Source organism: Paracoccus fontiphilus (assembly GCF_017356265.1).
GTDB classification, from domain to species: Bacteria; Pseudomonadota; Alphaproteobacteria; order Rhodobacterales; family Rhodobacteraceae; genus Paracoccus; species Paracoccus fontiphilus.
In genome coordinates, this window is record NZ_JAFNAW010000002.1 from 54,980 (window position 1) to 108,537 (window position 53,558).

A 53,558-nucleotide genomic window follows, 5' to 3' on the forward strand; every position below is an offset into this window, starting at 1 on the left:
CGGTGACGACCGGCATCTTGTCCGGCGCGCTGTTCGGCCTGTCCTCCATCGGGTTTCGCGGGGCGTTGCTGGCGCTTTCCGATGGCGGCTACGTCATTCGTGCCATTACGGTTCTGGCGGTCACGCTGGGGCTTCAGGCTACGGCCATGCTGGCCTGGCTGCTGCTTCGCGACCGCTCGTCGCTGCGGGGCATCGCATCGCAATGGCGGCTGTCCGTGGGGGCGGGCGCCTTGGGGGCCTTTGCCTCTCTGTTCTGGTTCATGGGCTTTGCCCTGACGCCCGCCGCCAATGTCCGTACCTTGGCCCTGGTCGAGGTCGTGTTGGCCCAGGTCCTGTCAGGCCGCGTCTTTCGCCAGACCATCAGGCCGGCGCAACTGGCCGGCATGGCGCTGATCCTGGCAGGGGTCGGCTGGCTGCTGGCGGTTACCGTCCGCTAAATCCACTTGGCCAGCGGAGGCAGGCTCATCAGCACGGCATCGGCATTGTGGCCGGTTTCCAGCCCGAACTTCGTGCCTCGGTCGTAGACGAGGTTGTATTCCGCATAAAGGCCGCGATGGACCAGTTGCGCGTCGCGATCCGCATCCGACCAGGGCTGGCCCATGCGCGCCTGCGCCAAGGGCAGGAAGGCGGGCAGGAACGCCTCTCCCACGGCGCGGGTGAAGTCGAAGTCGGCCTGCCAGTCTCCGGTGTTCAGGTCGTCGAAAAAGATGCCCCCGACGCCCCGCGCACGGCCGCGATGCGGGATGAAGAAATACTCGTCCGCCCAGGCCTTGAAACGGTCGTAGTAATCTGCCCCGTGCCGATCGCAGGCGGCGCGCAGCCTGTCGTGGAAATGGGCCGTGTCGTCAGGATATTCGATGCAGGGGTTCAGGTCCGCGCCCCCGCCGAACCACCAGGCGCCCGGTGTCCAGAACATCCGCGTGTTCATGTGAACGGCTGGCGCGTGCGGGTTCTGCATATGGGCCACCAGGCTGATGCCGCTGGCCCAGAAGCGCGGGTCGGTGTCGATGCCCGGCACCCCGCGAGAGGCCATGGCGGCCTGCGCGCGCGGGGCAAGGGTTCCGTGAACCTCGGACCAGTTGACGCCGACCTTCTCGAACACACGGCCGCCGCGCATCACCGACATCAAGCCGCCCCCGCCATCGCGGTCGCGGCTTGTGGGGGTCACCTCGAAACGGCCCGCGGGCGCCGCGCCGGGGCCACGGTCCTCCAGTGCCTCGAAGGCCGTGACGATACGGTCGCGCAGGTCGCGGAACCAGGCGGCGGCAGTGCGGCGTTCATGTTCCACAAGGTTCTCCAAACTTGATTTGCCAGCCTGAACGCGCAGCGCTAGCATTCCTCACCCGCTGTAATGAGACCCGACATGAGCCGCAACACCGCCCTTGCCGCGATCATCGCCCTTCCCCTGATCGTGGCTGCCTGCGGCACTCCGCAGGAACGCTGCATCAGCCGCAACACAAGCGAGTACCGCACGGTCAGCCGCCTTCTGGCCGAGGTCGAGGGCAATCTTGCGCGGGGATACGCATGGGAGGAACGGCAGGTCGTCCGCGACCGCCTGACCCACTGCCGAACCTATTATCGCGACCGCGAGGGTCGGACCGTCGTCGGCTATGAGCCCTGCTGGCGGGATTATGTGGATATCGAGCGTTATCGCGTGCCCATCGATCCCGCCGCCGAGCAGCGCAAGCGCGACAACCTGGTCGCCCGCAGGTCCGCGCTGAGCGAGCGCGCCGCATCGGCAGTCCAGGCCTGCCGCGCGGCCTATCCCGAGGATCAGGGCTGACCCTCAGACCGTCTGGACGGCAACCCTGTCCGCCAGGCTGCGGCCCCCGTCCACCGTCAGGATCTGGCCGGTGACAAAGCGCGACGCGTCGCTTGCCAGGTATGTCACCGTTTCCACCAGTTCATCGGCGGCGGCGATGCGGCCCATCGGGGTCGCCTCGATGATCCTGTCGCGCAGCTCGGGCTTCTCGCGCAGCGAATCCTTCAGTTCGTGCGACATGACGCTGCCGAAGCGGATGCCGTTCACGCGGATCCTGTGCGGCGCAAGGGCAAGCGCCATGCCGCGTGTCGCCTGCTCTTGCGCGGCGTAGGCGATCGAATAGCCCAGCATCGTCGGCACCGGATGCTGCGCGGCAAGGGTGGACAGGTTGACGATGGCCCCTGCCGACGCGCCCTCGGGGTCCTCCTCGGCCTGCCGGATCATGCGCTTGGCCACGATCTGCGTCATGCGAAGCCCGGCCATCATGTTCTGGCGCAGCAACTGTTCAAGCACATCCAGGTCGGTTTCCAGCGGGTCGGACACCTTCACCATCCGGTGCGCGTTGACCAGGATATCGACCCGGTCAAAGGCGTCCAGCGTCGCGGACAGCAGGTTCGCGGTTGCCAGTTTCTCGGCCATGCGGCCCGCGAAGCTGCGGACATGGGGATCACGCTCGTCATAATCAGACATGGCTGCCGCCAGCGCGGCCTCGTCCGCGTCCGCGAACATGACATAGGCGCCGCGTTCCACGAAGTGGCGGGCAATGGCCAGGCCGATGCCGCGCCCGGCGCCCGTCACGATGGCGGTCTTGCCCTGGATCGAGCCCCCCATCAGCGGCGGCCCTTGCGCGCCGCGCCACGGCCTGCGCCCGTCGCCTCGATCACCTTGAAGCGGGTGTCCCCGCGGACCTCGTGCACTTGGGCGAAGTGCTGCGCCAGCACGGTTTCATAGGGCAGGTGACGATTCGCGACCATCCACAGGCGTCCCGCCCCGGTCAGCAGGCGCGCCGCCGCCGCGATGAACTCGCCGCCGATCCGGGGCTCTGCGGTGCGGCCGTCGTGGAAGGGCGGGTTCATGATGACGCCGTTCACCGGCTCGCGCAGGGTGAACTCCCGCGCATCCGCCCAATGGAACTGCGCGCGCGGATCGCGGATGTTGTCCCGGGCCGATTCAAGCGCCGCATGTTCGGCTTCGACCAGATGGATGGTCTCGATCCCCGGGCGGGCAAGAGCCTGCGCCGAAAGCCAGCCCCAGCCCGCCCCAAGGTCGACGACACGGGTCGGCATCCTGTCGGGCAGCGCATCGGCGAGCATCGCCGAGCCGGGATCGATCCCGTCCGCCGAGAAAACGCCCGGCCGCGTCACGAAGCCGGGTGCCACCTCGTGTTTTCGGGCGGTCCAGTCGGCCGGCAGCCATTCGCCCGACGGGACCGTCACCCGGAAGATCTTGCCATGCGCCTTGCTGTGGACCTCGTCCACCGAAGCCAGCGCCCGCATATCCCTTAGCATGGAATCAATTCCGTCGGTCTTCTGGCCATCGACCCACAGGGCCGCGCCAGGCTGCAGCCGCGCCGCGGACTCTGCAATCCGCGCGCGCCCCTCCGCCTTGGCGCGAGGCAGCACGACAAGCGCGGCGTCGAACCGGCCCTCCACCTCGGGCGCCACGGCGTAGCCGCGGTCGGACAGCGCGCGGTGATCGGGAAAGTTGCCCTGCCGGATGCGGGTGCGCGCGGGTTCCAGAGGCGACAGATCATCGCCTCCCCGTGCCCCGATCACGAGAAAATCCCCTCCGGGATGACCATCCGGGAAGGCGAGGGACAGGCGTGTCTTTGTCACTGCTATTCTTTTTCCATGGTGCATTGCAGCGGATGCTGCTGCCGTCGCGCCAGTTCCATCACCTGCGCGACCTTTGTTTCCGCAACCTCGTGCGAGAAGACGCCGACGACCGCGACACCCTTGCGATGCACGGTCAGCATGATCTCGATCGCCTGGGCATGGGTCATGTTGAACAAGCGTTCAAGCACATGAACCACGAACTCCATCGGGGTGAAATCGTCGTTCAGCATCAGCACCTTGTACATGGGCGGCCGCTGCGTTCGCGTGCGCGGCTTGACGACCAGTTCAACCTGGTCGTCCGATCCGTCACCGTCTGTCATCCAATGCGCCATGCTGTCCGGTCTGGTCGTGATCATCGTCATGCGTGGATCAATATAGTCGATTTCACCGCCGATGAAAGCCCGGCAGAGCCTTGGCGACATGCCGGAAAATAACGCAAATCAACGGTTACATGGTGCGGAATGTCATGCTATTATCCAATGGTTAAGCAATGGCATGCGACAAACGACATGCCGCCAGAGGCAGAGAGACCGCGACAGTGATCCGATTTTCCCAAACAGCCCGGCTGTGGGCTTTGCTCTTGCTGGCCGTCCTGGCCCCGGCGACACTGTCGGCGGCACCTTTCGCCGCCTATGTGATCGACGCGCGCACGGGCCAGCCGATCTACAAGCAAAACGAGGATACGCGGCTGCACCCCGCGTCCCTGACCAAGATGATGACGCTGTACATGGCCTTCACCGCGATCGAACGCGGGCAGGTCCGGCTGGATTCGCAGTTCCCGGTGTCGACCAATGCTGCATCGGAACCTCCGTCCAAGCTGGGCCTCAGGGCCGGGCAGCGAATCGAGCTGCGCTATCTGATCCGCGCCGCCGCGATCAAGTCGGCCAATGACGCCGCCACCACCATCGGCGAAGGTCTTGCGGGGTCCGAGGAAGCCTTTGCCCAGCAGATGACCCAGATGGCCCGCGCCCTGGGGATGCGCAACAGCAACTTCCGCAACGCCCACGGGCTGACGCAGGAAGGGCATTACTCGACCGCCCATGACATGACCATCCTGGGACGGCGGCTGTTCTATGATTTCCCGCAATATTACAACATCTTCTCGCGCCGCTCGGCCGATGCGGGGATCGCGCAGGTCGCCTCGACCAACAAGCGGTTCCTGGATGCCTATCAGGGCGCGGACGGGATCAAGACGGGCTATACCCGGGCGGCGGGCTTCAACCTGACCGCCTCGGCGCAGCGCGGGAACAAGCGGCTGGTGGCGACGGTCTTCGGCGGCACCTCCACCGCGCATCGCAACCAGGTCATGGCACAACTGCTGGACGCAGGCTTCACCCGCGTTCCCACCCGCGTCCGCGAAGTGCGGCCCGAGGCGCCGCGCCTGCTTGCCACGCGCGTCGTGCGCCGCGCGCAGGTCGAACCCAGCGCCGCGGCTATCCGGGCCGATCCGCAGCGGCTGGTGCTGTCCGCCTCTGCCCCGCCCGTTCGGGTCAGCCGTCCCGCCGCTGCCTCGACCGCAGACGTCGCGCCGGCGACGCGGGCCGTGGCGTCCGCAGAACCGGAACCGACAGGCGGGCTGTCCCTTGCCGCCAGCGCGCGGCCGGTGGGTCGCCCCGGCAAGGCCGCCGCGGCCGTTGCCGAGGCTGCACCCGAGGCTGCTCCGTCCGCCAGCCTTGCCGCCGCCGTCCTGTCGCAGTCGGTCCGCCCTGCCCCGGCCCCGCGGTCCCGTTCCGCCAGCACGGCAGCGGTCGCCGGCAACGGCGCCGATCCGGATGCCATTGCCCGCGCGGTGGCCGAAGCGGTTCCGCAGGATGGCAGCGCGTCGCTTTCGCTTCTGGCGTCGCCCGCTCCGAAACCGCGGTCCGAGACGGTGATCCTTGCCGCGATGGGCGAAGGCGACCTTGCCGAGCCCGAGGCGCTTGAGATCGTGTCCCGCCCGGCCAACAGCGGGCGCGGCTGGGGCGTCACCCTGGGCATGTTCAAGTCCAAGGTCGAGGCCGAGCGGCTGCTGCTGCGCAGCGCGCTGCAGGACGGAGCCGTTCTGGAAGGTGCCGCGCGCCATGTGGCCGATACCAAGCGCGGCTTCCAGCCCAGCTTCGCGAACCTGACCAAGGCCAACGCCGAGCTGGTCTGCGAGCGCTTCGCCAGCCGGTCACAGGAATGCGCAGTGGTGGGCCAGTAAGCCTTTCGCGACAACAACGACAAAGGGGCGGAGTGATCTCCGCCCCTTTTTCATGCCGTGTTCCTCAATCTGGCCGGGGCCGGTCGTCCCACTTGTCCGACAGGATCCGTTCGGCATCGCCCTTGGGGTCCTCGAACTGCCGGGACCGCAAGGCCCAGATGAAGGCGACTAGGCCGGCGGCGCCCAAGCCAAGTGACACGGGGATGAGGATCGACAGGATCTCCATGATCGGTTCCTTTCAGTCGCGCAGGCGCAAGGCGTTCAGCGTCACGGTGATCGAACTGAGCGACATTGCCAAGGCCGCGATCAACGGCGTCACCATGCCCGCGACGGCAAGCGGCACCGCGACGATGTTGTAGGCGATCGAGATGGCGAAGTTCTCTCGGATGCGGCGGGTGGCGCGGCGCGCGGTCGCCACGGCCTCGGCCACGGGGGCAAGGCCGCTGCCGGTCAGGACCATGTCGCTGGCGACGCGGGCGGCATCCAGCGCGCTTGCGGGCGAGATCGAGGCATGGGCGCGGGCAAGCGCCGCCGTGTCGTTCAGCCCGTCGCCGACCATCAGGACGCGCGCGCCCTGCGCGGCCAGGTCAGCCACCATCGCCTCTTTCCCCTGCGGATCGACCCCGGCATGGTAATCGTCGATGCCGAGCCGCGCCGCCAGATCGGCAACGGCCGCCCGCCGGTCGCCCGAGATCAGCACCACGCGCATCCGTGCCTTGCGCAGCATCGCCACGCAGTCCGCCGCCCCCGGCCGCAGTTCGTCGGTGAACTCCAGCCGGACCGGCGGCTGCCCTTCGACAGCCAGCCAGGTGGCACTGGTCGGCCTGTCCTCGTCGGCATCGCTGACGCCCAGCCAGTCGGCCCGGCCAAGCCGGACCGTCCGCCCCTGCCAGCGGGCCGAGACGCCGAAGCCCGGATGCTCGGCCACGTCGGAGAGCCGGGCGTTCGGCTGGTCGGCCAGGGCTTCGACCAGGGCGCGCGACAGGGGATGGGACGACGCCTCGGCCAGGGCGCGAGCGACGGGGCGGAGGTCTTGCGACAGCGGGGCGGCAGATACAAGCACCGGGCGCCCCAGGGTCAGGGTTCCCGTCTTGTCGAAGACGACCGTATCGACCTCGGCCAGGCGTTCCAGGGCCGTGCCGTCCTTGATCAGCAGCCCGCGCCGGAACAGGCGCCCGGACGCCGCCGTGGCGACGGCCGGCACCGCAAGGCCCAGGGCGCAGGGGCAGGTCACGATCAGCACCGCCGCCGCGATGTTGACGGCCAGGCGCAGGTCGCCGGTCGCCCACATCCATCCTGCGAAGCTGCAAAGCGCCATGAGGTGCACGCTTGGCGAATAGGCGCGCGAGGCGCGCTCCGCCAGCGAGGTATAGCGGCCCCGCGCGGCCTCGGCGGCCTCGACCAGGGCCGTCAACCGCGCCAGGGACGAATCCCGCCCTGCCGCCGTCACGCGCAGGGTCAGGGGGCCGGTCAGGTTCACCTCGCCCGCCGACAGCATCTGGCCGGGGGCGGCCGGGACGGGCAGTGTCTCGCCGGTCAAAAGGGCGCGGTCGATCTCGGACCGGCCCTCGGTGATCTCGCCATCCGCAGGGACGCGGGCGCCGGGGCGGATGCGGATCAGGTCGCCGGGCCGGAGGGTCGCGACCGGCACGACCTGCTCGGCCCCGTGCAGAAGCAGCGTTGCCCGCGGCACCTCCAGCGCCGTCAGCTCGGCCGCGGCGGATCGCGCGATGGCGCGGGTGCGATGATCCAGGTAGCGGCCGATCAGCAGGAAGAAGCACAGCATCGCCGCCGCGTCGAAATAGGCATGGTGCCCCGACTGCGTCGTCTCGTAGACCGAAATCGCGCTGGCCAGGATCAGCGCCAGCGAGATGGGCACGTCCATCCCCAGCCTGCCCACACGGATGGCGGCCCAGGCGCTGCGGAAGAAGGGCTGACCCGCGAAGAAGACGGTGGGCAGCGCGATGGCGCCGCTGATCCAGTGGAACAGGTCGCGGGTCGCGGCCTCGGCCCCGGACCAGACGGCGACCGACAGGATCATGATGTTCATCATCGCAAAGCCCGACACGCCGATCCGCATCAGCAGGTCGCGGCCCTGCCGGTCGGCGGTGGTGGCCGACAGCGCGTCGGGGTCAAGCTCGTGCGCCTCGTATCCCACGCCCGCCAGGACGGGGATCAGGTCATCGGCGGCCAGGCCGGGCGCATCGACCGTGACCCGGCGCAGGGTCAGGTTCACGCGCGCGTGCCGGACGCCCGGATGGGCCAGCAGCGCGGTTTCCACATCGGTGATGCAGGTCACGCAGTGGGCGGTGGGCAGCGACAGGATCAAGGTGCCGTCGGCAACCTCGGCCCGGTCGGCGAGGCGCTGCGCCAAGGGGGCGGCGTCGCAGGCGGGACAGGCGCTGAAGCCGGATGCGGTCAGGTCGGCCATGTCAGTTCACCCGTGCCCCGGCATAGTGGTCCAGCCGCTGGCGGAACGGCGTCCCGTCCTCGGCTACGGCCTGGACGTGGATGTTCCAGCTGCCCGGCTCAAGGTCCAGGGCGGCGCGGTAGACGCCGCCCGCGACCGAGAAATCCGGTGTCACGTCCGCGCGCTTGTGCGTCGGCCGCCCCACCGTGGCCGAGAAGTCGCGCAGGATCGGGTGCCTGCCCTGCCCGTCCACGATCTCGACCACCAGTTCGGCGCCGTCATAGCTGGCCCTGGCGGTCCATCCCAGATCCTGCTGCGCCTGCCGTTCCCGGTCGAACTGCTGCGAGGCGACATAGCTGTTCTTCACCTCCAGCCCCGGAAAGCTGCCGACCGCCAGGACGGCCATGACGACGTTGACCGCGATGATGACGCCGAACGCGGCCAGCGTGATGATCAGGACGTGGCGGCCCGTCAGTTCCTTCACCATGTCATTCGCCCTTTCCGTGGAAGATGGTGCCGACCGTCGCGGTGGTCCCGTCGGTTTCATCGCGGACGACCAGATCCAGAGAGGTCGTCGCCTCGGATGCCAGCGGCGATCCGGCGGGCGCGGTGACATACAGCCTGCGGCTCAGCGTTTCGTCCGCGGGAACGTCGATGGTGCCCGAGGCCGCGCCTTCGATGGCGACCGTCAGGTCGTCCCCGCCCTCGACGTCGAAGCTGAAGGCGCGCGTCTCGTGCTGCTTGTTGCGCAGGCGGACCTCGTAGGTGTTGCGGATCGCGCCGTCGGACATGGTGACGAACAGCGGATTGCGGACCGGAGAGACGTTCAGTTCCAGCGGCGAGCGGACGAACAGCGCGACGATCAGCGCGACACCGATGCCGGACCACAGCGTGAAATACAGCAGCGTGCGCGGGCGCAGGATGTGCTTCCAGACCGGCTTCGGCTTGGCCCCGGCGCGTTCGGCGGTCTCGTCCTTCAGCGCCATGTAGTCGATCAGCCCGCGCGGCTTGCCGATCTTGTCCATGATCTCGTCGCAGGCGTCGATGCACAGCGCGCAGGTGATGCATTCCATCTGCTGGCCGTTGCGGATGTCGATGCCCATCGGACAGACGTTCACGCAGGCCATGCAGTCGATGCAGTCACCGGCGGAATCGACGGGGATGGGCCCGCCGACGCCCGTGCGCACGCTTGGATAGGGAACGGGCGGATAGTGGCCGCCGGCGGCAGGTCCGGCGGCGTGGCTGGTCGCCGCCGCCTTTTCGGCCACGGCGGGGCTGCGGTGGCGGACGTTGGTCTTGCCGCGCGGCTCTCCCCTCCATTCGCGATAGGCGACGGTCAGCGTGTCCTCGTCCATCATCGCGGCCTGGATGCGCGGCCAGGGGCAGGCATAGATGCAGATCTGCTCACGCGCGAAGCCGCCGAACAGGAAGGTCGTCGCCGTCAGGATCGCCATGGTGGTATAGGCGACCGGATGCGCCTGACCGGCAAGAAGGTTGCGCAGCAGCGTCGGCGCATCGGTGAAATAGAAGATCCAGGCGCCGCCGGTCAGCAGCGCGATGACCAGCCAGACGGCCCACTTCGCCGCCCGCAGCCTGATCTTCTGCCCGTCCCATTTCTGCCGGTGCAGGCGGATGCGGGCGTTGCGGTCCCCCTCGATCCAGCGTTCGACCAGGATGAACAGGTCGGTCCAGACGGTCTGCGGGCAGGCATAGCCGCACCACACCCGACCCAGCGCCGAGGTGAACAGGAACAGTCCCAGGCCCGCCATGACCAGAAGGCCTGCGACGAAATAGAATTCGTGCGGCCAGATCTCGATCCAGAAGAAGAAGAAGCGCCTGTTGGCAAGATCGACAAGGACCGCCTGGTCGGGCATGGACGGCCCCCGGTCCCAGCGGATCCACGGCATGACGTAATAGATCGTCAGGGACACTGCCATGACGACCCACTTGAGGTTTCTGAACCGCCCCTTGACGCGCTTCGGGAAGATCGGCTCGCGCGCTGCATAAAGGCTCGGGGGGTCCAACTCTGGGCTGGACATTTTGAAGAATCGCTCCTGTTTCGCGCCGTCCGGTCTAGACCGGCCGGGCGGGGGATTCCTTGACCTGCATCAAATGCAGGCCGTCACCACACCATTGCCGCCGCCACGGCCGCGATGACGGCGCCGGCCGCCAGTTGCATCACGCCCGGCAGCCATGACCCGATCCCGGCCGCCGTCCCGCCTGCGGGCAGCAGCGCCAGCGATCCCCGGCGCGCCCAGACCGCCAGGACCGCAACCCCGACCGAAACGCAGGCGGTGCCCAGCCCCATCGCCATGGCCCCGGCCGCGCCGGTCGCGAAGATGTCCATGCGCCATGTCAGGATCAGCAGGAAGATCGCCCCCGTGCAGGGCCGCGCCGCAATGCCCGCGATCAGGATCAGCGCATCGCGCAACGTGCGGGTCTCCGCGACCTCGGCCGCGGTCGGGCCGTGCGCATGGCCGCAGCCGCAGGCGTCGTGATGATGGTGCCGCGCACGGCGCACAAGGTGGCGCAACCCGCGCCAACCCAGCCACAGCCCGACCAACCCGATCAGGACGGCGCCCAGGTCACCCATCGCATCCTCGCCCAGGCCGGTCAGCGCCTCTCGGGACAAGTCCAGCAGGGTGACGCCGGACCAGACCAGGACGACGGCCACCGATGCCTGGGCCAGCGCGGACAGGATCGACAACAGGGACAACCGGCCAACGCTGACCGACGTGCCGAAGCCATAGCCGCCGATCAGCTGCTTGCCGTGGCCCGGCCCGACTGCGTGGACGACGCCATAGCCGAAGCAGATGCCCAGCAGGGCCAGCGTTGCGCCCGGCTGCCCTGCCTGCAGGCGCCGCAAGGCGCCTGCCATCATCGCCTGCGCCTCTCGCTGGCGGGCGGCGGCCCACACCTCGAGACCCGACAAGGCCCCGCTGAACCACAGCGCCGCGACCAGCAGGGCGACAGCCAATCCTGCCAGGGCCAGCCCGCGACGGCCGGTCACGAGCCCCGCCCTTCGCCGCATTGAACCCGGATGACCTCGGCACCGGCGGCACCGATGTCGACGATCACCATTTCCTCCTCCATGCCGGGCTGGGCAAGGGCTGCATTCAGGGCCCGGCGATAGGCGTCGGGGGCGGCCGCGGGATCGCCCGGTTCCAGGGCGACGGTGCAATCACCGCGCCCCGTGACCCCAGGCGCCTCCGGCACGGTGAAATCGACATAGAATTCGGGATCGTAGGCCTGCACGACCAGGGGGGTCGCGCCATCCTGCGGCTGCGCCAGAGGCCTGCGGTGACGCGAGACGACGCGCCCGTCGCGATACTCGGCCTTGAAGTCTTCCGGCCCTGCCAACGCGACGCGCTGGCCAGCCGCCTGCAGGAACAGCCGGCCGTCGAAGCCCGGCTCCCAATCGGCATCGAAGCCCTGCAATGCCGCGTGTTCCTGGGCCGTCAGGGCACCGTCCCCATCCGGGTCGAGGCCCAGATCGCTGACGATCAGCAGCGAATAAAGCTCGTCATAGGCCCATTCGACATCGACCGCCGCCAATCGCCCCTGCGCGTCATAGACAAGGCCCAGCCTTGCATCCATATACACGTGCGGATGGGCCGTGGCGCCCAGGGGCCACAGGCAAAGGCAGGTCGCGGCAAGGGTCAGGCGCGGCAGCATGTCGATTCCCGGTCGGTTTGGTGCGGTCTAAGGCAACCTGCCCGGCTTTGGCAAATGACGCTTGCCGCTTTCCGCCATGGGGCCGCCCGCGTAACGTGGCCGCGAGAGAAGGAGTTGTTCATGCTGACCATTCATGGCGTCACGCGCTCGCGCGCCTCGCGCATCATCTGGCTTTGCCACGAGATCGGGTTGGAGTTCCGGCAGGTTCCCGTGATCCAGGCCTATCGCCTGCCCTTTCCCGACGCGCCCGATGCGCCGCTGAACACGCATTCGCCCGCCTTCCTGTCGCTGTCGCCCGCCGGCGCCATCCCGGTGATCGAGGATGACGGCCTGGTCCTGTCCGAGTCTCTGGCGGCGAACCTGTATCTGGCGCGCAAGCATGGCGGCACCCTCGCCCCCGCCGGCCTGGCCGAGGACGCGCAGATGATGCAGTGGAGCTTCTACGCCGCGACCAGCATCGAGCCCGATGCCCTGACCATCCTGTTCCTGCACGCCCGCACCCGCCTGCAGTCGGGCGAGGATCAGGCGCTTGTCGCCAACGCCGCCGAACGGCTGGTCCGGCCCTTGTCCGTGGTCGAGGGCCACCTGGCCACCCATCCCCATCTGGTGGGCGACCGCTTCACCGTGGCCGACATCAACATGGCCGAGGTGCTGCGCTATGCGCAAGGCTATGGCGAGTTGATGACCCAGTTCCCCGCGACCATGGCCTGGCTGGAGGGATGCCAGGCCAGACCCGCCTTCCGAAAGATGTGGGACGCCCGCAACGCCGAGCCGGAATGAAGGGCGCCTTGCCCTTTTGTTCCCTGCCATGAGATAGTCCCCCCAGCCGACCGAAGAACAAGAGCAGACACAAATGGCCGACGACCTTCTTTCCGCCGTTGACGCGACCGACAGCTATTCCGCCGCCTCGATCGAGGTGCTGGAGGGGCTGGAGCCCGTGCGCAAGCGCCCCGGCATGTATATCGGCGGGACCGACGAACGCGCGCTGCATCACCTTGTGGCGGAAATCCTCGACAACTCGATGGACGAGGCGGTGGCGGGCCATGCCAGCCGCATCGAGGTCGAGTTGCTGGCGGATTACAGCGTGGTCGTGCGCGACAACGGCCGCGGCATTCCCATCGACCCGCACCCCAAGTTCCCCGGAAAGTCTGCGCTGGAGGTGATCCTGTGCACGCTGCACGCGGGGGGCAAGTTCTCGGGCGATGCCTACCAGACCTCGGGTGGCCTGCACGGCGTCGGCGCCTCGGTCGTGAACGCGCTGTCTGACGTGATGATCGTTCAGGTCGCGCGCAACAAGGAGTTGTTCGAGCAGCGGTTTTCCCGCGGCATCCCGCAGGGGCCGGTCGCGAAGATCGGCGCTGCCCCCAACCGGCGCGGCACCACCGTGACCTTCCACGCCGACGAGGAGATCTTCGGCCATCACCGCTTCAAGCCCGCGCGGCTGCTGAAGATGGTGAAGTCCAAGGCCTATCTGTTCAGCGGCGTCGAAATCCGCTGGAAATCCGAGATCGACGACGGCGAGACGCCGCGCGAGGCGACCTTCCACTTTCCCGGCGGCCTTGCCGACTACCTGGCCGAGACGCTGCACGGCGCCAGCACCTATGCCGACCGCCCTTTCGCGGGCAGCGTCGATTTCCGCCGCCAAGGCGCGCCGGGCAAGGTGGACTGGGCCGTCAACTGGACGCCCTCGCGCGACGGCTTCATCCAGTCCTATTGCAACACCGTCCCCACGCCCGAGGGCGGCACGCATGAGGCGGGCTTCTGGTCCGCGATCCTGAAGGGCGTGCGCGCCTATGGCGAGCGGGTGAGCAACAAGAAGGCAGCCCAGATCACGCGCGAGGATCTGCTGACCGGCGGCTGCGCCCTTGTGTCCTGCTTCATCCGCGAGCCGGAATTCGTGGGCCAGACCAAGGACCGCCTTGCCACGACCGAGGCCGCGCGCCTGGTCGAAAACGCCGTGCGCGACCATTTCGACACCTGGCTGGCGGCGGATACGAGATCGGCGGGCGCGATCCTGGACTTCCTGGTCCTGCGGGCCGAGGAACGCCTGCGCCGCAAGCAGGAAAAGGAAACCGCCCGCAAGACGGCCACCAAGAAGCTGCGCCTGCCGGGCAAGCTGGTCGATTGCAGCGCCACCAACCGCGACGGGACCGAGCTGTTCATCGTCGAGGGCGACAGCGCGGGCGGCAGCGCCAAGATGGCGCGCGACCGGACCAACCAGGCCCTGCTGCCGCTGCGGGGCAAGATCCTCAACGTGCTGGGGGCGGCGTCCAGCAAGATGGGCGCCAACCAGGAAATCAATGACCTGTGCCAGGCGCTCGGCGTCGGTATCGGCTCAAAATTCAACGTCGACGACCTGCGCTATGACAAGGTCATCATCATGACCGATGCCGACGTGGACGGCGCCCATATCGCGTCGCTGCTGATGACCTTCTTCTTTACCCAGATGCGGCCGATGATCGACAAGGGGCACCTGTATCTCGCCTGCCCGCCGCTCTACCGGCTGACGCAGGGGGCGCATCGCATCTATGTCGCGGACGACGCCGAGAAGGAACGGATGCTGGCCAAGGGCCTGGGCGGCAAGGGCAAGATCGACGTGCAGCGCTTCAAGGGCCTGGGCGAGATGGACGCCAAGGACCTGAAGGACACCACGATGAACCCCAAGACGCGCAAGCTGATCCGGGTCAGCATCGACGACGACGAAGGGGGCGAAACCGGCGATCTGGTCGAACGCCTGATGGGCAAGAAGCCGGAACTGCGCTTCGAATACATCCAGGAAAATGCCCGCTTCGCCGAAGAACTGGACGTGTGAGATGCGGCAATACCATGACGCCCTGCGGGCGGTTCTGGAACAAGGGCACGAAAGTTCGGACCGGACGGGCACCGGCACGATCAGCCATTTCGGGCTGCAATGCCGTTATCCGCTGGCCGACGGCTTTCCGCTGGTGACGACCAAGAAGCTGCACCTGAAGTCGATCATCCACGAGTTGCTGTGGTTCCTGTCGGGCGACACCAACATCCGCTACCTGAAGGACAACGGCGTCTCGATCTGGGACGAATGGGCGGACGAGAGCGGCGACCTGGGCCCCGTCTATGGCCACCAATGGCGCCGCTTCCCGACGCTGGTGCCCAGCGGGATGGATGCTGATGGACAGCCGCTGTTCTTCGCGGGCCATGTCGACCAGATCGCCGATCTGGTCGAGGCGATCCGCAAGACGCCGGACTCTCGACGGCTGATCGTCTCGGCCTGGAACCCGGGCGATGTGCCCGACATGGCGCTGCCGCCCTGCCATACGCTGTGGCAGGTTCGCATCCTGGCAGGAAAGCTGCACCTGCAGCTTTACCAGCGGTCGGCGGACATGTTCCTGGGCGTGCCCTTCAACATCGCCTCCTATGCGCTGCTGCAGGTGATGCTGGCGCATGTGACCGGGTATGAACCGGGGGATTTCATCCACTCCATCGGGGATGCGCATATCTATTCCAACCACCTCGACCAGGTGCGGACCCAGCTTGCGCGGAGCCCGAAACCCCTGCCCCAGCTTCGCGTGCGGCGCGATGTCCCGTCGATCTTCGATTTCCGGTTCGAGGATTTCGAGGTGCTGAACTATGACCCTGATCCGGCCATCAAGGCCCCGGTCGCGGTCTGACCGATGCTGACCCTGATCGCAGCCCGCGACCGCAACGGCGCCATCGGCAAGGACAACGACATTCCCTGGCGCGTGCCCGAGGATCTGGCCTTCTTCCAGCGCGAAACCACCGGCGGCGCGGTCGTCATGGGCCGCAGGACCTGGGAAAGCCTACCGTTCAGGCCGCTCAAGAACCGCCTGAACCTGATCGTGTCATCGGACCCGGCAGTTGCCGAGCAGGTCTTCCCCTCGCCAGAAGCTGCGGTCGATCACGCGCATCAGGCGGGGCATCGGCGCGTCTATGGCATCGGCGGGGCGGGCATCTATCGCGCGCTGCTGCCGCTGGCGGACCGGCTGCTGCTGACCCAGGTGGACGTGGCCGTGCCGGATGCCGACGCCTTCTTTCCCGACTTCGACAGAAACGACTGGCACTGCCTCGGCTCCGTCCCCCTGCGCGCGGCCGATCCAGGCTGCGTCCTGTTCGAATACCTGCGTCGCCGCTAGCGGTTTGCACCCTGCGGCGCGCCATGCCAAGCTGCCGGCAATCCGCGGCACGACAAGGAGAGCCCCATGAACATCCGCTATCTGCACACGATGGTCCGCGTGAAGGACCTGGACAAGACCATGGCCTTCTTCAAGCTGCTGGGGCTGGAGGAAACGCGCCGCATCGACAACGACAAGGGCCGCTTCACCTTGGTCTTCATGGCCCCGCCGGGCCAGCCGGAGTGTCCGGTCGAACTGACCCACAATTGGGACGGTGATGACGGTCTGCCCTCGGACAGCCGCCATTTCGGCCATCTGGCCTATCGCGTCGGCAACATCTACGAGATGTGCCAACGGCTGATGGACGCCGGGGTCACGATCAACCGGCCGCCGCGCGACGGACACATGGCCTTCGTGCGTAGCCCCGACAATGTCTCGATAGAGCTGCTGCAGGAAGGCGACCACCTGCCCCCGGCCGAACCCTGGGCCAGCATGGAAAACACCGGCAACTGGTAAGGCCGCCGCCGGTCAATAGATATAGCGGATCTGCTCCAGCCAGAACCGCTCGATCCGGCGGCTTTGCAGGTTCACCTGCTCCAAGGGCGGGTCCTCCAGCACGCCGGACATCGCCAGGCCTTCGGCATGGCGCAGGAACAGCCGGTGGACCATGTCGCGGATCGCCTGGCCTTCGCCCGTCAGCTTGACCCGCACGGACCGGCGGTCCATGTCGCTGCGTTCGTGATGGACATAGCCCATCGTCACCAGCTTCTTCAGATTATAACTGACATTCGACCCCTGATACATGCCGCGGGACCGCAACTCGCCCGCCGACACCTCGGATTCACCGAGATTGTACAGGATCATCGCCTGCACCGGGGTCAGGTCATGCTGGCCAAGGCGTTCGAATTCGTCCTTGACCAGATCCAGCATCAGCCGGTGCAGGCGCTCAAGAAGCTGGAGAGTTTCCAGATAGGATTCGGTCGTGTCCGCCAAGTCAGGCAGGGCCTGAACGTCGGCCTGGGGGCGCATGTCGCGCGGTGCGGGGGAAATCATGGCGTCTCGCGGTCCTGATTTGTTCCTCATGACCGCAGCATTGCCCCAAAATCCAAAATCTTCAGTTAATGCAACGCAACTTGTCGTAGATATTGGAGAAAATTTTAGCGAACGGGCTTCAGCCGGTGCGACGCATGTTCGGCGATCCTGTCCAGCATGGGCGAAAGACCCGCCGGCCCGCGATTGTCGCCGCCATTGATCCGGGCGGTCACCCACAGGTACAGATCCTGGTCGTTTTCCGTCAGCACGGCCTCGTAGGCATCCAGATCCTGCAGGGAAAGCTCGGCCAGGGGGCCATCGGCGAAATGGCCCAGGATCAGGTCCATTTCCTTCATTCCACGCCGCCAGCTGCGCATCTTGAGGCGGCGCAGGCGAATCTCGGCTGTTTCGGACATGTGTCGTTCCTTCCAGGGCGCGACGGCGCGCTTGTCGTTCGTGATCCGGCAGCATAAGCCATGCGGGACCGCCGTTCAAACCGCCGAGGGCCGCCCATGGGTTTTCTGTCCGACCGCCTGTCCCGAATCAAGCCCTCGCCCACGATCGCCATGACCGGACGTGCGGCCGCGCTGCGGGCCGAAGGACGCGATATCATCAGCCTGTCCGCGGGCGAGCCGGATTTCGATACCCCTGCCCATATCCGCGACGCCGCGAAGGCCGCCATCGATGCAGGCCACACGCGCTATACCGCCGTGGACGGAACGCCGTCGCTGAAGCGCGCCATCTGCGACAAGTTCGCCCGCGAGAACGGGCTGGACTACGGCCCTTCGCAGATCACCGTGGGCACCGGCGGCAAGCAGATCCTGTTCAACGCGCTGCTGGCCACGCTGGATGAGGGGGACGAGGTCGTCATTCCCGCGCCCTACTGGGTCAGCTATCCCGACATGGTGCTGCTGGCGGGCGGCAAGCCGGTCATTGTCGAATGCAGCCTGGACCAGGGCTTCCGCCTGACCCCCGAGGCGCTGGAGGCCGCGATCACGCCCCGGACCAAGTGGCTGATCCTGAATTCGCCGTCGAACCCGTCCGGCGCCGGCTATGATCGCAAGGCCATGCAGGCGCTGACCGATGTGCTGCTGCGTCACCCGCAGGTCTGGGTTCTGGCCGACGACATCTACGAGCATCTGGTCTTCGACGACTTCGAATTTGTCACTCCCGCTCAGGTCGAGCCGCGCCTGAAAGACCGGACCCTGACCATGAACGGCGTCAGCAAGGCCTATGCCATGACCGGCTGGCGCATCGGCTATGGCGCCGCGCCCGAGGCACTGATCAAGGCCATGGCGAAGCTGCAGTCGCAATCGACATCGAACCCGTGCTCGATCAGCCAATACGCGGCCGAGGCGGCGCTGACCGGGCCGCAGGACTATGTCACCGAAAGCCGTGCCGTGTTCCAGCGCCGCAGGGACCTGGTGGTCGCCGGGCTGAACGCCTGCCCCGGCATCGAATGCCCGACCCCGCAAGGGGCCTTCTACGTCTACCCCTCGATTAGGGGCTTGATCGGCAAGGCGTCTGCCGCGGGAACCCGCATTTCCGACGATGAGGCCTTCGCCAATGCGCTGCTGGAGGAAACCGGCGTGGCGGTCGTCTTTGGCGCGGCATTCGGCCTCAGCCCGCATTTCCGCATCTCCTATGCCACCAGCGACGAGCAGCTGACGGAAGCCGTGGGCCGGATCCGCCGCTTTTGCGAGGGCTGCAACTGACCCTTTGGCCCGCGCGTTAGTCGCGACAGGCACAAGGGAGACAAGAATGCTCAACCACAATGCAATGGTCGTCGTGGCCGATGGCCATTCCGCAACGCTGTTCCGCAACAGCGCCAAGCACGGGATCGACCTGACCGAGGCCGAGCGGCTTACGCCCGAGAGCCTGGACCAGCAGAAGACGGACGACGGCGCGCCGGCCATCGTTCCCGGCGGCGAGGATGCCGCGACTTTTGCAAGCCAGTTGGCCGATCACCTGAACGCCATGGCCTTGAAGCACAAGTTCGATGATATCGTGGTGATTGCCGATCCGTCGACGCTGGGAATCCTGCGCAAGCGGTATCACAAGGAACTGCAGTTCCGCCTGCGCAAGGAAATCGCCAAGAACCTGACCAATTCGGACCTGAGCGCCATCGAGGACGCCTTGGCCTGATCCGCCCCTGCGCCGCCCCCTGTTCAGGGCGGCGCTATTGCGCCGTCCAGCCGCCGTCCACGCTGATCGTCGTTCCGGTGATCTGGGCCGCCGCGTCGCTGCACAGGAAGACGGCCGTGTCCCCCATCTGCTCGACCGTGGCGAATTCCTTGGACGGCTGACGTTCCAGCATGACGTTCCTGATCACCTCGTCGCGCGTCATGTTGTATTCCTTCATCGTGTCCGGGATCTGCGCCTCGACCAGCGGCGTCAGGACATAGCCGGGGCAGATCGCGTTGCAGGTGATCTGCTCCTTGGCGGTTTCCAGCGCAGTCACCTTGGTGAATCCCACCAGACCATGCTTCGCCGCGACATAGGCCGACTTGTAGGCGCTTGCCGTCATGCCGTGCGCCGAGGCGATGTTGACGATCCGCCCCCAACCGGCCTTGCGCATCATCGGAAGCGCCGCCGCCGTCGTGTGAAAGGCCGAGGTCAGGTTGATGGCGATGATCGAATCCCACTTGTCGGTCGGAAAGTCGGGAATCGCCGCCACATGCTGGATGCCGGCGTTGTTGACCAGGATGTCGCAGCGGCCCGCCTGCCCGATCAGCGCGCGGCATTCGTCACTTCTTGACATGTCGGCCTTTATATATCTGACGCTTACGTCATGTTCCTCAGCCAGTTTCCGGGCAAGCGCATGATCTTCCTCGCGGTCCGAGAAGCTGTTAAGCACGATGTCGGCGCCCGCCCGGGCCAGCCGATGCGCCACGCCCAGGCCGATACCCGAGTTAGAACCCGTCACGATTGCCGTTCTACCCCTTAGAAACTTCTCGAACATCGCCCCTCCACCATCGCTGATCGTCATGTCCGGGCATTGTCGATGGCCCGGTTTGCAGCCGCAGAATGGGCAAAAAAAAACGCCCGCACAAGGCGGGCGCTAGTCATGAGGCAGGTTTCATACAGGCAAGAAACCTATCGAGCAGTAAGGTATTTATACGCCAATGCCCGCCAGAGTCCAACGAATAAGTCTCACCTGCCATTGACGATCTTCATCCGAGTTTGTTGAAATTGTACCGAAAACAAAAAAATCGAGCGGTCGGGCAATGCAAATCTTAAGAAACCTTAACAAATCCGCGACTATGCGCGCTTTGCCCCTGATTTTCGGGGCTTTTTCAGGTGTTGCATCTATGCCGCTTTCAGCATGGGCCGAACCGTCCCACGCCCTTGCCATGTATGGAGAACCGGCGCTATCGGAGGGATTCACCGTCCTGCCCTATGCAAATCCGGATGCGCCCAGGGCAGGAACGATTCGTCTGGCCGAACCCGGCGGTTTTGATTCGCTGAAGCCTTGGGTTCTGAAAGGCAATGCCGCCTGGGCGGTGGGGGTCCATGTCACCGAAACCCTCATGTACCGGACCCTGGACGAGCCCTTTACCCTTTACGGGCTGCTTGCCCAATCCGTGGATGTCGCGCCGGACCGCGGCTGGGTGGAATTCACGCTGCGGCCCGAAGCGCGGTTTTCCGACGGCACGCCCGTCACCGTCGAGGACGTAATGTGGTCCTATGAGACCTTGGGCACGCAGGGGCATCCCCGCTATCACGGCGCCTGGTCCAAGGTCGCATCGATGGAACAGACCGGAGAACGCAGCCTTCGCATCACCTTCAGCGAAAAGGACCGCGAACTGCCGATGCTGATGGGAATGCGCCCGGTCCTGAAGAAGGCCCAGTGGCAGGGCAAGGACTTTTCCGCGTCGAGCCTCGAGGCGCCGATCGGATCAGGGCCGTATCTGGTCGACGCCGTTGATCCCGGCCGCTCGATCACGTTCCGGCGCAATCCCGATTACTGGGGCCGCGACCTTGCGGTGAACCGCGGTCGCAACAACCTTGACGTCATCCGCTATGACTACTTCGGCGACGCCAATGCCATGTTCGAGGCCTTCAAGGCGGGCGAGGTCACGGTCTGGCGGGAACTTTCTGCCCTGAAATGGGACCGTGACTACAATTTTCCCCTGATCCAGCGGGGCGACGCCGTCAAGGCCGAGATCCCGCACGCCCGCCCCTCCGGCATCATGGGCCTGGTGATGAACACCCGCAATCCGCTGTTTGCCGACTGGCGCGTGCGGCAGGCCATGATCGAGGCGTTCAACTTCCGCTTCATCAACGCGACGCTGAACGGCGGCAAGGACAAGCGCATCACCTCGTATTTCGCGAACTCGGACCTGGCGATGCTGCCCGGCCCCGCCACGGGGCACGAGGCGGAGCTGTTGCAGCCCTTCGCCGCCGAGCTGCCGCCGGGAACCATCGAGGGATACACCCTGCCCGAGGGGTCGGACCGCGCCCTTGACCGCGCCGGCCTGCGCCGTTCCATACAGCTTCTGGCCGAGGCGGGATGGACGGTGCGCGACGGCGTGCTGCAGAACGCCGAGGGCCGGCCCTTCGCCTTCGAAATCCTCTTGAACCAGTCCGGCACCGCCATGCGGACCGCGTCGGAAACCCAGCAGATCGCCGACATCTATGTCCAGGCGCTGCGGAATCTGGGGATGCAGACGCGGATCACGCTGCTGGACCCGGCGCAGTTCGTGCAGCGCACCAACGCCTTTCAGTTCGACATGACTTGGTATGAACGCGCGCTCTCGCTGTCGCCGGGGAACGAACAGCTGCTTTACTGGGGATCAGCCGCCGCCGACCAGCCGGGCAGCCGCAACTGGATGGGGATGAAAAGCCCCGCTGCCGAGGCCGTGATCGCCGAGATGGTGAATTCCGAATCCGAGGCTGATTTTACCTCATCGGTCCGTGCCTTGGATCGAATCCTGACTGCCGGGCGTTACGTGATACCGGTGGGATACTCGCCGGTCTCGCGGCTGGCTCATGCGGCGGACCTGCGGTATCCTGTCCAAACAACGCCACTCTACGGAGATTGGCCGGGCTTCATGCCCGAGCTTTGGTGGCAGGAGGCAGAGGAATGAAAGCAGTGATGGTCACATTGCTGGCCTGCGGTTTGCTGGCTGGCTGCAACACGGTTGCCGGGGTCGGAGAAGACATCACCGGCATCGCAACTTGGGCGCAATCGTCGATGGGAGGCGGCTACTGATGAAATGGCACCACGTGCAGGAAAACTGGGCCGCCTTCTACGAGGCCATCGTCGAGAAATGGCCTGATGTCGACGAAGCCGACCTGGATGAAATCGACGGCGATCAGCGCGCCTTCGTGGCCTACCTCGCCGAGGCGACCGGCCAGGAAGCCTCCGAGATCCGCGAGGAAGTCCGCGAATGGCTTGCCGGAGAAATCCCCTCGGACGTGGTCATGGACCCCAACCACGACAATCACTCGATCGCGCTGAGCGGCAAATACGTCAACGAGGGCGAGGACGAATACTCCGACGACGCCCGCTTCGGGGACGATGACGAGTATCCCAACGACGGCGACAACTAGGGATCAGACGCCGCGCGGCCCCCACAGGATCAGCGCTGCGCCCGCCAGGCAGATCGCGGCGCCCGCAAGATCCCACTGATCGGGCCGCCGCCCCTCGATCAGCCACAACCATGACAGCGAGGCGGCGATGTAGACGCCGCCATAGGCGGCATAGGCGCGTCCGGCGTGATCTGCCGGGGCAAGCGACAGCAGCCACGCGAACAGCGCCAGAGACGCCATTCCAGGCGCCAGCCACAGCGCAGACCGCCCCAGCCGGAACCAGGCCCAGAATGCAAAGCATCCGGCTATTTCCGCCAGGGCGGCAAGGATATAGAGGGCGACGGTCTGCATCACGTCGCCGGATACCGCAACCTGCCCGCAGCGTCCACGGCCCTTTCCAGTTGCAACAAGCGCCGGGGTCTGTCAGATGCACCCCGACGGAAAGGCATGATCAGGGAACCGTCGCCATGAACCGCACCGTGAAGATCGCTGTCGGCAGCATCGTGGTCGGGATTGTCGTCCTGGGGCTCAAGACGCTGGCCTGGCGGGTGACGGGCTCGGTTGCGCTGCTGTCCGACGCCCTGGAAAGCACGGTCAACGTCGCGACCGCCCTGGCCGCGCTGATCGCCATCCGCATCGCCCAGCGGCCTGCGGACCAGGGCCACCCCTACGGGCATCACAAGGCCGAGTTCCTCAGCGCCGTACTGGAAGGCGTGATGATCATCGTCGCCGCCCTGCTGATCCTGGAGGAAGCCTTTCGCGGCATCATGGAGCCGCAGGCGCTGGATGCCCCGGTCGAGGGGCTGCTCATCAACGTCGCCGCCAGCACGATCAATGCGGGGTGGTGCTGGGTGCTGCTGAACCAGGGCCGCAGATTGAAATCACCCGCCCTTGTCGCTGACGGCAGGCACCTGCTGTCGGATGTGGTCACCTCGATCGGGGTGATCGGGGGGGTCCTTCTGGCGATCGTCACCGGCCACGCCATCCTGGACCCGATCCTGGCGGCGGCGGTCGCGGTCAACATCCTGTGGTCCGGTTGGAAGGTGATGACCGCTTCGCTGGGCGGGCTGATGGACCAGGCGGTGCCGGACGATACGTTGCACGCGATCCGCAGCACCATCTCGGACCAGGCGCATGGGGCGATCGAGGCGCATGACCTGCGCACCCGCCATGCCGGCAGCATGACCTTCATCGACTTCCATCTGGTGGTGGACGGCGAAACCTCGGTGTCCGAGGCCCATGCGATCTGCGACCGGATCGAGGCCGCACTGAAGCGCCGCCTGGACGACGCGCAGATCACCATCCATGTCGAACCTGAACACAAGGCCAAGCATTCGGGCGTGCTGGTTCTCTAGGCGGCCAGCCGCACCCAGACGGGAACGTGGTCGCTGGGCTTTTCACCCGCGCGGGCTTCCTTGTCGATGCCGGTTTCGACCAGCAGGTCGGCTGCCTGCGGCGACAGCAGCAGGTGGTCGATGCGGATGCCGTCGTCCCGGGACCATGACCCGGCCTGATAGTCCCAGAAGGTGAACGGCCCGCGCGTGGCCCAGGGGTCGCGGATGCGCACGGCATCGGTCCAGCCCTGGTTGACGATCCGCCGGAAGGCCGCGCGGCTTTCCGGCAGGAACAGCGCGTCATCCACCCAGGCCTGCGGTCGGGCGGCGTCGCGCGGCTCGGGGATGATGTTGAAATCCCCCAGCATCACCACCGGCATCTCGCTGGCCAGCAGTTCGGCCCCGCGCTGGCGCAGGCGCTCCATCCAGGCCAGCTTGTAATCGTATTTCGGCCCCGGCGCGGGGTTGCCGTTGGGCAGATACAGCCCGGCGATGCGGACCGCCTGCGCGCCCACCACCGTCGCCTCGATGTAGCGGGCCTGTTCGTCCGTGTCGTCGCCGGCAAGGCCGCGCGTCACGTCCTCCAGCGGCAGCTTCGACAGGATCGCCACGCCGTTGAAGCCCTTCTGGCCGTGGGTTTCCACCGTCCAGCCCAGATCCTCGAAATGGGCGCGGGGAAAACCCTCGTCCACGGACTTGATCTCCTGCAGGACGACCAGATCGGCCGCCGATCCCGCCAGCCAGTCGGTCAGCGCCTGGATGCGGGCCTTGACGCCGTTGATGTTGAATGTCGCGATTTTCATGGGCCGGATCATGGGCGACGGCGCAGCGATTGGCAACGGGGCGTCAAGCCGCTACCATCCTGCCATGCCGCCCCTGTTCGCCCTGCTGGTGATGATCGCCCTTGCCCTGCCTGCCGCGGCCGAGGAACGGCCGGGCGCGGGTCTGCTGTGGAACCGCAGCGGCCTGCCCGCGACCCTGCCGCTTGTGGTCACGACCATGCCGGGGCAGGACTATGCCATCTTCCTTCGGAAACCCGACACCGACAGCCGGGTGGTGGCCGGATACATCCATGGCGGAGAGCCCTTTCGGCTGCTGGTGCCGCCCGGCTCATGGGACATCAGCTTCGCCCATGGCCGTGACTGGCAGGGCGAGGACGAGTTGTTCGGACCGGAAACAGGATGGATCAGCCTTGACCGCCCCCTCGGGTTCGAAGCGGGGATCGCGCGCAGGCGCGGCCATATCATCCGGCTGATCGAAGGCGACGGGGGGATCAAGGTTGCGTCGCGCGATCCGCTGGACATCTGCCAGGACCTGACCGTCACGACCGAGATCGTCAAGCGCGACGAGGACCGCGAGGGGCTGAACATCTTGCCCGCGCCGGGCCTTGAGGATCTCCGCGACGACTTCGACACCTTCCCGCGCAACGACTTCAACCGGCTGCCCACCCCCGGCCTGCGCCAGATCGAGACGGAACTGGACACCCGCAGCCGGATCTGCCCCTAGATCGAAGCCCGGCGGCGAAGGCGGCTAGATCGAGAAGGACGTGCCGCAGCCGCAGCTGGACGAGGCGTTCGGGTTCTCGATCACGAAGCGCGCGCCGATCAGTTCGTCGGCAAAGTCGATGGTGGCCCCGGCCAGGTAGGGCAGCGAGACCGGGTCCACGACCACCTTCTGCCCTGCGCCTTCCAGAACCAGATCGTCCGACTCGGCCCGGTCCAAGCGGATGTCGTACTGGAAGCCCGAACACCCCCCGCCAGAGACCGCCACGCGCAGGGGCCGGACGTCCCCCGAATCGTTGATCTCGGCCAGGCGGGCAAAGGCGCGTTCTGTGACTTTGGGCGGCAGGTTCATGGGGCGTTCCCGTTTTCGAAGGCCAGCCCTGAATATAGGGTCAACGGCACCTGTTGCAAGGAAGGCCCCTGCCACCGTGATCGCATCTTACGCCTGCCATCCCGAAGCCAGCCGCGGGCGGCTTCACCTGGAACGGATGTCCACCTTCCGCAGCCCCTGGCAGCGCGACCGCGACCGCATCATCCACTCCAGCGCCTTCCGCCGCCTGAAGCACAAGACCCAGGTCTTTGTCGAACATGACGGAGAGGCCTATCGCGGCGACTATTTCCGCACCCGCCTGACCCATACCATCGAGGTCGCGCAGGTCGCCCGCACCATCGCGGGCGCGCTTGGCCTGAACACGGATCTGGCCGAAACCGTGGCCCTGGCGCACGACCTGGGCCATCCCCCCTTCGGCCATACCGGAGAGGATGCGCTTGCCGCCCTGATGGAACCCTATGGCGGCTTCGACCACAACGCCCAAGCCCTGCGCATCGTCACGCGTCTGGAACGGCATTACGCCGACTTCGACGGGCTGAACCTGACATGGGAGGCGCTGGAGGGCATCGCCAAGCACAACGGCCCGGTGACCGGCCCCCTGCCCTATGCCCTGGCCGAGGTGAACGCCCAGTGGGATCTGGAACTGCACACCAACGCCAGCGCCGAGGCGCAGGTCGCGGCAGTGGCCGACGACGTGGCCTACAACCACCATGACCTGCATGATGGCCTTCGCGCCGAACTGTTCACGGAAGCTGAACTGGCCGAACTGCCCGTGGTCGGCCCTGCCTTCGCCGAGGTGGACCGCCTGTATCCCGGCCTCGACCCCACCCGTCGCCGCTACGAGGCGCTGCGCCGGGTCTTCGGCGTCATGGTCGAGGACGTGATCGCCGTGGCCCAGAACCGCCTGGCAGGCTTGCAGCCGCAATCGGCACAGGAAATCCGCGACATGGACGGACCGATCATCCGCTTTTCCAAGCCGCTCTACCAGAACATCAAGGCGATCAAGTCCTTCCTGTTCACGCGCATGTATCGCGCGCCTTCGGTCGTCGTCGAACGCAGCAATGTCACGGCGATGCTGAACGACCTGTTCCCGTTGTTCCTGCACGATCCCGGCCAGATGCCGGATCACTGGTGCAGCGTCGCCAGGTCCGCGGGGGACGAAACCCAATGCGCCCGTGTCGTTCTTGATTACGTCGCAGGCATGACTGACCGCTTTGCCATCGCGGAACACCAGCGGCTGTTTCCCAGTCGCTGATATTTGCGCCCGGCATGAACCGCTGCTTGCCCCACGCGTTCGGACGTCGAAGCATCAACGCATGGAGGAACAGACGATGTTCACACGCAGCGGATCGGCCATCTGGCAGGGCGGACTGAAGGACGGCAAGGGCACGGTCTCGACCCAGTCGGGCGCGCTGAAGGATCTGGCCTATGGCTTCAACACCCGGTTCGGCGACGAACCCGGCACCAACCCCGAGGAACTGATCGGCGCAGCCCACGCGGCCTGCTTCAGCATGGCCTTGTCGAACATGCTGTCCCAGGCGGGCATCGGCGGCATCGACATCCAGACCACCTCGAAGATCACGCTGGAAAAGGACGGCGACGGATTTACCGTCACCAAGGCGCATCTGGTCACGCGGATCTCGGGCGACGGCGACAAGGCGCAGATCGAGGATCTGGCGCGGAAGGCCAAGGAAGGCTGCCCTATCTCGAAGCTTCTGAACGCCGAAGTCACCATGGACGCGACGGTCGCCTGATGCGCATCCGGATCGGGTACGAGATGACGATCGAGACGGCTCAGGAAACCCCCCTGATCAGTCTCACCACCCCGGAAGCCGCGCGTCACCGCGACTATGTCTTCCCCGAGGATTTCCGGACAACGCCATCCGTCCCGGTCCAGAGCTATGTCGATCGCTATGGCAACATCTGCCGGCGCATGGTGGCGCCGGCGGGCCGCTTCACCCTTTTCGACGACATCACCGTCAACGATCCCGGCTTGCGGGACGAATCGGACGTCAACGCCCGCGAATGGCCGGTGGAAGCCCTGCCGACCGACGTGCTGGGCTTCCTGACCGCATCCCGCTATGTCGAGACGGACCTAGTCAGCGACGAGGCTTGGAATCTGTTCGGCCATGTCGCGCCGGGCTGGAACCGTGTCCAGTACATCGTCGACCACGTCAACGGCAGCCTGGTCTTCGACTACAAGTTGGCATCGCAGTTCCGCACGGCCGCCAGCGCCCGCAACGACCGGGTGGCGGTCTGCCGCGACTTCGCGCACCTGACGCTGGCCTATCTGCGGGCGCTGAACATCCCGGCGCGTTACGTCAACGGCTATGTGGGCGACATCGGCGTGCCCCGCGCCGCGGCCCCCATGGACTTCGCCGCCTGGATCGAGGTCTTCCTGGGCGGCAAGTGGTGGACCTTCGATCCGCGCAACAACCAGCGGCGCATCGGCCGCGTGGTGGTGGCGCGCGGCATGGATGCCGCCGACGTCCCGCTGATCAACACCTTCGGACCCCATACCCTGACGGGTTTTCGCGTCTGGTGCCATCCGGTCGATGAGCAGGGCAACGAACTGGACGGGATGCTGTTCGGCTGACGCTTGCCATTCCGTCCGGGGCGTGACTTTCTGGCCGCGCCCATCCGAGGAACGCCATGCTTCCCTTTCGCGGCCTGTCGGCCTTTCCCATCACCCCGGCCGATCCTGACGGCACGATCCGCTGCGCCGACCTTCGCGCCATCCTGCAGCGCGCCGAAAAGGCCGGGGTCGATTCGGTCTGCGTCCTGGGCAGCACCGGCGGCTATGCCTATCTGGAACCTGGGCAACGCCGCGTCGTGACCGAGGTGACGGTGGCCGAGATCGGCGGACGGGTGCCCGTCATCGTGGGCGTCGGCGCCCTGCGCACCGATGTCGCGCAGTCGCTGGCGCGTCACGCCCGCGAAACCGGCGCCGATGCGCTGCTGGTCGCGCCCATGTCCTATACGCCGCTGACCGATGACGAGGTTTTCGCCCATTACGCCGCCATTGCCGAGGCGGGCGACCTGCCGATCTGCATCTACAACAATCCGACGACGACCCATTTCACCTTTTCCACCGATCTTCTCGTCCGCGTGTCCGGCATCCCGCAAATCCGGGCGGTCAAGATGCCGCTTCCTGCCGACGGCAACTTCACGGGGGAGATTGCCGATCTTCGTGCCCGGCTGCCCGACGGGTTCTCGGTCGGCTACAGCGCCGACTGGGGATGCGCGGCCGCCATGCTGGCGGGTGCGGACGCCTTCTACAGCGTCGCGGGCGGCACATGGCCCGCCGAGATGCTGCGCCTGGTCCGGGCCGCGCAGTCCGGCGACGCGGCCGAGACCGCGCGGATCGAGACGGCCTTCCAGCCGATGTGGTCGCTGTTTCGAACGTCCAGCAGCTTTCGCGCCGTTCACCGTGCCGCGAATCTGCTTGGCCTGACCGACGCACGGCCCCCGCGTCCCATCCTGACCTTGCAGGACCAGGACGACGCCCTGCGCCGGGCAATGGACGCGCTGACGGCGATCTAGTCATAGCATACCGTTGCATACCGATTGCCTATCGGTCCCATGCCCGTTAGAACCGCGCCAAACCGCGAGGGAGCCTTCCGATGACCAAGACCCGCACCGAGACCGACAGCTTCGGCCCGCTGGAGGTTGACGCCAGCAAATACTGGGGCGCTCAGACGCAGCGTTCGATCCAGAACTTCCCCATCGGCTGGGAACGCCAGCCGGTCGCGATCATCCGGGCACTTGGCGCGATCAAGCTGGCCGCGGCGCGGGTGAACCAGGCCAACGGCGATCTTGACCCTTCCATCGGCAAGGCCATGGAACAGGCCGCGACCGAGGTTTTCGAGGGCAAGTTCGACGACAACTTCCCGCTGGTCGTCTGGCAGACGGGTTCCGGAACCCAGTCGAACATGAATGCCAACGAGGTCATCTCGAACCGCGCCATCGAGATCCTGGGCGGCGAACTGGGCAGCAAGAAGCCGGTTCACCCCAACGACCACGTGAACATGGGCCAGTCCTCGAACGACACCTTCCCGACGGCGATGCATGTCGCCATCGGCATGGTCGCGCGCGACACGCTGATCCCAGGCCTGGAAAAGCTGCACAAGGCCCTGGTCGCGAAGTCCGAGGAATTCAAGGACATCATCAAGATCGGCCGCACCCATACCCAGGACGCGACCCCGCTGACGCTGGGCCAGGAATTCGGCGGCTATGCCCACCAGGTCGCCAAGGGGATCGAGCGGGTCAAGGCCTGCCTGGGCGACATCTACGAACTGGCGCAAGGCGGCACGGCGGTGGGCACCGGGCTGAACACCAGGAAGGGCTGGGACACGTCCATCGCGGCCGAGATCGCGAAGATCACCGACCTGCCCTTCGTCACCGCACCGAACAAGTTCGAGGCCCTGGCCGCGCATGACGCGATGGTCATGTTCTCGGGGGCGCTGAAGACGGTCGCGGCGTCCTTGTTCAAGATCGCCAACGACATGCGCCTGCTGGGATCGGGTCCGCGTTCGGGTCTGGGCGAGCTGATCCTGCCGGAAAACGAGCCGGGGTCGTCGATCATGCCGGGCAAGGTCAACCCGACCCAGGCCGAGGCGCTGACCATGGTCTGCGCACACGTGATGGGCAACGATGCCGCCGTGGGCTTCGCCGGATCGCAAGGGCATTTCGAACTGAACGTCTACAACCCGATGATGTCCTACAACGTCATCCAGTCGATGCAGCTTCTGGGCGATGCGGCGGGGTCGTTCACCGACAACATGGTGGCGGGCACGCAGGCCAATGTCGCCCGCATCGACAAGCTGATGAAGGAATCGCTGATGCTGGTGACGGCGCTGGCGCCGACCATCGGCTATGACAACGCCACCAAGGTCGCCAAGACCGCCCACAAGAACGGCACCACCCTGCGCGAGGAAGCCATCGCCCTGGGCCTCGTGGACGGCGAGACCTTCGACCGCGTGGTCCGCCCCGAGGACATGATCGGTCCCAAGGGCTGATCGCCGCTTGACCGGATCGGGTGGGGGCGCGGTATGATACCCGCGCCCCTTTCCATCGGAGCCGCATGACCAAGATCATCAACCTGCGCCAGGCCCGCAAGCAGCGCGACCGCGACATCAGGCGTGCCGCAGGCGATGCGAATGCAGCCAAGTTCGGCGAGGCGAAGCCTTCGCGTCAGGCGCGCCAGGCGGAAGCGGATCGTGCCGGACGGGCACATGAGGCCCATCGTCGTGACGACGCCCCGGGCGATGCTTGACCTGCCCCCCATGACGCCGCCGCAGAAGCGGTCGGTCACCATCGACGGGCACCGCACCTCGGTCTCGCTGGAGGATGCGTTCTGGCGCGGCGTGGCCGATGCCGCCAGGGCTCGCGGCATGACGCGGGCGCAACTGATCGGGAAGATCGACCATGCCCGCCCGCCCGAGGTGGGGCTGGCAACGGCGCTGCGATTGTTCGTGGTGTCGGAATTGCGGCGATAGCCGGGGGACTTCACGTCCCCCGGACCCCCTGTGGGATACTTTCACCAAGGCAAAGAGCCGTCAGGCGCGCAGCGTGCCTCCGGTCGCCTTCTGCACCTTCTCGATGATCTTCTGGCTGACGGCGTCTATTTCGGCATCCGTCAGGGTCTTGTCGCGGGGCTGCAGCCGGGCGGTGATGGCGACGGACTTCTTGCCGCCCTCAAGGCCGGTGAACTGGTCGAAGACAGTCACGCTTTCGATCAAGGCCTTGTCGGCGCCGGTGGCGGCATTCACCAGGGTCAGCGCCTCGACCTGCGGGTCCACGACGAAGGCGAAGTCACGTTCGACCGCCTGCAGTTCCGAAATGGCCATTGCCGGACGCGTTGCCGTGCGGGTCTTCGGGAAGGGCACGCTGGCAATGCGGACGGTGAAGGCGACCGCCGGCCCCTTCACGTCGAAGGCGCGCAGGATGCGGGGATGGATTTCCCCGAACGTCGCCAGCACGTTCGGCCCGAGCGCGATGTTGCCCGCCCGCCCCGGATGCCACCACGGGTCCAGCTTGCGGTTCACCTGAACCTTGGCGGGCACGCCGATGGCCGCCAGCACCGCCTCGGCATCCGCCTTGACGTCATACAGATCGACCTTGCGACGGCTGCCGAAGGGATCGCGGGGCGCCGTATTCCCGACCATCAGGCCAGAAATCTGCGTGGCCTGCTCGCCCGGCTCGCCACCGGCAAAGATCGGGCCGAGTTCGAACAAGGCCAGGTCGGCAAAGCCGCGCGCCTGGTTGCGGGCGGCGGCGGCCAGCAGGCCCGGCAGCAGGTCGGGGCGCAGATGCGTCATCTCGCTGCTGATCGGGTTCTCGACCTGAACGGCATCCGAGCCGCCGCCGAACAATTCGGCGAAGGCTTGGTCGATGAAGCTGTAGGTCACGCATTCGTTGTAGCCAAGCGCAGCCGCCTGGCGTCGCGCTGCCCTTTCCCGCACCTGCAACGGGGTCAGCACCGGCTTCGGCACGCCGGGACGCGGACGCGGCAAGGGCAGGCCCTGCAGCTTGGTCAGGCTGGCGATGCGGGCGATCTCCTCGACCAGGTCGGCCTCACCCAGGACGTCGGGGCGCCAGGACGGCACATGCGCCATGTCGCCTTCCATGCGGAAGCCCAGCGCCGTCAGCGTCGCGCGCTGCACATCCGCCGGGATGTCCAGACCGACAAGGCTGGCGGTCCGCGCCGTGTCCAGCCGATAGGCCCGCGCCGTGTCGGGGACTGCCCCGGCCTCGACCACCTCGGACGGCTCACCCCCGCAGAGATCGAGGATCATCCGCGTGGCCAGTTCCAGGCCCGGCCGGGTGAAGGCCGGATCGACACCGCGTTCGAAGCGGTAGCGGGCGTCGCTGTTGATCTTCAGGGCACGGCCGGCGGTCGCAATGGCGATCGGGTCCCAGTAGGCGCTTTCGAGAAACACGTCGGAAGTCTGTTCCGAACAGCCGGAATGTTCGCCACCCATGATGCCGGCGATGCTCTCCGGGCCGTTCTGGTCGGCGATCACCATCGTGCCTTCCGGCAGGACATAGGTCTTGCCGTCAAGGGCCAGGATCTGTTCGCCCGCCGCTGCCGGACGCACTTGCAGGTCGCCGAAAACCTTCGCCATGTCAAAGACATGCAGCGGTCTGTTCAGATCATAGGTGAACAGATTGGTGATATCGACAAGTGTGTTGATCGGGCGCAGGCCGATGGCGCGCAGCCGATGCTGCAGCCATTCGGGGGCGGGACCGTTCCTGACACCCCGGATCACCCGACCCGCGAAAAAAGGCGCCTTGTCGGCGACAGCCCGGTCGATGGTGACCGCGACAGGGCTGGCGAAGCCCCCCTCGACCCCCATGCCCGACACCGGTTTCAACGTCCCGAGTCCCCGGGCGGCAAGATCGCGGGCGATGCCGTGGACGCCAAGCGCGTCGGGACGGTTCGGCGTGATCTTGATGTGGATCATCGGGTCCACCTTGTCCGGCGCATTCAGCGCCAGCCAGTCCACGAAGCGCTGCCCGACCTCGCCCGAGGGAAGCTCGATGATGCCGTTGTGTTCGTCCGACAACTCCAGCTCGCGCTCGGAGGCCATCATGCCGTGGCTTTCGATGCCGCGGATCTTGCCCACGCCCAGCGTCACGTCGATGCCGGGCACATAGTCGCCGGGCTTGGCCAGCACCACGGTGATCCCCTCGCGAGCGTTCGGGGCGCCGCAGACGATCTGCTTTTCCCCCTCGTCCGTAAGCACGCGGCAGACACGCAGCCGGTCGGCGTCGGGATGCTGTTCCGCGTGCAGCACGCGTGCCAGCGTGAACGTCCGCAGCTTGGCGGCGGGGTCACGGACATCCTCGACCTCCAGGCCCAGGTCGGTCAGCGCCTCGGTGATTTCGGCAAGGGTGGCGGTGGTATCGAGATGCTCTTTGAGCCAGGAGAGGGTGAACTTCATGACATGGCTTTCCGGTTTCGCGCCCGTGGCGTTTGCCAGTCTTGAACCGTTCATGCGCGCAATGGTCAAGCATCAAGCCGGATTTCGCGCCGATCAATGATTGTTTATCGCCCGATCGGGTGCCACAGTCCCCCGACCCGCCCCAAGATGGAGTTCATCGTGACGCCGCACCGCCTTTTCCTTCCTGTCGCCCTGACCATCGTAGCGTCGCATGGCCTGCCCGCCCTGGCGCAGGAGGCGCCTGCCGACCCGGGGGCTTGCGGCGCGGCGCAGGTGCAGTGGCTGGCCCAGGACGAGGCTGGACAGGACGTCTCGGCCGCGCAGGCGGCCTTGTCGGCGCAGGTGCAGGTTACAGGAAGTCGGGACACGGTGCTGGCCTTTCGCGCCACGGCGGAACGTCAGTCGCTGAGGGTCGAGGCGCGCACCGAGAACGGCGATCCGGCGATCTCTCTGCTGACCGGGGACGGCGATGTCATCGCGGAAAACGACGACACGCCCGTGTCGCTGAATTCGCGGGTGGAAACTGCCGTGGGGCCCGGCATCTACTGCGTCGCGGTCCGGTCGGTGGGCGGCGGCGACATGGCGGCCACGGTCCAAGTATCGCGCCCCGAGCAGCCCGCCTTGCTCAACGAGGAGAGCGAAAGCGCGGGTAGCGGCAACCAGATCGCCGCCTGCACGCCCGACACGGCCGCGACTGCCCTTGGTGAGGGTGCGATGGACGAACGGCTGGCGCAGGGGCCGGTCAGCACGACGCAGGATGGCACGCAGGTCGGCTATTACCGCTTCAGCCTGTCGCAACCCATGCCGGTGACGCTGCGCGCATCCAGCCCCACACTGGACCCCTACCTGAAGCTGTTCGACGCGCAAGGGGTGCTTGTCGGGGAAAACGACGACGCCGACGGCCTGAACGCGCGGCTGGACTTCGTGTCGACGCTTGCCGCGGGCGACTATTGCATCGGCGCCGCAAGCCTGAGCGGCGAGGCGGGCGAGCTGACCATCACCGCCGAAAAGCTGGACCCCGAAACCTTCCTGCGCAATGCCTACCGCAAGGGAGAACTGAACCCGCCGGCGGATGGCAGCTATCCGGTCCAGTCCGTGGACCTGACGCGGCAGAAGCAGACAGTGGTCCTGCATGACGGCACCGCGCAATGGCTGGGATTTGACCTAGACCAGCCGACGGTGGTGATCGTCAGCGCCTACGGCTCGCTTGTGGGGGCCGATCCGCGGCTGGTGCTGTTCGCCGCCTCGGGCGCGCTGGAGGCCGAAAACGACGACGTGGACGGCAGCACCAATGCTCGTGTCGGGCCTGTCCTTCTGCAGCCGGGGCGCTATCACCTGGGTGTCGTGGATGTCAGCCGCGCCGACGGGGCCGCTGGCCCCATCCGTCCAATCGGCCTCATGATCGAGCGCTTCCTGCGGGCCGAGTGATCCTTGTGCCGGGGGCAAAGGTCCCTATCTAACCTGCAAGGGGACGGATGATCCGTCCCGCGTGATGGAGAGGCCCTTGTCGGACAGTGTCCAGCAACAACTGCTGATCGAGCAGCGTGTCGCGAACGAATCGAAGTCCCAGCTGGTCGCCTACCTGCTGGCGATCCTGCTGTGGGGCTTCGGCGTCCACCGGATGTATCTGGGCCGCTGGGTCAGCGGGTTTCTGATGCTGGCCATGACGGTGGTCGGCGGGCTTACGGCGTGGCTTCTGGTGGGCTGGATACCGCTGGCGATTGTCTGGGTCTGGGCGGTCATCGACCTGTTCCTGATCCCGGGGATGGTCCGCGACGATCAGGCCGTGATCCGGCAACGGCTGATGGCGGGCCGCTGGTAACGGACATGGCGGGGGCTGCGCTTTCAGCCGGGCCAGCGGTCGTCGGCAAGTAAGGGCCGTCCTGGCCTCGCTGCCGCAAAAAGCCGGTCAGGCTTGGCTGGGCAGCGTCGCGGCAGGCCGCCGTCAGGCAAGCGCCACCGTCCCTGCGAACAGGCCGCCAACCCGGACCGGCAGGACTTTGCCGCGGTGCCAACGGCGACACGCAGGCAAACCTGTCTGCCATGCCCTGCCTGCCGGCCTGCCCCCGCCGCCGTTGTCGGCGACGAGGGCGTGGTCTCTTGCGACCACCCGGACAACCGATGTGGTCAGCCTGCCTTCGATGCCGCGCCCGGCAGGTCGATGTTGATCTCCAGGCTCGACATCTGGTCGCCGCGCTCCATGCGGACCTCGACGTCCTGCTCTCCGATCGGGACGTGCTTGCGGATCGCCGCGATGATGTCGCGCTGCAGCATCGGCAGGTAGTCGGCCTCGGCAGAGCCACTGGTGCTGCGCTCGTGCGCGAGGAGGATCTGCAGGCGGTCCTTGGCCGTCTGCGCGGTCTTGGCGGGACGCGGCTTGCGAACGAAGCTGAACAGGCTCATGACGCTGCTCGCCCGAAAAGCCGCTGGAACAGGCCGGGGCGACGTTCGCCCGGGATGCGCATCTCGACCACGGTCCCGGTCAGGCGCGTCACCGCATCCTCATAGGCACGAGAGGCGGCCGAGGGTTCGTCCAGAACGACCGGCGTGCCGACGTTGGACGCCTTCAGCACGGCCTTGCTTTCGGGAACCACGCCCAGCAGCGGCACCGCCAGGATTTCCAGCACGTCCTCGACCGTCATCATCTCGCCCTTATCCACGCGCTCCTGGTCATAGCGCGTCAGCAGGACTTGGGCCTTGATGGGCTCGGCACCCTCGGTCTCGGCCCGCTTGGTCTGGCTGCTCAGCAGGCCCAGCACGCGGTCGCTGTCACGGACCGAGGACACCTCGGGGTTGGTGACGACCACGGCCTCGTCGGCGAAATACATCGCCATCTGGGCGCCGCGCTCGATCCCCGCCGGGCTGTCGCAGACGATATAGTCGAACTCGGCCTTCAGTTCCTTGAGGATCGTCTCGACGCCCTCCTTGGTCAGGGCGTCCTTGTCGCGGGTCTGCGAGGTGGGCAGGATCGACAGCGTGTCCAGCCGCTTGTCCTTGATCAGCGCCTGCTTCAGCTTCGCGTCGCCCTGGATGACGTTGATGAAGTCGAAGACCACGCGCCGCTCGCAGCCCATGATCATGTCCAGGTTGCGCAGCCCCACGTCGAAGTCGATCACGACCGTCCTGAAGCCCTGCTTGGCAAGCCCCGCCGAGATCGCCGCGGCCGAGGTCGTCTTGCCCACGCCCCCCTTGCCCGAGGTGATCACGATGACCCGCCCGAGCGGCGGATTTTTCTTGGGTTCCGTTGTCATGCGATCACCTCCATGCGAAGTTTCTCGTCCTCCAGGTAAATGTGGGTGCAGCGTTGGCGGGCGGCGTCTTCCAGCATCTCGCTGGTCTGGTAAAGGCCCGCGATGGCCACAAGTTCGGCATTCAGGCTTTGGCAGAAGATATGCGCGTTCTCGTCGCCGTGGCAGCCGGCGATGGCGCGGCCGCGAAGGGGACCATAGACGTGGATGTTGCCCGAAGCGACCAGTTCGGCCCCCGACGCGACCGAGCCGATCACCGTCAGGTCGCCATGTTCGGCCACGATCCTCTGCCCCGAACGGACGGGAGAGCGGATCACCTTGTTCTCGACCGGGGTTGGCGCGGCCGCAACGGCGGCAGGCGCAGGCGCGGCTTCGCGCGGCAGCGGAGCGTCGCGCCCCGTGCTTACCGGAACAAGGCCCAGGGCCTGCAGCGCGGCCGGATCGCGGCCTGCGGCGTTCTGGATGCCGAACACCCGCAGTTCGCGCCGGCGAAGGTTGTCCACCAGTTCGCCAAGGCGGACGGGATCGTCCGCGAAGGCAGGGGCATTGGCAAAGTCCAGAACCACCGGGGCGCCCGAAAAGAATTGCGGCGTCTTGCTCAGCTGTTCGTCAAGCTGGGTATAGAAGGAATCGTCCGCGCGTTCGGTATCGATGCGAAGCGCCAGCACTGTCAGGAAGCGGCCGCGCACCTGGAAAGCGGCCACCTTGGCCGACATGGGCGCACGCCGGGTTCGGGCGTATCGATCTGACACCTCGAAACTGCTCCTGCTCTGTGGCGGATCGCGATTCGGATCGCGCCGCTCTTGTTGAAGAACCCTTTCTCACGACCGACGGCCGGACGAAAGAAGCCCTTCGCGTCTTCAGCAGGAACCTGCCAACTTGTAAAGGCCGGCGACCATGCCCGGGACGTAAATTCCATCCGCGCCGAGCTGCCACGGCCTTTCGGCCAAAGACCGACACGGGCCCTGCCCGCGACGGCGTCGCCGGGGCCGTGGTAGTGGCAACTCAAGGCAGAAGAACCTGGGAAGGGGAATGAAAAAGGCCGTGGAAATTGCCACGGCCCCTTGGCGTCGATCCGGCGTCAGAACCCGAACGAGAACTTCCGCACGATGCCCAGCCGCAGCGAGGGCTGGTATTCGTCCTGCACGACAGGGGAATCCGCCGCATCGCCGATCAGCTTGCCGTACTCGACCTCGCCCAGGACGGCGAGGGTGTCGGTCAGGGCATAGCGCGCCTCGAAGGTGATCGAGGCCTTGTTGAAGCCGCCGCCGATGTCATAGGCCGGGCGGCCCGGAATGGCCTCTGCCGCGTCTACGCCGAAATAGGTATCGTTGTAGTCGCCGTTGCCGTAACCCAGCGACAGGCCCGACCACAGCGACACCCGGTCCGACAGGTCGGTGCGATACGTGGCGCCGATTTCCCCTGTCAGGCCCTCGTGGCCGTCAAAGCCCTTGCGGACCGACCCGAACGCCCTGACAGGACCGGCGCCATAGCTGACCTTCAGACCCAGTTCATAGGCGTTGTCGATGTCTTCCATCCCCGCCAGGTCGTCATTGTCGTCGGCGTTGCGTTCGCCCACCGCGCCGAAGGACGGCGAAATCGCGAAGCCCTCGCTTTCATTGGTTCCCGGCCGGCCGAAACCGGCGTTCTTCCAGATCAGCCAAGGGCCCGCCTGGGAATCGTCGGACCCGGGATAGTCCGGATTGACATCCACGCCGACCCCCAGATCGACCGAGAATTCGCGGCCTTCAAAGCCAAAATCCTGCGCGGCCGCACCTGTGGCAGCAGATGCGGCAAGGATGGCAAGGGCCAGCATGGTCTTCATCGTCGTATCCTTCAGGGGGGTCGGCGGGATTGATCCGTCCTAGTCTCGAATCGTTACGCCGCACAAGGCGCCGCGCGCCGCTCGTCGATCATCATCCCCCGGGAGGCACATTTGCGCAACAGCTATCCCCGTTCGGCAATATCCAGATTTTCCAACGCATTCATCCAGATATCCTCGGCCCGGCCCATGGCCTGCACGGCCTCGGCGCGCTTGCTGCTCCACCGCTTGGCTTCGTGCGGATCATTGTAGAGCGCGGGGTCGGCCAGCTTGACGTCCAGCTTTTCCAGCATTTCGGTCAACTTCTGGACCCGCTCCTCGGCCCGGCGGACCTCGGCACGCAGGGCCAGCACCTCGTCGCGGGGCGCGCGTTTCGGGGCGGGCTTCGGCTCGTCGGCGGGCTTTGCCTTGGGTTCGTCGCCAGACAGCAGGAAGCGGCGATAGTCGTCCAGGTCGCCTTCGTAAGGGGCGACGGCGCCGTCCTTGACCAGCCACAGCCTGTCGGCCACCAGCCCCAGCAGGTGCATGTCATGGCTGACCAGCACCACGGCCCCGGTATAGTCGTTCAACGCCTCGGTCAGTGCTTCGCGGGATTCGATGTCCAGGTGGTTGGTCGGCTCGTCGAGGATCAGCAGGTGCGGCGCGTCGATGGTTGCCAGCAGCAGCGACAGCCGCGCCTTCTGCCCGCCCGACAATTGTCCCACCTTCGTTTCGGCCTGCGCCTCCATCAACCCGAAGCCCGCCAGCCGGGCGCGCAGCCGGGCCTGCGCTTCGTCCGGACGCAGGCGGCGGACATGGGCCAGCGGCGTCTCGGCCAGGTCCAGCTCGTCCACCTGATGCTGCGCGAAATAGCCGATGCGCAGCTTGGACGACCGCGTGACCTTGCCTTCCAGGGCGGACAGCCGGTCCGCCAGAAGCTTGGACAGCGTGGACTTGCCCTGCCCGTTCCGCCCCAACAGCGCGATCCGATCATCCTGGTCGATGCGCAGCGACAGCTTGCGCAGCACCGGGCGCCCGTCATAGCCGACGCTGACGCCCTCCATCGCGATGATCGGCGGCGACAGTTCCTCGGGCTGGGGAAAGCCGAAGCGGTGGAACTTCGCCTCCTCGGGCGCGGTGATCGGGTCCATCTTGGCCAGCATCTTGATGCGGGCCTGCGCCTGCCGGGCCTTGGATGCCTTGGCGCGGAAGCGGTCCACGAAGCTTTGCAGATGCGCGCGCCGGTCGGCCTGCTTGCGCGCCTCGGCCGCCTGCAGCGCGCGCTTTTCCGCCCGCATCCGCGCGAAATCGTCATAGCCGCCGGTGTAGAGCGTCAGCTTGCGCTGTTCGAGATGCAGGATATGGCCCACGGCGCGGTTCAGCAGGTCGCGGTCGTGACTGATGATGATGACGGTGTGCGGATAGCGCGCCAGATAGGTTTCCAGCCACAGCGCGCCTTCCAGGTCCAGGTAGTTGGTCGGCTCGTCCAGCAGCAGCACGTCGGGCTGCGCGAACAGCACCCCCGCCAGCGCCACCCGCATCCGCCAGCCGCCGGAAAAGTCGGCAGTGGGTCGCGCCTGGTCCGCGGTCGAGAAACCCAACCCGTCCAGGATCGAGGCAGCCCGCGCCTCGGCCGACCAGGCGTCGATATCGGCCAGCCGGGTCTGGATTTCGGCGATGCGATGCGCGTCGGTGGCGGTGTGGCTTTCCGCCAGCAGGGCCGCGCGCTCCACGTCGGCGGCAAGCACGGTGTCCAGCACCGAGGTATCGGTCGCAGCCGATTCCTGCGCGACGCCACCGATGCGGGCGCGGGATGGCAGGCCGATCTCTCCGCCATCCAGCGACAGTTCGCCCCGGATCAGGCGGAACAGCGTGGTCTTGCCCGCGCCGTTCGGGCCGACAAGGCCGACCTTGTAGCCTTCGGGAATGGTGGCAGAGGCCCCCTCGAACAAGGGGCGGCCCTGGATGGAATACGAGATGTCGTCGATACGCAGCATGGTGGCGGCATGGCCGATGCGGGGCAGCGCGTCAAGCGGCGACGGTTTTCCACGCGCTGCCCGGGCGGATCGCCGGGGCGGCGGGCGGGCCGGTCAGTTGGCCGGTTCCGCCGGGGCCTGTGTCCCTGCCGCCTCCTCGACAGGCTGGGGCACGGTGTTGTCGGCCTCGACAGCGGCCTCGGTCGCCGTCTCGGATGTGTCGCGCCCCGACAGCACCATGAAAGCCACCAAGATAAGGAATCCGACGGGGATGAGGGCATAAAGAAGCGAACGAGGCATACCGCGACTGGGTTTGGGTTCCTGGACCATTGCGCACTCCGTGTCAGATGCTCCTGCGACAACAACCCTGGGCAGCAGAAGTTTCAGGCGAAAGCGATCCTTGATACCCGGCGCGCGGCCCAGGCGTCCAGCGTCCGGCGTTCTTTCCAGCGGCCGACATGAAAAAGGCCGCGCGGTATTTGCCGGCGCGGCCCTTCTCATGCGGAGGGATCGTCCTATCGGGGCGCGATCATCATGACCATCTGCCGGCCTTCCAGCTTGGGCATGGATTCGATCTTGCCCGCCTCGCCCACGTCGTCCTTGACGCGGTTCAGCAGTTCCAGCCCCAGATCCTGGTGCGCCATCTCGCGGCCCCGGAAGCGCAGCGTCACCTTGACCTTGTCGCCTTCCCCCAGGAACTTCATGACCGAACGCATCTTCACATCATAGTCATGGGTGTCGGTTCCCGGACGGAACTTGATTTCCTTGATCTCGATGATCTTCTGCTTCTTGCGGGCCTCGGCCTCGCGCTTCTGCTGTTCGTACTTGAACTTGCCGAGGTCCATGACCTTGCAGACCGGCGGGGTCGCGTTCGGCGAGATTTCGACCAGATCCAGCCCGGCGTCCTGCGCCATCTGCAAACCGACCGACGGCGGCACGACGCCGACATTCTCTCCGTCAGGGCCGATCAGGCGAATTTCCGACACGCGGATGCGTTCGTTGACGCGGGGTCCGGTGTCGCGGGTGGGCGGTGCGTTATGCGGTCGACGGGCTATGGCGATGCTCCTTGGATGGCCAAATCGGAATGGACGGAAAATAAGCGTCAAAGCGGCCTGATTCAACCGATTTTGCCGCGTATCTGTGGCCTTGGGCGCCTTTTCCAGAACTTTCGCCTGTGTCATATCGTCAGGGCAATCTTTCAAGGAACCGCCCCCATGCGCCTTCTTCTTGCCCTGCTCGTGATTCTGGCCGTCGGTTTCGGGGCATGGTGGGTCTGGCAGGACCGCCAGCCGGATGCCGTCGTCGTCGAGGCGCCTGTCGAGCAGGCGACCGAGGCTGCGGCCGACGCGGCCGCCGATGCCGCGGCGATTGCCGCCGATGTCGCCGCCGAGGCCGCGCAGGCATCCGAGGAGGCCGACGTTTCCCCGGTCAGCGATGCCGCCGCCGAGGCAGAAGCCGCTGCCGAGGCAGCTCTTGCCGCCGCGGATCGCGCCGCCGAGGCAGCAGTATCGCCCGAGGCGCCCGCCGAAGCCGCCGAGGACGCGGCGGAGGCGGCCAGCGATGCGGCCCAAGCGACCGACCAGGCTGCCAGCGCCGCCGCTGCCGCCACCCAAATCCAGACGGTCCTGACGCCGGAGGGCTTCGATGCCGCGCAGGTCGACCGGATCATCGACGGCGCCGCCATCAGCGACACGCAAAAGGCAACGCTGAGGCGCCTGATCGAGACGGCGGGCAGCAATCCCGACCTGCTTCGCCAGGCGCTGGATCAGGTCAAGGCCGTCATGCCGTGACGGCCTTCGGCTCGCTGCGCGAATTCCTGCGATCGCGCCCCTTGGCGCTGAAGCGCGGTCCCATCGCCATCATCCTGATCGAGGATGACGCGGTCGTGCTGGAAACCCTGCAACACCACCTCCGCATCGGCTTCCGCCACATCCTTGCGCTGTCGTCCAGGCCCATCCGGCTGCCCGAGCAGCTTTCGCCGCGCGTCACGAACCTTCGGTGGAACATGCATGATCCGCACGCCCACCAGGGCGCGGTCAATGCCGTCATCCAGGCCGTGCCCTCCGGAACCTGGCTGTATTACTGCTACAATGCCGAGTTCCTGTTCTTCCCCTTCTCGGAAACCCGCACGGTCGGCGAGCTTCTGGCCTTCCACACCGAGGAACGGCGCGATGCGATGCTGTCCTATGTCATCGACCTTTATTCGCCTGACCTCGATCGCGACCCGGACGCCGTCAACCTCTCGGACGCGATGTTCGACAGGTCAGGCTATTTCGCGCTCAGCCGCAATGATGGGCAGGGCAACGCGCTTGAACGCCAGCTGAACCTTCACGGCGGACTGCGCTGGCGCTTCGAGGAGCATTTTCCCGTCGCCCGCCGCAAGATCGACCGCATCGCCCTTTTCCGCGCCGCGCCCGACCTGAGGATCGACACGGAACATCGCTTCAACATTCAGGAATACAATACCTACTCCTGCCCTTGGCACCACAATCTCACGGCCACGATCGCGTCGTTCCGGGCCGCCAAGGCACTGGCAACCAACCCCGGGTCACGCGAGGCCATCTCCAATTTCCGCTGGAGAAGCTCGGAACCCTTCCAATGGCGCGCCCAGCAGTTCCTGGACATGGGGTTGATGGAACCGGGCCAGTGGTTCTAGCCGGCCGGCGCACCTTGGCCTAGGTCGCAGCGTAGCGCGCCTTCGGGAAGGCAGTCCCTGCGACGCACCGAGCGTCGGGGCCAAAAGGGCACGTGACGAACCGACGTCAGCCGCCGACCTGCAAAGGTGTCCCCTTACCAAGGGCGAGGAAGTCGCCAGAGACATCGACAGTCGGACCCGGCTTTTCCCTCAACCCGGACGAACGCGCCGCCGCCGACGGCAAGTTCGCCGGGAAACACAGGGTCAGTGGGTCCAGGGTGCCCTGCGGTCGGTGGCAAAGTTCTCGCCATAGCCACGGGGCCGGACATTGGCAGCACGACCGTGGGGCGGCTGGACGATGTAGTCCAGCCCATGCTCGCGCGCGTAGTCCTCGGCCTGCTTCTGGGTATCGAACCGCAGTCGGACCTGGCTTTGCGTGTCCTTGGTGCTGGTCCAACCCATCAGCGGATCAACCTCGCGCGGGTCGGCGGGCGGAAATTCCAGAACCCACGCCTTGGTCCGCGCGCTGCCGGACTGCATGGCATTGCGAGAGGGTTGATAGATGCGAACGCGCATGAGGGCTACCTTTCGGGGCGGAACTGGAGCGACTTATCGCCAATGCAGCAGTCCGGTTCAAGGGGCGGAAAGCTGCCCAGCGATCAGCGCGGGCCGCGACCAAGGGTGTCGAGGAGCCGAAGGCGCCTTGCCGCGTCCCGGCTCGTCCAGGTCCCCCGCAGTCACAACCATCCGGCGTCCTTGCTGGACAGACACCGGTCATTCGGCTTCCGTGAACGCCGCGGTCAGTTCAGCCTTTCCGGTGCCCTTGTCGAAGATGCAGATCATCCTGTCCCGACCCTCGGCGATGTCGATCGTCACCAGCGCGGCGCCATAGCTTTCGGAACCGAACGGGTTGACCTCAACCGCCACCTCCGCCGCGTCCGGAGCCTCGATCAGCGCGCGACAGCCCTGGTCCACGGCCTTGCGGAACTCCTCCCACGCCTCGTCCGACGACCCCCATGCCGTCATCGGCAGCACCGCCAGCAAAACTCCGGCAAGCCCTTGTTTCATCGTTTTTCTCCATTTCCATGTCGAAGGGGAACGCCCGAAGGCGCCGCGTCGTTCTGCCATGAACAAAGAGGTGATCGAATGCCCCTGCCCGCCATTCTCCGCCCTGCCCTTGCAGCCCTGACGCTGGCCGCCTGCTCGACCGGCTACAGCCTGACCGTGGCCGCCACGAGCTGCGACCTGAGCCAGCACCAGACCCTGGTCGGCATGAACATCGGCGAGGTCTATCTGCCGCCCCAACTGCATTACCGCGAAATCAGTCCCGGCCAGTTCGTGACGCTGGAATACCAGCCGCGGCGGCTCAACATCTTCCTCGACCCGAAAGGCTGGATCACCAAGGTGACGTGCGGATGACGGGACCTTGCCGCGCGCGATCCGCTTCGGCTATGGCGCGGGCAATCGCATCGGCGATGGAAAGGTGGCTCGTATCCAGGACCACGGCATCCGCAGCAGGCTTCAGGGGGGCGGTCGCGCGCTCGCTGTCGCGGCGGTCACGCTCTTGCAGTTCGGCCAGCATCACGGCCTCGTCCGCGCCAAGCTCTGCCGCGCGGCGAGCGGCGCGGATCCGGTCCGATGCGGTGACATACAGCTTCAGCGGCGCGTCCGGGCAGATCACGGTGCCGATGTCGCGCCCATCCAGCACGGCGCCCGGCTCCTGCGCGGCGAAGCGGCGTTGGAAATCGACCAGGGCCGCCCGCACCTCGGGGATCGCCGCAATCCGGCTGGCGGCCTGACCGGCCTCGGCGCTGCGCAGGTCGGACCTGTTAAGATCGCCGGAGGTCAGGGTCTGCGCGGCAAGCACAGGATCGCCGCCCTTGGCGCCCGTCGCACGGTAAAGCAGGCCCGTGTCCAGATGATGAAAGCCGAAATGGGCGGCGAGGGCGCGGGCGATGGTGCCCTTGCCCGAAGCGGCCGGTCCGTCGATGGCGATGATGAATGGCATGGCAACACAAGGCAGTTTCGCGCCCTGAATGGCATGGCAGGCGCGGCGGCGTCCAGCCGAGAATGGAAAACGCCGGCCCAAAGGACCGGCGTCTTCGATGAAGACTGGAACGGATCAGGCGCCGCTGAGGGTCTTGGCGACCTCGGCCGCGAAATCCTCTTCCTTCTTCTCGATGCCTTCGCCGACGGCGACGCGGGCATAGCCGGTGATCTCGACCCCGGCTTCCTTGGCGGCCTGCTCGACCGTCAGGTCGGGGTTGATCACGAAAGCCTGGCCCAGCAGCGTGTTCTCGGCCACGAACTTCTTCATCCGGCCCGGAATGATGTTGTTCTGGATCACGGCTTCGGGCTTCGGCTTGGCCGAGGCGGCGTTCTCTTCCAGGGCCTTGGCGGTCTGGACTTCCAGTTCGCGCGCCAGCAGCGCCTGGTCCATGGTCGCCTCGGACAGCGAAACCGGGCTGGTTGCGGCGATGTGCATCGCGAACTGCTTGCCGATGGCCTGCGCCTTGTCCTTGTCGCCCTTCAGCGCGACCAGAACGCCGATCTTGCCCATGCCCTCGGTCGCGGCGTTGTGGACATAGGAGACGACGGTGTCGCCTTCCAGCATGTGCATCCGGCGCAGGGTCATGTTCTCGCCAATGCGGGCGATGGCGTCGGTCAGCACTTCCGAAACCGGCTTGCCGTTCAGATGCGTGGCCTTCAGAACCTCGACGTCGTCGGCGGTGGTCAGGGCGATATCGGTGATGTCGCGGACCAGCTGCTGGAAGTCGGCGTTCTTCGCCACGAAATCGGTTTCCGAGTTGATCTCGACGGCGACGCCGCGGCCATCGGTGACCTGCACGCCGACCAGACCCTCGGCGGCGACGCGATCGGCCTTCTTGGCGGCCTTGGCCAGACCCTTGGTGCGCAGCCAGTCGATGGCGGCTTCCATGTCGCCGCCGGTCTCGGTCAGCGCCTTCTTGGCGTCCATCATCCCTGCGCCGGTCGTTTCGCGCAGCTCCTTCACCATCGCGGCGGTGATAGCCATGATCCGTCTCCTTTGATCAACGCGTCAGGCGGGGCATATCCCCGCCTGACGACAGTTCCGTGAATTAAACCGGGACGCAGGCGCCGATCAGGCGTCGGCGGTCGCCTGCTCTTCGGCCGGCTCGTCCAGAAGCTCCTCGGGGGCTTCGGACAGGGCGCCGACGTCAACGCCTGCCGCGCCCATCTGGGCCGACATGCCGTCAAGCGCGGCGCGGCTGGCCAGGTCGCAATACAGCGCGATGGCACGGGCGGCGTCATCGTTGCCGGGGATGATGTAGTCGACGCCCGCGGGCGAGCAGTTGGTGTCGACAACGGCTACGACCGGGATGCCCAGCTTCTTGGCTTCCAGGATCGCCAGGTCTTCCTTGTTCACGTCGATGACGAACAGCAGGTCCGGCAGGCCGCCCATGTCGCGGATGCCGCCCAACGAGGCCTGCAGCTTCTGCTGCTCCCGCTCGAGCTGCAGACGCTCTTTCTTGGTCAGGCCCTCGGCGCCGCCGGCCATCGTCTCGTCGATGGCCTTCAGGCGGCTGATCGACTGGGAAACGGTCTTCCAGTTGGTCAGCGTGCCGCCCAGCCAGCGGTGGTTCATGTAGAACTGGGCCGAACGCTCGGCCGCGTCGGCGATCGGCTTCTGCGCCTGGCGCTTGGTGCCGACGAACAGCACGCGGCCGCCCTTGGCCACGGTGTCGCGCACGACCTGCAGGGCCGCGTCCAGCATCGGGACGGTCTGCGTCAGGTCCAGGATGTGGATGCCGTTGCGGTCGCCATAGATGAATTCCGCCATGCGCGGATTCCAGCGCTGCGTCTGGTGACCGTAGTGAACGCCAGCTTCCAAGAGCTGACGCAGAGAGAATTCGGGAAGCGCCATGTCCATGTCCTTTCCGGTTTGCGCCTTGGCAGGGGATTCAGGGCGAATGCCCCAACCGGTGGACCTCTTGCGGATTTCTCCCGCAAGGGCCCGCCCCTGCCTGTGAAGTGTCGCGCAAATAGACCCCTTGGGGCGGTTTTGCAAGGGCTGTCGCGCAGCGCAGCCGATAATACCTGACGAATCTGTCAGTTGTCGCGAACGGCCCGGTCAGGCAAGATCGGATCAGCACAGGGGGTTGCCATGGCCGACAGCCGTCTTCGCTTTGGACGAGAATACGATTTCTACGAAGTTCTTGCAGATGGCATCGTCCACGGGATCGGCGTTGCCCTGGCGCTGGTGGGCGTGACCGCGCTTATCTTCCATGCCGCGATCACCGCCGACCGCGCCGACCTGCTTGCGGCGGCGATCTATGGCGGCGGGCTGATCCTGGCCCTGGCCGCGTCCTTCACCTATAACATGCTGCCGCATTCGCCGCTGAAATGGTACCTGCGGCGTGTCGACCACTCGGCGATCTTCATCCTGATCGCCGCGACCTACACGCCGTTTCTGCACAAGGCATCGTCCGACCCCGTCGTGGCGTCGCTGCTGATCTGCATCTGGATCATGGCGGCGCTTGGGGTGGGGCTGAAATGCCTGCTGCCGGGGCGGTACGACCGCCTGGCGATCCTGCTCTATATCCTCATGGGGTGGAGCGGGCTGATCGCCTTCCGTCCCATCGCGGACCACCTGCCGCCGACCTCGATGCTGCTGGTCGTGACGGGCGGCATCGTCTACACGGCGGGCGTCATCTTTCATGTCTGGGAAAGACTGCGATTCCAGAACGCGATCTGGCACGGCTTCGTCGTGACGGCGGCCGCCATCCACTACGTGGCCGTTCTGGTTGCCGTCTGATAGCGGTAACGAAGTTTTCGCCGCAGGGCAGCAAATGGCTTGCATCACGTACCGCCAGCGGGCAGTTTGCCGGCAGATTGCGGAAACGAGGTAGCGCCATGAACCCTGAACTCCAGTCGCAGAAGACGCGGGCGCTTTGCAGGCTTGCCCCCGTGATCCCGGTGATCGTCATCAAGAACGCCGAACGGGCGGCGGGGCTGGCCCAGGCGCTGGTCACGGGCGGCCTTCCGGTGCTGGAGATCACGCTGCGATCGGACGCAGCCCTGGATGCGATCCGCGCGATGTCGGGCGTGTCCGGCGGGCATGTCGGCGCGGGGACCGTGCTGACGCCGGACGACGCCAAGCGCGCCAAGGACGCGGGCGCGACCTTTGCCGTATCCCCCGGCCTGACCGACCGGCTGATCGCCGCTTGCGAGGAACTGGAACTGCCCCTGCTGCCGGGTGCGGCCACCGCGTCCGAGGTGATGCGCGCGGCCGATGCGGGCTATGACATGCTGAAGTTCTTCCCGGCCGAGGCGATCGGCGGCGCGCCCGCGCTAAGGTCGCTGGCGGGGCCCCTGCCGAAGATCAGCTTCTGCCCGACCGGCGGCATCTCGCCCGCCAATGCGGGCGACTATCTCTCGCTTCCGAACGTGGTCTGCGTCGGCGGAAGCTGGATCGCGACGGATGCCGATGTCAGCGCCGAGAACTGGGGCGCGATCCAAGAACGGGCGCACGCCGCATCCCGGCTGAGCCGGGGCTGACCTTGGTCCCCGACGACAGGCGCGCCCGCCGCAACGTGATCGTGCTGGTTGCGGCGCAGGCGATCCTGGGCGCGCAGATGTCGGTGATCTTCATCGTCGGCGGCCTGGCCGGGCAGATCCTGGCGCCGAACCCCTGCATCGCCACCCTGCCCCTGTCGATGATTGTCCTGGGATCGGCGCTGACGGCACGGCCGCTGGCGCGCTTCATGCAGGAACGCGGCAGGCAGGCGGGCTTTCTGCTGGCGGTCCTTGCGGGCGCCCTGGGCGCGGGACTGGCGGCCTGGGGGCTGTCGGCCGGGTCGTTCTGGCTGTTCATGGCGGGGTCGCTGCTGACCGGCATCTACATGTCGGCGCAGGGTTTCTATCGCTTCGCGGCCACCGACCTCGCATCCGAGGATTACGCGCCCCGCGCGATCAGCTGGGTCATGGCGGGCGGGCTGGCGGCGGCGATCATCGGTCCGGCCGTGGTCCGTGCCACGGACGGGCTGACGGCGGTGCCGTTTCTTGCCACCTACATGGCGGTGATCGGGCTGAACGCACTTGGGCCGTTCCTGTTCGCGTTCCTCGACAGCCCCAGGCCCGAGCCCAGCGAGGGCAATCACATGGCAGGCCGCCCCTTGGCCGAACTGCTGCGCCAGCCCCGGATCGCCGTCGCGATGATCTGCGGCATGGTCGCCTATGCGCTGATGAACCTGGTGATGACCTCGACGCCGCTGGCGGTCGTGGGCTGCGGCTTTGCGCCCACGGATGCGGCAAACATCGTCAGCGCGCATGTGCTGGCCATGTTCGCGCCCAGCTTCTTCACCGGCCACCTGATCGCCCGTTTCGGAGCCGAACGGATCGTTGCCCTCGGTCTTTTCCTGCTGGCCCTGGCAGGAGCGGCCGCCTTGTCGGGGGTCGAGCTGTCGCGGTTCTTCGCCGCCCTGATCCTGCTGGGGATGGGCTGGAACTTCGGCTATATCGGCGCAACCACCATGCTGTCCCGCGCCCACGCGCCCGAGGAACGGGGCCGCGTGCAAGGCCTGAACGACGCGGTGGTGTTCGGCGGCGTCTTCCTGGCCTCGCTGTCCTCGGGCGGGCTGATGAATTGCAGCGGCGGTTCGGTCGTCGCGGGCTGGAACGCCGTCAACCTGGCGATGCTGCCCTTCCTGGTGCTGGCGGGCGGGGCGCTGATCTGGCTGATGCTGCGCCCGAAAGAGGCGTAAGCAAGGGCCAGCCCCGCGGCCGGCTGGTTCTCGAACCAATGGCGCACCAGCCGGCGACCTCCGGGATCTTGCACCAAGATAAATCAGAACAAGGATTTCTGTTCCGGCAGCTTGGTCTTGCGCGCGGGCTTGGGCGCGCCTTCAGGGCGAACCGTCACGCGTCCATCGGCGAATTCCAGATCCGCCTGCGGCAACTGCCGCGCGGTCTGGGCAGAGGTCACCACTCCTTCGGGGCCATGCACGACCACGAAGCCGCGCTTCAGGGTTTCCTTGTAGCCCAGGGACAGGCGCAGCCGATCCACCCGCTGAATCGCCTGGTCGCGGTTGCGGATCGCCCGCTGAACCGCCTGCTCCAGCCGCCGCGTCAGGTCGGACAGCCGCTGATCCTGTTGCGTGATCGCCCGGCGCGTGGTGGTCATCACCCGCGCAAGCGACGCATCCAGCCGTTCCCCCATGGCCGCCATCCGGTCGCGCCGCCGCTCCATCCTGCGGGTCGCCGCCGAATCCAGCCGAAGCTCCAGGCCATGCAGCGCATGACCCTTGCGGTCCGTGAAGCGCCGCAACAGCGCCACAGGCATTGGGCGCACCGCAAGCTGGTGCCGGCGGGTGCGGACCAGCCCGTGCAGGGCCGGGTCCAGCCGCCCGGCCCACAGGTCCAGCCGCTGCCGCGCCCCTTCGGTCAGCGCGGCGGGGCGGCCAAGCGCCCGGGACAGGTCGCGCAGCCGCTGGCGGGGCCGCTCGACATGGACATTGGCGCAACGTGTCAGCCGCGCCTGCGACTCGGCCAGGCGGGCGGACAGTTCCGCCAGAACCGGCACGGCCATCTCGGCGGCGGCGGTGGGCGTCGGCGCACGGCGGTCGGACGCGAAGTCGATCAGCGTCGTGTCCGTCTCATGTCCCACGGCGGAAATCAGCGGAATGCGGCTTTCGGCGGCAGCGCGGACCACGGCCTCCTCGTTGAAGCCCCACAGGTCTTCCAGGCTGCCGCCGCCCCGCGCGACGATCAACAGATCCGGGCGCGGGATCGGCCCGCCTTCGGCCAGGTCGTTGAAGCCCCGGATCGCCGCAGCCACCTGCGGCGCGCATCCCTCGCCCTGAACGGCCACCGGCCAGATCAGCACGCGCGTCGGAAAGCGGTCCCGCAGACGGTGCAGGATGTCGCGGATCACCGCCCCGGAAGGCGAGGTCACGACCCCGATCACGCGCGGCAAGGACGGCAGCGGCCGCTTGCGCGCCTCGTCGAACAGCCCCTCGGACGCAAGCGCCTGGCGGCGCTTTTCCAGCATCGCCATCAGCGCGCCCAGGCCCGCCGGCTCGATCTGGTCGACGATCAGCTGGTACTTCGACTGACCGGGAAAGGTGGTGATGCGGCCGGTGGCGATGACCTCCATCCCTTCCTCGGGGCGCTGCGCCAGCTTGGCCGCCTGCCCCTTCCACGTCACGGCCGCCAGGACGCTGCGATCATCCTTGAGGTCGAAATAGATGTGCCCAGACGACGGGCGCGACACCCGGCCGATCTCTCCGCGCACGCGCACGCGGCCGAACTGATCCTCCAGGCTGCGCTTGACCGCGCCCGACAGTTCGGAAACCGTGAATTCATGGGCATTGCTGCCCGGCGCGTCTTCCAGCAGGTCCATGCGTCTTGTTCCCTTCGCCGCGCCACACTAGAACGCCGCGACCAGAAGCGAAAGGGCGGCCCATGAACATCCTGATCCTCGGCGGCGGCGGGCGCGAACACGCGCTGGCCTGGGCGATCCGGCAGAACCCGAAATGCGACCGCCTGATCGTGGCGCCGGGCAACGCGGGCATCGCCAACGTCGCGGAATGCGCCGATCTCGACATCCTGTCGCGAGCGGACGTGCTGGAATTCGCCCAGGAAAACGCCATCGACTTCGTGGTGATCGGCCCCGAGGCGCCCTTGGCCGCAGGCGTCTCCGACGCCTTGCGCGATGCCGGGTTCCTGGTCTTCGGCCCCTCGCAGGCCGCCGCGCAACTGGAGGCGTCGAAGGCCTTCACCAAGGAAATCTGCGATGCCTGCGGCGCCCCCACCGCCGCCTGGGCGCGCTTCACCGATGCCGCAAGCGCCCGCGATTACGTCACCGCCCAGGGCGGGCCGATCGTGGTCAAGGCCGACGGTCTGGCCGCCGGAAAGGGCGTGACCGTGGCCGAAACCGTCGCGCAGGCGCACGAGGCCATCGACGCCATCTTCGACGGCGAGTTCGGCGAGATGTCCGTCGTGATCGAGGAATTCATGGCGGGCGAGGAGGCCAGCTTCTTCATCCTCTGCGACGGCACCGATTGTCTCCCCATCGGCACCGCGCAGGACCATAAGCGCGTGGGCGATGGCGATACCGGCCCGAACACCGGCGGCATGGGCGCCTACAGCCCCGCGCCGATCCTGACCGAGGCCCTGCAGGACCAGGTCATGGCCCGGATCGTCCGCCCCACCGTGGCCGAGATGGCCGCGCGCGGGATGCCCTTCCAGGGCGTCCTCTACGCCGGGCTGATGATCGACAACGGCCGCGCCCGGCTGGTCGAATACAACGTCCGCTTCGGCGACCCTGAATGCCAGGTGCTGATGATGCGGCTTGGCGGGCAGGTGCTGGACCTGCTTCTGGCCTGCGCCGAAGGACGGCTGGCCGACATGTCCGTCAACTGGGCGGATGACCATGCCCTGACGGTGGTCATGGCCTCGAAGGGCTATCCCGGCAGCTATCGCAAGGGCACGCCGATCAGCGGGCTGGAAGGCCTTTCCGAAACCAGCTTCGCCATGACCTTCCACGCCGGCACCGCCACCGGCAATGGTCAGGTCATCGCCACGGGTGGTCGCGTCCTCGCCTGCACCGGCCGCGGCGCCACCCTGGCCGAGGCGCATCAGCGCGCCTACGCCCAGGTGGACGCGATCGACTGGCCCGAGGGTTTCTGCCGCCGCGACATCGGCTGGCGCGCGCTTTGACGCTTCTTCGTTGCCCAAATACCCCCGCCGGAGGCATCCGACGGGGCCACCCATGAGCCGTCAGATGGTCGAATACAGCCCTTCGTAGATCGGCAGCAGGGTGTCCGTCTCGAACAGGCTGCTGACCGAGGTGCCGTTCCAGATGTTCAGGATCGCCTGCGTGAACATCGGCGCGGTCGGCACGATGCGGATGTTCGGCGCCGATTTCACCGCATCGGTCGGCTGGATCGAATCGGTGATGACCAGCGACTTCATCACCGACTTGCTGACGCGCTCCACCGCCGGGCCGGACAGCACGCCATGGGTGATATAGGCGTGGACCTCGGTCGCGCCGCTGTCGGTCAGGGTCTGCGCGGCCTTCACCAGGGTGCCCGCCGTGTCGCAGATGTCGTCCACGATGATGCAGACCTTGCCTTCCACATCGCCGATCACGGTCATCTCGGCCACCTCGCCCGCCTTTTCGCGACGCTTGTCCACGATGGACAGGGGCGCGCCGATCCGGGTCGCAAGCTCGCGCGCGCGGGCCACGCCGCCCACGTCGGGCGA

General features: G+C 66.7%; 62 protein-coding genes (2 of these 62 running past the window's edge). 31 read left to right on the top strand and 31 right to left on the bottom strand.

Annotation, left to right across the window (positions count from 1 at the left end; all coding sequences use genetic code 11):
• Positions 1 to 437 carry the 3' portion of a DMT family transporter gene (locus J0F76_RS01355; protein WP_207464902.1) on the top strand. Its footprint begins 442 nt before the window's first position, so 437 of the gene's 879 nt are visible here — the last part of the coding sequence; the start codon falls outside the window, past its left edge; it ends in the stop codon at positions 435 to 437.
• Here the strand turns inward: J0F76_RS01355 and hemF are convergent.
• Positions 434 to 1,336 (bottom strand): oxygen-dependent coproporphyrinogen oxidase, encoded by a 903-nt coding sequence (hemF, locus tag J0F76_RS01360; RefSeq protein WP_377707327.1) that lies wholly within the window; start codon positions 1,334 to 1,336, stop codon positions 434 to 436. The two genes, J0F76_RS01355 and hemF, sit on opposite strands and share 4 nt — an antisense overlap.
• Before the next feature lie 27 nt (positions 1,337 to 1,363).
• On the opposite strand from hemF, the gene J0F76_RS01365 reads away from it, so the two are divergent.
• Positions 1,364 to 1,783 carry a hypothetical protein gene (locus J0F76_RS01365; RefSeq protein WP_207464905.1) on the top strand — a complete coding sequence of 140 codons (420 nt, stop codon included), beginning with the start codon at positions 1,364 to 1,366 and terminating at the stop codon, positions 1,781 to 1,783.
• 3 nt (positions 1,784 to 1,786) lie between these two features.
• Here J0F76_RS01365 and J0F76_RS01370 read toward each other — a convergent pair whose 3' ends face one another.
• Genes J0F76_RS01370 through clpS form a run of 3 tightly spaced genes read right to left on the bottom strand, consistent with a single transcriptional unit; the run spans position 1,787 to position 3,917 of the window.
• Positions 1,787 to 2,593, bottom strand: coding sequence for an SDR family NAD(P)-dependent oxidoreductase (locus tag J0F76_RS01370; protein ID WP_207464908.1), 807 nt, complete (start codon positions 2,591 to 2,593; stop codon positions 1,787 to 1,789).
• Complete coding sequence (locus J0F76_RS01375; RefSeq protein WP_341351543.1) at positions 2,593 to 3,597, bottom strand: class I SAM-dependent methyltransferase; 1,005 nt, start codon at positions 3,595 to 3,597, stop codon at positions 2,593 to 2,595. Before J0F76_RS01375 ends, J0F76_RS01370 begins: the two co-directional genes overlap by 1 nt.
• Positions 3,598 to 3,599: 2 nt before the next feature.
• A complete protein-coding gene (gene clpS, locus J0F76_RS01380) occupies positions 3,600 to 3,917 on the bottom strand; it encodes an ATP-dependent Clp protease adapter ClpS (protein ID WP_207464912.1) in 318 nt (105 codons plus the stop codon).
• A gap of 170 nt (positions 3,918 to 4,087) precedes the next feature.
• Between clpS and J0F76_RS01385 the strand changes: the two genes are divergently transcribed.
• Positions 4,088 to 5,779 carry a serine hydrolase gene (locus tag J0F76_RS01385; RefSeq protein WP_207464914.1) on the top strand — a complete coding sequence of 564 codons (1,692 nt, stop codon included), beginning with the start codon at positions 4,088 to 4,090 and terminating at the stop codon, positions 5,777 to 5,779.
• Positions 5,780 to 5,843: 64 nt separating this feature from the next.
• Here the strand turns inward: J0F76_RS01385 and ccoS are convergent, their stop codons facing one another.
• The 6 genes from ccoS to J0F76_RS01415 all read right to left on the bottom strand — a co-directional run bounded on the left by ccoS (position 5,844) and on the right by J0F76_RS01415 (position 11,864).
• On the bottom strand, positions 5,844 to 6,005 hold the full coding sequence (gene ccoS, locus J0F76_RS01390; RefSeq protein WP_154763514.1) for a cbb3-type cytochrome oxidase assembly protein CcoS: 162 nt from the start codon (positions 6,003 to 6,005) through the stop codon (positions 5,844 to 5,846).
• A 12-nt stretch (positions 6,006 to 6,017) separates the two neighbouring features.
• Positions 6,018 to 8,210: a heavy metal translocating P-type ATPase gene (locus tag J0F76_RS01395; RefSeq protein ID WP_207464916.1), complete on the bottom strand. Its 2,193-nt coding sequence runs from the start codon at positions 8,208 to 8,210 to the stop codon at positions 6,018 to 6,020.
• A gap of 1 nt (position 8,211) precedes the next feature.
• Positions 8,212 to 8,676, bottom strand: coding sequence for a FixH family protein (locus J0F76_RS01400; RefSeq protein WP_207464918.1), 465 nt, complete (start codon positions 8,674 to 8,676; stop codon positions 8,212 to 8,214).
• Position 8,677: 1 nt separating this feature from the next.
• Positions 8,678 to 10,228: a cytochrome c oxidase accessory protein CcoG gene (gene ccoG / locus J0F76_RS01405; RefSeq protein WP_207464920.1), complete on the bottom strand. Its 1,551-nt coding sequence runs from the start codon at positions 10,226 to 10,228 to the stop codon at positions 8,678 to 8,680.
• Positions 10,229 to 10,311: 83 nt separating this feature from the next.
• Positions 10,312 to 11,199 (bottom strand): nickel/cobalt transporter, encoded by an 888-nt coding sequence (locus J0F76_RS01410; protein ID WP_341351545.1) that lies wholly within the window; start codon positions 11,197 to 11,199, stop codon positions 10,312 to 10,314.
• On the bottom strand, positions 11,196 to 11,864 hold the full coding sequence (locus J0F76_RS01415; RefSeq protein WP_207464925.1) for a DUF1007 family protein: 669 nt from the start codon (positions 11,862 to 11,864) through the stop codon (positions 11,196 to 11,198). Before J0F76_RS01415 ends, J0F76_RS01410 begins: the two co-directional genes overlap by 4 nt.
• Before the next feature lie 120 nt (positions 11,865 to 11,984).
• Between J0F76_RS01415 and J0F76_RS01420 the strand changes: the two genes are divergently transcribed.
• The 5 genes from J0F76_RS01420 (at position 11,985) to J0F76_RS01440 (ending at position 16,489) form a co-directional block, all read left to right on the top strand.
• Complete coding sequence (locus J0F76_RS01420; protein WP_207464927.1) at positions 11,985 to 12,644, top strand: glutathione S-transferase family protein; 660 nt, start codon at positions 11,985 to 11,987, stop codon at positions 12,642 to 12,644.
• A gap of 73 nt (positions 12,645 to 12,717) precedes the next feature.
• Positions 12,718 to 14,676 (top strand): DNA topoisomerase IV subunit B, encoded by a 1,959-nt coding sequence (gene parE, locus J0F76_RS01425; protein WP_207464928.1) that lies wholly within the window; start codon positions 12,718 to 12,720, stop codon positions 14,674 to 14,676.
• A gap of 1 nt (position 14,677) precedes the next feature.
• Positions 14,678 to 15,511: a thymidylate synthase gene (locus J0F76_RS01430; protein WP_207464930.1), complete on the top strand. Its 834-nt coding sequence runs from the start codon at positions 14,678 to 14,680 to the stop codon at positions 15,509 to 15,511.
• Positions 15,512 to 15,514: 3 nt separating this feature from the next.
• Positions 15,515 to 15,994 carry a dihydrofolate reductase gene (locus tag J0F76_RS01435; RefSeq protein WP_207464932.1) on the top strand — a complete coding sequence of 160 codons (480 nt, stop codon included), beginning with the start codon at positions 15,515 to 15,517 and terminating at the stop codon, positions 15,992 to 15,994.
• Positions 15,995 to 16,060: 66 nt separating this feature from the next.
• Positions 16,061 to 16,489 carry a VOC family protein gene (locus J0F76_RS01440; protein ID WP_207464934.1) on the top strand — a complete coding sequence of 143 codons (429 nt, stop codon included), beginning with the start codon at positions 16,061 to 16,063 and terminating at the stop codon, positions 16,487 to 16,489.
• A gap of 12 nt (positions 16,490 to 16,501) precedes the next feature.
• Here the strand turns inward: J0F76_RS01440 and J0F76_RS01445 are convergent, their stop codons facing one another.
• On the bottom strand, positions 16,502 to 17,002 hold the full coding sequence (locus J0F76_RS01445) for a MarR family winged helix-turn-helix transcriptional regulator (RefSeq protein WP_207465101.1): 501 nt from the start codon (positions 17,000 to 17,002) through the stop codon (positions 16,502 to 16,504).
• 128 nt (positions 17,003 to 17,130) lie between these two features.
• Complete coding sequence (locus tag J0F76_RS01450; RefSeq protein ID WP_207464936.1) at positions 17,131 to 17,421, bottom strand: FAD assembly factor SdhE; 291 nt, start codon at positions 17,419 to 17,421, stop codon at positions 17,131 to 17,133.
• Between the two features lie 96 nt (positions 17,422 to 17,517).
• Between J0F76_RS01450 and J0F76_RS01455 the strand changes: the two genes are divergently transcribed.
• Both J0F76_RS01455 and J0F76_RS01460 read left to right on the top strand, forming a co-directional pair.
• Positions 17,518 to 18,720: a pyridoxal phosphate-dependent aminotransferase gene (locus J0F76_RS01455; protein WP_207464938.1), complete on the top strand. Its 1,203-nt coding sequence runs from the start codon at positions 17,518 to 17,520 to the stop codon at positions 18,718 to 18,720.
• Between the two features lie 46 nt (positions 18,721 to 18,766).
• Positions 18,767 to 19,150: a host attachment family protein gene (locus J0F76_RS01460; RefSeq protein WP_207464946.1), complete on the top strand. Its 384-nt coding sequence runs from the start codon at positions 18,767 to 18,769 to the stop codon at positions 19,148 to 19,150.
• A gap of 34 nt (positions 19,151 to 19,184) precedes the next feature.
• Here J0F76_RS01460 and J0F76_RS01465 read toward each other — a convergent pair whose 3' ends face one another.
• A complete protein-coding gene (locus J0F76_RS01465) occupies positions 19,185 to 19,967 on the bottom strand; it encodes a 3-hydroxybutyrate dehydrogenase (RefSeq protein WP_207465103.1) in 783 nt (260 codons plus the stop codon).
• A 391-nt stretch (positions 19,968 to 20,358) separates the two neighbouring features.
• Here J0F76_RS01465 and J0F76_RS01470 point away from each other — a divergent pair, with 391 nt between their 5' ends.
• Genes J0F76_RS01470 through J0F76_RS01475 form a run of 3 tightly spaced genes read left to right on the top strand, consistent with a single transcriptional unit; the run spans position 20,359 to position 22,561 of the window.
• On the top strand, positions 20,359 to 22,095 hold the full coding sequence (locus J0F76_RS01470; protein WP_423227356.1) for an extracellular solute-binding protein: 1,737 nt from the start codon (positions 20,359 to 20,361) through the stop codon (positions 22,093 to 22,095).
• Positions 22,092 to 22,220: a hypothetical protein gene (locus J0F76_RS21125; RefSeq protein ID WP_278250391.1), complete on the top strand. Its 129-nt coding sequence runs from the start codon at positions 22,092 to 22,094 to the stop codon at positions 22,218 to 22,220. Before J0F76_RS01470 ends, J0F76_RS21125 begins: the two co-directional genes overlap by 4 nt.
• On the top strand, positions 22,220 to 22,561 hold the full coding sequence (locus J0F76_RS01475) for a hypothetical protein (protein WP_207464950.1): 342 nt from the start codon (positions 22,220 to 22,222) through the stop codon (positions 22,559 to 22,561). The genes J0F76_RS21125 and J0F76_RS01475 overlap by 1 nt, the downstream gene beginning before the upstream one ends.
• 3 nt (positions 22,562 to 22,564) lie before the next feature.
• Here the strand turns inward: J0F76_RS01475 and J0F76_RS01480 are convergent, their stop codons facing one another.
• Positions 22,565 to 22,891, bottom strand: a complete 327-nt coding sequence (locus J0F76_RS01480) for a YnfA family protein (RefSeq protein ID WP_242689907.1) — start codon at positions 22,889 to 22,891, stop codon at positions 22,565 to 22,567.
• A gap of 116 nt (positions 22,892 to 23,007) precedes the next feature.
• On the opposite strand from J0F76_RS01480, the gene J0F76_RS01485 reads away from it, so the two are divergent.
• Positions 23,008 to 23,895, top strand: coding sequence for a cation diffusion facilitator family transporter (locus J0F76_RS01485; protein ID WP_207464954.1), 888 nt, complete (start codon positions 23,008 to 23,010; stop codon positions 23,893 to 23,895).
• On the opposite strand, the gene xth is transcribed toward J0F76_RS01485, so the two are convergent.
• Positions 23,892 to 24,677, bottom strand: coding sequence for an exodeoxyribonuclease III (gene xth / locus J0F76_RS01490; RefSeq protein ID WP_207464956.1), 786 nt, complete (start codon positions 24,675 to 24,677; stop codon positions 23,892 to 23,894). The two genes, J0F76_RS01485 and xth, sit on opposite strands and share 4 nt — an antisense overlap.
• Positions 24,678 to 24,741: 64 nt before the next feature.
• On the opposite strand from xth, the gene J0F76_RS01495 reads away from it, so the two are divergent.
• Positions 24,742 to 25,380 (top strand): hypothetical protein, encoded by a 639-nt coding sequence (locus J0F76_RS01495; RefSeq protein WP_207464958.1) that lies wholly within the window; start codon positions 24,742 to 24,744, stop codon positions 25,378 to 25,380.
• Positions 25,381 to 25,404: 24 nt separating this feature from the next.
• Here J0F76_RS01495 and J0F76_RS01500 read toward each other — a convergent pair whose 3' ends face one another.
• Entirely contained in the window at positions 25,405 to 25,728 is a 324-nt protein-coding gene (locus J0F76_RS01500) for a HesB/IscA family protein (RefSeq protein WP_207464960.1), read from the bottom strand.
• Positions 25,729 to 25,804: 76 nt separating this feature from the next.
• Between J0F76_RS01500 and J0F76_RS01505 the strand changes: the two genes are divergently transcribed.
• The 7 genes from J0F76_RS01505 (at position 25,805) to J0F76_RS01535 (ending at position 31,205) form a co-directional block, all read left to right on the top strand.
• Positions 25,805 to 26,962 (top strand): deoxyguanosinetriphosphate triphosphohydrolase, encoded by a 1,158-nt coding sequence (locus J0F76_RS01505; protein WP_207464963.1) that lies wholly within the window; start codon positions 25,805 to 25,807, stop codon positions 26,960 to 26,962.
• A 76-nt stretch (positions 26,963 to 27,038) separates the two neighbouring features.
• A complete protein-coding gene (locus tag J0F76_RS01510; protein WP_207464965.1) occupies positions 27,039 to 27,461 on the top strand; it encodes an OsmC family protein in 423 nt (140 codons plus the stop codon).
• Complete coding sequence (locus J0F76_RS01515) at positions 27,461 to 28,303, top strand: transglutaminase-like domain-containing protein (RefSeq protein ID WP_207464966.1); 843 nt, start codon at positions 27,461 to 27,463, stop codon at positions 28,301 to 28,303. The genes J0F76_RS01510 and J0F76_RS01515 overlap by 1 nt, the downstream gene beginning before the upstream one ends.
• Before the next feature lie 56 nt (positions 28,304 to 28,359).
• Positions 28,360 to 29,250: a dihydrodipicolinate synthase family protein gene (locus tag J0F76_RS01520; RefSeq protein ID WP_207464968.1), complete on the top strand. Its 891-nt coding sequence runs from the start codon at positions 28,360 to 28,362 to the stop codon at positions 29,248 to 29,250.
• Positions 29,251 to 29,330: 80 nt separating this feature from the next.
• Entirely contained in the window at positions 29,331 to 30,725 is a 1,395-nt protein-coding gene (gene fumC / locus J0F76_RS01525; protein WP_207464970.1) for a class II fumarate hydratase, read from the top strand.
• Positions 30,726 to 30,790: 65 nt separating this feature from the next.
• Positions 30,791 to 30,982: a DUF4169 family protein gene (locus J0F76_RS01530; protein ID WP_207464972.1), complete on the top strand. Its 192-nt coding sequence runs from the start codon at positions 30,791 to 30,793 to the stop codon at positions 30,980 to 30,982.
• Positions 30,942 to 31,205, top strand: coding sequence for a ribbon-helix-helix domain-containing protein (locus J0F76_RS01535; RefSeq protein WP_242689908.1), 264 nt, complete (start codon positions 30,942 to 30,944; stop codon positions 31,203 to 31,205). The genes J0F76_RS01530 and J0F76_RS01535 overlap by 41 nt, the downstream gene beginning before the upstream one ends.
• Before the next feature lie 60 nt (positions 31,206 to 31,265).
• On the opposite strand, the gene pheT is transcribed toward J0F76_RS01535, so the two are convergent.
• Complete coding sequence (pheT, locus tag J0F76_RS01540) at positions 31,266 to 33,653, bottom strand: phenylalanine--tRNA ligase subunit beta (RefSeq protein ID WP_207464974.1); 2,388 nt, start codon at positions 33,651 to 33,653, stop codon at positions 31,266 to 31,268.
• 147 nt (positions 33,654 to 33,800) lie between these two features.
• Between pheT and J0F76_RS01545 the strand changes: the two genes are divergently transcribed.
• Positions 33,801 to 35,081: a hypothetical protein gene (locus tag J0F76_RS01545; RefSeq protein WP_207464976.1), complete on the top strand. Its 1,281-nt coding sequence runs from the start codon at positions 33,801 to 33,803 to the stop codon at positions 35,079 to 35,081.
• Between the two features lie 76 nt (positions 35,082 to 35,157).
• Positions 35,158 to 35,475: a TM2 domain-containing protein gene (locus J0F76_RS01550; RefSeq protein ID WP_242689909.1), complete on the top strand. Its 318-nt coding sequence runs from the start codon at positions 35,158 to 35,160 to the stop codon at positions 35,473 to 35,475.
• Between the two features lie 305 nt (positions 35,476 to 35,780).
• Here the strand turns inward: J0F76_RS01550 and minE are convergent, their stop codons facing one another.
• From minE to infC, 7 genes are all read right to left on the bottom strand, one after another.
• On the bottom strand, positions 35,781 to 36,056 hold the full coding sequence (gene minE, locus J0F76_RS01555; protein ID WP_207464980.1) for a cell division topological specificity factor MinE: 276 nt from the start codon (positions 36,054 to 36,056) through the stop codon (positions 35,781 to 35,783).
• Positions 36,053 to 36,904: a septum site-determining protein MinD gene (gene minD / locus J0F76_RS01560; protein ID WP_207464982.1), complete on the bottom strand. Its 852-nt coding sequence runs from the start codon at positions 36,902 to 36,904 to the stop codon at positions 36,053 to 36,055. The genes minE and minD overlap by 4 nt, the downstream gene beginning before the upstream one ends.
• On the bottom strand, positions 36,901 to 37,617 hold the full coding sequence (gene minC, locus J0F76_RS01565) for a septum site-determining protein MinC (RefSeq protein WP_207464984.1): 717 nt from the start codon (positions 37,615 to 37,617) through the stop codon (positions 36,901 to 36,903). Before minC ends, minD begins: the two co-directional genes overlap by 4 nt.
• A gap of 365 nt (positions 37,618 to 37,982) precedes the next feature.
• Complete coding sequence (locus J0F76_RS01570; RefSeq protein WP_207464986.1) at positions 37,983 to 38,726, bottom strand: MipA/OmpV family protein; 744 nt, start codon at positions 38,724 to 38,726, stop codon at positions 37,983 to 37,985.
• A 122-nt stretch (positions 38,727 to 38,848) separates the two neighbouring features.
• Positions 38,849 to 40,699, bottom strand: coding sequence for an ABC-F family ATP-binding cassette domain-containing protein (locus J0F76_RS01575; protein WP_207464988.1), 1,851 nt, complete (start codon positions 40,697 to 40,699; stop codon positions 38,849 to 38,851).
• A 93-nt stretch (positions 40,700 to 40,792) separates the two neighbouring features.
• A complete protein-coding gene (locus J0F76_RS21130) occupies positions 40,793 to 40,927 on the bottom strand; it encodes a hypothetical protein (protein ID WP_278250392.1) in 135 nt (44 codons plus the stop codon).
• Positions 40,928 to 41,193: 266 nt separating this feature from the next.
• Complete coding sequence (gene infC, locus J0F76_RS01580) at positions 41,194 to 41,784, bottom strand: translation initiation factor IF-3 (RefSeq protein ID WP_242689910.1); 591 nt, start codon at positions 41,782 to 41,784, stop codon at positions 41,194 to 41,196.
• Between the two features lie 108 nt (positions 41,785 to 41,892).
• Here infC and J0F76_RS01585 point away from each other — a divergent pair, with 108 nt between their 5' ends.
• Both J0F76_RS01585 and J0F76_RS01590 read left to right on the top strand, forming a co-directional pair.
• Positions 41,893 to 42,468, top strand: a complete 576-nt coding sequence (locus tag J0F76_RS01585) for a hypothetical protein (RefSeq protein WP_242689911.1) — start codon at positions 41,893 to 41,895, stop codon at positions 42,466 to 42,468.
• Complete coding sequence (locus tag J0F76_RS01590) at positions 42,465 to 43,334, top strand: glycosyltransferase family 2 protein (RefSeq protein WP_207464992.1); 870 nt, start codon at positions 42,465 to 42,467, stop codon at positions 43,332 to 43,334. The genes J0F76_RS01585 and J0F76_RS01590 overlap by 4 nt, the downstream gene beginning before the upstream one ends.
• Before the next feature lie 243 nt (positions 43,335 to 43,577).
• On the opposite strand, the gene J0F76_RS01595 is transcribed toward J0F76_RS01590, so the two are convergent.
• Both J0F76_RS01595 and J0F76_RS01600 read right to left on the bottom strand, forming a co-directional pair.
• On the bottom strand, positions 43,578 to 43,889 hold the full coding sequence (locus J0F76_RS01595; protein ID WP_207464994.1) for an ETC complex I subunit: 312 nt from the start codon (positions 43,887 to 43,889) through the stop codon (positions 43,578 to 43,580).
• Positions 43,890 to 44,087: 198 nt separating this feature from the next.
• The gene (locus J0F76_RS01600; protein WP_207464996.1) at positions 44,088 to 44,381 is read right to left on the bottom strand and encodes a hypothetical protein; all 294 of its coding nucleotides are present in this window, start codon (positions 44,379 to 44,381) and stop codon (positions 44,088 to 44,090) included.
• A 78-nt stretch (positions 44,382 to 44,459) separates the two neighbouring features.
• Here J0F76_RS01600 and J0F76_RS01605 point away from each other — a divergent pair, with 78 nt between their 5' ends.
• Complete coding sequence (locus tag J0F76_RS01605; RefSeq protein ID WP_207464998.1) at positions 44,460 to 44,732, top strand: I78 family peptidase inhibitor; 273 nt, start codon at positions 44,460 to 44,462, stop codon at positions 44,730 to 44,732.
• On the opposite strand, the gene J0F76_RS01610 is transcribed toward J0F76_RS01605, so the two are convergent.
• The 3 genes from J0F76_RS01610 to rpsB all read right to left on the bottom strand — a co-directional run bounded on the left by J0F76_RS01610 (position 44,710) and on the right by rpsB (position 47,223).
• Positions 44,710 to 45,321 (bottom strand): (d)CMP kinase, encoded by a 612-nt coding sequence (locus tag J0F76_RS01610; RefSeq protein ID WP_207465000.1) that lies wholly within the window; start codon positions 45,319 to 45,321, stop codon positions 44,710 to 44,712. The two genes, J0F76_RS01605 and J0F76_RS01610, sit on opposite strands and share 23 nt — an antisense overlap.
• Positions 45,322 to 45,435: 114 nt before the next feature.
• On the bottom strand, positions 45,436 to 46,347 hold the full coding sequence (gene tsf / locus J0F76_RS01615; protein WP_207465002.1) for a translation elongation factor Ts: 912 nt from the start codon (positions 46,345 to 46,347) through the stop codon (positions 45,436 to 45,438).
• Between the two features lie 87 nt (positions 46,348 to 46,434).
• Positions 46,435 to 47,223, bottom strand: coding sequence for a 30S ribosomal protein S2 (gene rpsB / locus J0F76_RS01620; RefSeq protein ID WP_207465004.1), 789 nt, complete (start codon positions 47,221 to 47,223; stop codon positions 46,435 to 46,437).
• Positions 47,224 to 47,457: 234 nt separating this feature from the next.
• On the opposite strand from rpsB, the gene trhA reads away from it, so the two are divergent.
• The 3 genes from trhA (at position 47,458) to J0F76_RS01635 (ending at position 50,056) form a co-directional block, all read left to right on the top strand.
• On the top strand, positions 47,458 to 48,108 hold the full coding sequence (gene trhA, locus J0F76_RS01625) for a PAQR family membrane homeostasis protein TrhA (RefSeq protein WP_207465006.1): 651 nt from the start codon (positions 47,458 to 47,460) through the stop codon (positions 48,106 to 48,108).
• 98 nt (positions 48,109 to 48,206) lie between these two features.
• A complete protein-coding gene (gene eda, locus J0F76_RS01630; RefSeq protein WP_207465008.1) occupies positions 48,207 to 48,851 on the top strand; it encodes a bifunctional 4-hydroxy-2-oxoglutarate aldolase/2-dehydro-3-deoxy-phosphogluconate aldolase in 645 nt (214 codons plus the stop codon).
• Between the two features lie 2 nt (positions 48,852 to 48,853).
• Positions 48,854 to 50,056 carry an MFS transporter gene (locus tag J0F76_RS01635; RefSeq protein ID WP_377707339.1) on the top strand — a complete coding sequence of 401 codons (1,203 nt, stop codon included), beginning with the start codon at positions 48,854 to 48,856 and terminating at the stop codon, positions 50,054 to 50,056.
• Between the two features lie 83 nt (positions 50,057 to 50,139).
• Here the strand turns inward: J0F76_RS01635 and xseA are convergent, their stop codons facing one another.
• The gene (gene xseA / locus J0F76_RS01640; protein ID WP_207465010.1) at positions 50,140 to 51,693 is read right to left on the bottom strand and encodes an exodeoxyribonuclease VII large subunit; all 1,554 of its coding nucleotides are present in this window, start codon (positions 51,691 to 51,693) and stop codon (positions 50,140 to 50,142) included.
• Between the two features lie 62 nt (positions 51,694 to 51,755).
• Between xseA and purD the strand changes: the two genes are divergently transcribed.
• Positions 51,756 to 53,012 (top strand): phosphoribosylamine--glycine ligase, encoded by a 1,257-nt coding sequence (gene purD, locus J0F76_RS01645; protein ID WP_207465012.1) that lies wholly within the window; start codon positions 51,756 to 51,758, stop codon positions 53,010 to 53,012.
• 60 nt (positions 53,013 to 53,072) lie between these two features.
• On the opposite strand, the gene J0F76_RS01650 is transcribed toward purD, so the two are convergent.
• A protein-coding gene (locus tag J0F76_RS01650) for a ribose-phosphate pyrophosphokinase (protein WP_242689912.1) crosses the window boundary here: on the bottom strand, positions 53,073 to 53,558 show its 3' portion. It continues 534 nt past the right edge of the window; 486 of the gene's 1,020 nt are visible here — the last part of the coding sequence; its start codon lies off the right edge, out of view; its stop codon occupies positions 53,073 to 53,075.

Coding starts and splice junctions, on each gene's coding strand:
- hemF (WP_377707327.1), bottom strand. CDS start 1,336: ATGCTAGCGCTGCGCGTTCAGGCTGGCAAATCAAGTTTGGAGAACCTT.
- J0F76_RS01365 (WP_207464905.1), top strand. CDS start 1,364: ATGAGCCGCAACACCGCCCTTGCCGCGATCATCGCCCTTCCCCTGATC.
- J0F76_RS01370 (WP_207464908.1), bottom strand. CDS start 2,593: ATGGGGGGCTCGATCCAGGGCAAGACCGCCATCGTGACGGGCGCCGGG.
- clpS (WP_207464912.1), bottom strand. CDS start 3,917: ATGACAGACGGTGACGGATCGGACGACCAGGTTGAACTGGTCGTCAAG.
- J0F76_RS01385 (WP_207464914.1), top strand. CDS start 4,088: ATGGCATGCGACAAACGACATGCCGCCAGAGGCAGAGAGACCGCGACA.
- ccoS (WP_154763514.1), bottom strand. CDS start 6,005: ATGGAGATCCTGTCGATCCTCATCCCCGTGTCACTTGGCTTGGGCGCC.
- J0F76_RS01395 (WP_207464916.1), bottom strand. CDS start 8,210: ATGGCCGACCTGACCGCATCCGGCTTCAGCGCCTGTCCCGCCTGCGAC.
- J0F76_RS01400 (WP_207464918.1), bottom strand. CDS start 8,676: ATGGTGAAGGAACTGACGGGCCGCCACGTCCTGATCATCACGCTGGCC.
- ccoG (WP_207464920.1), bottom strand. CDS start 10,228: ATGTCCAGCCCAGAGTTGGACCCCCCGAGCCTTTATGCAGCGCGCGAG.
- J0F76_RS01415 (WP_207464925.1), bottom strand. CDS start 11,864: ATGCTGCCGCGCCTGACCCTTGCCGCGACCTGCCTTTGCCTGTGGCCC.
- J0F76_RS01420 (WP_207464927.1), top strand. CDS start 11,985: ATGCTGACCATTCATGGCGTCACGCGCTCGCGCGCCTCGCGCATCATC.
- parE (WP_207464928.1), top strand. CDS start 12,718: ATGGCCGACGACCTTCTTTCCGCCGTTGACGCGACCGACAGCTATTCC.
- J0F76_RS01430 (WP_207464930.1), top strand. CDS start 14,678: ATGCGGCAATACCATGACGCCCTGCGGGCGGTTCTGGAACAAGGGCAC.
- J0F76_RS01435 (WP_207464932.1), top strand. CDS start 15,515: ATGCTGACCCTGATCGCAGCCCGCGACCGCAACGGCGCCATCGGCAAG.
- J0F76_RS01440 (WP_207464934.1), top strand. CDS start 16,061: ATGAACATCCGCTATCTGCACACGATGGTCCGCGTGAAGGACCTGGAC.
- J0F76_RS01445 (WP_207465101.1), bottom strand. CDS start 17,002: ATGCGCCCCCAGGCCGACGTTCAGGCCCTGCCTGACTTGGCGGACACG.
- J0F76_RS01450 (WP_207464936.1), bottom strand. CDS start 17,421: ATGTCCGAAACAGCCGAGATTCGCCTGCGCCGCCTCAAGATGCGCAGC.
- J0F76_RS01455 (WP_207464938.1), top strand. CDS start 17,518: ATGGGTTTTCTGTCCGACCGCCTGTCCCGAATCAAGCCCTCGCCCACG.
- J0F76_RS01460 (WP_207464946.1), top strand. CDS start 18,767: ATGCTCAACCACAATGCAATGGTCGTCGTGGCCGATGGCCATTCCGCA.
- J0F76_RS01465 (WP_207465103.1), bottom strand. CDS start 19,967: ATGTTCGAGAAGTTTCTAAGGGGTAGAACGGCAATCGTGACGGGTTCT.
- J0F76_RS01470 (WP_423227356.1), top strand. CDS start 20,359: ATGTATGGAGAACCGGCGCTATCGGAGGGATTCACCGTCCTGCCCTAT.
- J0F76_RS21125 (WP_278250391.1), top strand. CDS start 22,092: ATGAAAGCAGTGATGGTCACATTGCTGGCCTGCGGTTTGCTGGCTGGC.
- J0F76_RS01475 (WP_207464950.1), top strand. CDS start 22,220: ATGAAATGGCACCACGTGCAGGAAAACTGGGCCGCCTTCTACGAGGCC.
- J0F76_RS01480 (WP_242689907.1), bottom strand. CDS start 22,891: ATGCAGACCGTCGCCCTCTATATCCTTGCCGCCCTGGCGGAAATAGCC.
- J0F76_RS01485 (WP_207464954.1), top strand. CDS start 23,008: ATGAACCGCACCGTGAAGATCGCTGTCGGCAGCATCGTGGTCGGGATT.
- xth (WP_207464956.1), bottom strand. CDS start 24,677: ATGAAAATCGCGACATTCAACATCAACGGCGTCAAGGCCCGCATCCAG.
- J0F76_RS01495 (WP_207464958.1), top strand. CDS start 24,742: ATGCCGCCCCTGTTCGCCCTGCTGGTGATGATCGCCCTTGCCCTGCCT.
- J0F76_RS01500 (WP_207464960.1), bottom strand. CDS start 25,728: ATGAACCTGCCGCCCAAAGTCACAGAACGCGCCTTTGCCCGCCTGGCC.
- J0F76_RS01510 (WP_207464965.1), top strand. CDS start 27,039: ATGTTCACACGCAGCGGATCGGCCATCTGGCAGGGCGGACTGAAGGAC.
- J0F76_RS01515 (WP_207464966.1), top strand. CDS start 27,461: ATGCGCATCCGGATCGGGTACGAGATGACGATCGAGACGGCTCAGGAA.
- J0F76_RS01520 (WP_207464968.1), top strand. CDS start 28,360: ATGCTTCCCTTTCGCGGCCTGTCGGCCTTTCCCATCACCCCGGCCGAT.
- fumC (WP_207464970.1), top strand. CDS start 29,331: ATGACCAAGACCCGCACCGAGACCGACAGCTTCGGCCCGCTGGAGGTT.
- J0F76_RS01530 (WP_207464972.1), top strand. CDS start 30,791: ATGACCAAGATCATCAACCTGCGCCAGGCCCGCAAGCAGCGCGACCGC.
- J0F76_RS01535 (WP_242689908.1), top strand. CDS start 30,942: ATGAGGCCCATCGTCGTGACGACGCCCCGGGCGATGCTTGACCTGCCC.
- pheT (WP_207464974.1), bottom strand. CDS start 33,653: ATGAAGTTCACCCTCTCCTGGCTCAAAGAGCATCTCGATACCACCGCC.
- J0F76_RS01545 (WP_207464976.1), top strand. CDS start 33,801: ATGGAGTTCATCGTGACGCCGCACCGCCTTTTCCTTCCTGTCGCCCTG.
- minE (WP_207464980.1), bottom strand. CDS start 36,056: ATGAGCCTGTTCAGCTTCGTTCGCAAGCCGCGTCCCGCCAAGACCGCG.
- minD (WP_207464982.1), bottom strand. CDS start 36,904: ATGACAACGGAACCCAAGAAAAATCCGCCGCTCGGGCGGGTCATCGTG.
- minC (WP_207464984.1), bottom strand. CDS start 37,617: ATGTCGGCCAAGGTGGCCGCTTTCCAGGTGCGCGGCCGCTTCCTGACA.
- J0F76_RS01570 (WP_207464986.1), bottom strand. CDS start 38,726: ATGAAGACCATGCTGGCCCTTGCCATCCTTGCCGCATCTGCTGCCACA.
- J0F76_RS01575 (WP_207464988.1), bottom strand. CDS start 40,699: ATGCTGCGTATCGACGACATCTCGTATTCCATCCAGGGCCGCCCCTTG.
- J0F76_RS01585 (WP_242689911.1), top strand. CDS start 41,893: ATGCGCCTTCTTCTTGCCCTGCTCGTGATTCTGGCCGTCGGTTTCGGG.
- J0F76_RS01595 (WP_207464994.1), bottom strand. CDS start 43,889: ATGCGCGTTCGCATCTATCAACCCTCTCGCAATGCCATGCAGTCCGGC.
- J0F76_RS01600 (WP_207464996.1), bottom strand. CDS start 44,381: ATGAAACAAGGGCTTGCCGGAGTTTTGCTGGCGGTGCTGCCGATGACG.
- J0F76_RS01605 (WP_207464998.1), top strand. CDS start 44,460: ATGCCCCTGCCCGCCATTCTCCGCCCTGCCCTTGCAGCCCTGACGCTG.
- J0F76_RS01610 (WP_207465000.1), bottom strand. CDS start 45,321: ATGCCATTCATCATCGCCATCGACGGACCGGCCGCTTCGGGCAAGGGC.
- tsf (WP_207465002.1), bottom strand. CDS start 46,347: ATGGCTATCACCGCCGCGATGGTGAAGGAGCTGCGCGAAACGACCGGC.
- rpsB (WP_207465004.1), bottom strand. CDS start 47,223: ATGGACATGGCGCTTCCCGAATTCTCTCTGCGTCAGCTCTTGGAAGCT.
- trhA (WP_207465006.1), top strand. CDS start 47,458: ATGGCCGACAGCCGTCTTCGCTTTGGACGAGAATACGATTTCTACGAA.
- eda (WP_207465008.1), top strand. CDS start 48,207: ATGAACCCTGAACTCCAGTCGCAGAAGACGCGGGCGCTTTGCAGGCTT.
- xseA (WP_207465010.1), bottom strand. CDS start 51,693: ATGGACCTGCTGGAAGACGCGCCGGGCAGCAATGCCCATGAATTCACG.
- purD (WP_207465012.1), top strand. CDS start 51,756: ATGAACATCCTGATCCTCGGCGGCGGCGGGCGCGAACACGCGCTGGCC.